55 protein-coding genes and 3 pseudogenes are annotated in these 50,751 nt (G+C 59.1%); 43 read left to right on the top strand and 15 right to left on the bottom strand.

The features are described from left to right. Positions 1 to 447: pseudogene (locus tag MUU54_RS22655) on the top strand (aconitate hydratase); the annotation flags it as partial. Between the two features lie 286 nt (positions 448 to 733). Here the strand turns inward: MUU54_RS22655 and MUU54_RS22650 are convergent. Beyond that, on the bottom strand, positions 734 to 1,393 hold the full coding sequence (locus MUU54_RS22650; RefSeq protein ID WP_247246216.1) for a GntR family transcriptional regulator: 660 nt from the start codon (positions 1,391 to 1,393) through the stop codon (positions 734 to 736). 698 nt (positions 1,394 to 2,091) lie between these two features. Between MUU54_RS22650 and MUU54_RS22645 the strand changes: the two genes are divergently transcribed. From MUU54_RS22645 to MUU54_RS22630, 5 genes and pseudogenes are all read left to right on the top strand, one after another. Beyond that, positions 2,092 to 3,003 (top strand): LysR family transcriptional regulator, encoded by a 912-nt coding sequence (locus tag MUU54_RS22645; protein ID WP_247246215.1) that lies wholly within the window; start codon positions 2,092 to 2,094, stop codon positions 3,001 to 3,003. Positions 3,004 to 3,102: 99 nt separating this feature from the next. Next, positions 3,103 to 4,188 carry an Ldh family oxidoreductase gene (locus MUU54_RS22640; RefSeq protein ID WP_247246214.1) on the top strand — a complete coding sequence of 362 codons (1,086 nt, stop codon included), beginning with the start codon at positions 3,103 to 3,105 and terminating at the stop codon, positions 4,186 to 4,188. A 5-nt stretch (positions 4,189 to 4,193) separates the two neighbouring features. Further along, complete coding sequence (locus MUU54_RS24890) at positions 4,194 to 4,736, top strand: NAD(P)-dependent oxidoreductase (protein ID WP_312038860.1); 543 nt, start codon at positions 4,194 to 4,196, stop codon at positions 4,734 to 4,736. Positions 4,737 to 4,779: 43 nt separating this feature from the next. Continuing rightward, positions 4,780 to 5,166: an NAD(P)-dependent oxidoreductase gene (locus MUU54_RS24885; RefSeq protein ID WP_312038861.1), complete on the top strand. Its 387-nt coding sequence runs from the start codon at positions 4,780 to 4,782 to the stop codon at positions 5,164 to 5,166. Between the two features lie 185 nt (positions 5,167 to 5,351). Beyond that, positions 5,352 to 5,659, top strand: a pseudogene (locus MUU54_RS22630) (RraA family protein). 61 nt (positions 5,660 to 5,720) lie between these two features. On the opposite strand, the gene MUU54_RS22620 reads toward MUU54_RS22630, so the two are convergent. Together MUU54_RS22620 and MUU54_RS22615 are read right to left on the bottom strand one after the other, a co-directional pair. Continuing rightward, entirely contained in the window at positions 5,721 to 6,779 is a 1,059-nt protein-coding gene (locus MUU54_RS22620) for an isocitrate/isopropylmalate dehydrogenase family protein (protein WP_247246212.1), read from the bottom strand. Continuing rightward, the gene (locus MUU54_RS22615; RefSeq protein WP_247246211.1) at positions 6,776 to 7,081 is read right to left on the bottom strand and encodes a hypothetical protein; all 306 of its coding nucleotides are present in this window, start codon (positions 7,079 to 7,081) and stop codon (positions 6,776 to 6,778) included. Before MUU54_RS22615 ends, MUU54_RS22620 begins: the two co-directional genes overlap by 4 nt. A 436-nt stretch (positions 7,082 to 7,517) precedes the next feature. Between MUU54_RS22615 and MUU54_RS22610 the strand changes: the two genes are divergently transcribed. After that, positions 7,518 to 9,353 (top strand): methyl-accepting chemotaxis protein, encoded by a 1,836-nt coding sequence (locus MUU54_RS22610; RefSeq protein WP_247246210.1) that lies wholly within the window; start codon positions 7,518 to 7,520, stop codon positions 9,351 to 9,353. Positions 9,354 to 9,558: 205 nt separating this feature from the next. On the opposite strand, the gene MUU54_RS22605 is transcribed toward MUU54_RS22610, so the two are convergent. The 3 genes from MUU54_RS22605 to MUU54_RS22595 all read right to left on the bottom strand — a co-directional run bounded on the left by MUU54_RS22605 (position 9,559) and on the right by MUU54_RS22595 (position 11,877). Further along, positions 9,559 to 10,317: an amino acid ABC transporter ATP-binding protein gene (locus MUU54_RS22605; protein WP_247246209.1), complete on the bottom strand. Its 759-nt coding sequence runs from the start codon at positions 10,315 to 10,317 to the stop codon at positions 9,559 to 9,561. Further along, complete coding sequence (locus MUU54_RS22600; protein ID WP_247246208.1) at positions 10,314 to 10,994, bottom strand: amino acid ABC transporter permease; 681 nt, start codon at positions 10,992 to 10,994, stop codon at positions 10,314 to 10,316. Before MUU54_RS22600 ends, MUU54_RS22605 begins: the two co-directional genes overlap by 4 nt. A 97-nt stretch (positions 10,995 to 11,091) precedes the next feature. Continuing rightward, the gene (locus MUU54_RS22595; RefSeq protein ID WP_247246207.1) at positions 11,092 to 11,877 is read right to left on the bottom strand and encodes an amino acid ABC transporter substrate-binding protein; all 786 of its coding nucleotides are present in this window, start codon (positions 11,875 to 11,877) and stop codon (positions 11,092 to 11,094) included. 584 nt (positions 11,878 to 12,461) lie between these two features. Here MUU54_RS22595 and pdxY point away from each other — a divergent pair. Beyond that, positions 12,462 to 13,310: a pyridoxal kinase PdxY gene (gene pdxY / locus MUU54_RS22590; RefSeq protein WP_247246206.1), complete on the top strand. Its 849-nt coding sequence runs from the start codon at positions 12,462 to 12,464 to the stop codon at positions 13,308 to 13,310. 441 nt (positions 13,311 to 13,751) lie between these two features. Here the strand turns inward: pdxY and MUU54_RS22585 are convergent, their stop codons facing one another. The 4 genes and pseudogenes from MUU54_RS22585 to MUU54_RS22570 all read right to left on the bottom strand — a co-directional run bounded on the left by MUU54_RS22585 (position 13,752) and on the right by MUU54_RS22570 (position 16,793). Further along, entirely contained in the window at positions 13,752 to 13,955 is a 204-nt protein-coding gene (locus tag MUU54_RS22585; RefSeq protein ID WP_247246205.1) for a hypothetical protein, read from the bottom strand. A 98-nt stretch (positions 13,956 to 14,053) separates the two neighbouring features. Continuing rightward, a pseudogene (locus MUU54_RS22580) lies at positions 14,054 to 14,440 on the bottom strand ((R)-mandelonitrile lyase); the annotation flags it as partial. 362 nt (positions 14,441 to 14,802) lie between these two features. After that, positions 14,803 to 15,669: a TIM barrel protein gene (locus MUU54_RS22575; protein WP_247246204.1), complete on the bottom strand. Its 867-nt coding sequence runs from the start codon at positions 15,667 to 15,669 to the stop codon at positions 14,803 to 14,805. 92 nt (positions 15,670 to 15,761) lie between these two features. Next, on the bottom strand, positions 15,762 to 16,793 hold the full coding sequence (locus MUU54_RS22570; protein ID WP_247246203.1) for a LacI family DNA-binding transcriptional regulator: 1,032 nt from the start codon (positions 16,791 to 16,793) through the stop codon (positions 15,762 to 15,764). A 150-nt stretch (positions 16,794 to 16,943) separates the two neighbouring features. Here MUU54_RS22570 and MUU54_RS22565 point away from each other — a divergent pair, with 150 nt between their 5' ends. The 14 genes from MUU54_RS22565 to MUU54_RS22500 all read left to right on the top strand — a co-directional run bounded on the left by MUU54_RS22565 (position 16,944) and on the right by MUU54_RS22500 (position 29,286). Beyond that, positions 16,944 to 18,035 carry a fatty acid desaturase family protein gene (locus tag MUU54_RS22565; protein ID WP_247246221.1) on the top strand — a complete coding sequence of 364 codons (1,092 nt, stop codon included), beginning with the start codon at positions 16,944 to 16,946 and terminating at the stop codon, positions 18,033 to 18,035. A gap of 24 nt (positions 18,036 to 18,059) precedes the next feature. Beyond that, positions 18,060 to 18,374 (top strand): MocE family 2Fe-2S type ferredoxin, encoded by a 315-nt coding sequence (locus MUU54_RS22560; RefSeq protein WP_247246202.1) that lies wholly within the window; start codon positions 18,060 to 18,062, stop codon positions 18,372 to 18,374. A gap of 3 nt (positions 18,375 to 18,377) precedes the next feature. Then, positions 18,378 to 19,565, top strand: a complete 1,188-nt coding sequence (locus MUU54_RS22555; protein WP_247246201.1) for an NAD(P)/FAD-dependent oxidoreductase — start codon at positions 18,378 to 18,380, stop codon at positions 19,563 to 19,565. Between the two features lie 226 nt (positions 19,566 to 19,791). Continuing rightward, entirely contained in the window at positions 19,792 to 20,820 is a 1,029-nt protein-coding gene (locus MUU54_RS22550) for a LacI family DNA-binding transcriptional regulator (RefSeq protein ID WP_247246200.1), read from the top strand. A 94-nt stretch (positions 20,821 to 20,914) separates the two neighbouring features. Beyond that, positions 20,915 to 21,583, top strand: coding sequence for an amino acid ABC transporter permease (locus tag MUU54_RS22545; RefSeq protein WP_247246199.1), 669 nt, complete (start codon positions 20,915 to 20,917; stop codon positions 21,581 to 21,583). 10 nt (positions 21,584 to 21,593) lie between these two features. Next, complete coding sequence (locus MUU54_RS22540; RefSeq protein ID WP_247246198.1) at positions 21,594 to 22,250, top strand: amino acid ABC transporter permease; 657 nt, start codon at positions 21,594 to 21,596, stop codon at positions 22,248 to 22,250. A gap of 49 nt (positions 22,251 to 22,299) precedes the next feature. Beyond that, a complete protein-coding gene (locus MUU54_RS22535; protein WP_247246197.1) occupies positions 22,300 to 23,100 on the top strand; it encodes a transporter substrate-binding domain-containing protein in 801 nt (266 codons plus the stop codon). Between the two features lie 23 nt (positions 23,101 to 23,123). Further along, complete coding sequence (locus MUU54_RS22530) at positions 23,124 to 23,903, top strand: amino acid ABC transporter ATP-binding protein (RefSeq protein WP_281433443.1); 780 nt, start codon at positions 23,124 to 23,126, stop codon at positions 23,901 to 23,903. Positions 23,904 to 23,934: 31 nt separating this feature from the next. Next, positions 23,935 to 24,873, top strand: a complete 939-nt coding sequence (locus tag MUU54_RS22525; protein ID WP_281433442.1) for a 2-hydroxyacid dehydrogenase — start codon at positions 23,935 to 23,937, stop codon at positions 24,871 to 24,873. Between the two features lie 12 nt (positions 24,874 to 24,885). Beyond that, positions 24,886 to 25,206, top strand: coding sequence for an EthD domain-containing protein (locus MUU54_RS22520; RefSeq protein ID WP_247246196.1), 321 nt, complete (start codon positions 24,886 to 24,888; stop codon positions 25,204 to 25,206). A gap of 353 nt (positions 25,207 to 25,559) precedes the next feature. Continuing rightward, positions 25,560 to 26,231, top strand: a complete 672-nt coding sequence (locus MUU54_RS22515; RefSeq protein ID WP_247246195.1) for a transcriptional regulator — start codon at positions 25,560 to 25,562, stop codon at positions 26,229 to 26,231. Positions 26,232 to 26,341: 110 nt separating this feature from the next. After that, positions 26,342 to 26,902 (top strand): hypothetical protein, encoded by a 561-nt coding sequence (locus MUU54_RS22510; RefSeq protein WP_247246194.1) that lies wholly within the window; start codon positions 26,342 to 26,344, stop codon positions 26,900 to 26,902. 312 nt (positions 26,903 to 27,214) lie between these two features. Then, positions 27,215 to 28,618 (top strand): sensor histidine kinase, encoded by a 1,404-nt coding sequence (locus MUU54_RS22505; protein ID WP_376742251.1) that lies wholly within the window; start codon positions 27,215 to 27,217, stop codon positions 28,616 to 28,618. Continuing rightward, positions 28,615 to 29,286, top strand: a complete 672-nt coding sequence (locus MUU54_RS22500) for a LuxR C-terminal-related transcriptional regulator (RefSeq protein ID WP_247246192.1) — start codon at positions 28,615 to 28,617, stop codon at positions 29,284 to 29,286. Before MUU54_RS22505 ends, MUU54_RS22500 begins: the two co-directional genes overlap by 4 nt. Here the strand turns inward: MUU54_RS22500 and MUU54_RS22495 are convergent. After that, positions 29,254 to 29,811 carry a hypothetical protein gene (locus tag MUU54_RS22495; RefSeq protein ID WP_247246191.1) on the bottom strand — a complete coding sequence of 186 codons (558 nt, stop codon included), beginning with the start codon at positions 29,809 to 29,811 and terminating at the stop codon, positions 29,254 to 29,256. The two genes, MUU54_RS22500 and MUU54_RS22495, sit on opposite strands and share 33 nt — an antisense overlap. 378 nt (positions 29,812 to 30,189) lie before the next feature. On the opposite strand from MUU54_RS22495, the gene MUU54_RS22490 reads away from it, so the two are divergent. The 10 genes from MUU54_RS22490 (at position 30,190) to MUU54_RS22450 (ending at position 39,145) form a co-directional block, all read left to right on the top strand. After that, complete coding sequence (locus tag MUU54_RS22490; protein ID WP_247246190.1) at positions 30,190 to 30,348, top strand: hypothetical protein; 159 nt, start codon at positions 30,190 to 30,192, stop codon at positions 30,346 to 30,348. Positions 30,349 to 31,294: 946 nt separating this feature from the next. Beyond that, the gene (locus MUU54_RS25130) at positions 31,295 to 31,654 is read left to right on the top strand and encodes a KTSC domain-containing protein (protein ID WP_376742249.1); all 360 of its coding nucleotides are present in this window, start codon (positions 31,295 to 31,297) and stop codon (positions 31,652 to 31,654) included. 110 nt (positions 31,655 to 31,764) lie between these two features. After that, entirely contained in the window at positions 31,765 to 32,037 is a 273-nt protein-coding gene (locus MUU54_RS25125; protein ID WP_247246189.1) for a DEAD/DEAH box helicase family protein, read from the top strand. 471 nt (positions 32,038 to 32,508) lie between these two features. Then, complete coding sequence (locus tag MUU54_RS22480; RefSeq protein ID WP_247246188.1) at positions 32,509 to 33,240, top strand: FadR/GntR family transcriptional regulator; 732 nt, start codon at positions 32,509 to 32,511, stop codon at positions 33,238 to 33,240. Next, positions 33,237 to 34,403 (top strand): PLP-dependent transferase, encoded by a 1,167-nt coding sequence (locus tag MUU54_RS22475; RefSeq protein WP_247246187.1) that lies wholly within the window; start codon positions 33,237 to 33,239, stop codon positions 34,401 to 34,403. Before MUU54_RS22480 ends, MUU54_RS22475 begins: the two co-directional genes overlap by 4 nt. Positions 34,404 to 34,434: 31 nt before the next feature. Next, positions 34,435 to 35,694 (top strand): ABC transporter substrate-binding protein, encoded by a 1,260-nt coding sequence (locus MUU54_RS22470; RefSeq protein WP_247246186.1) that lies wholly within the window; start codon positions 34,435 to 34,437, stop codon positions 35,692 to 35,694. A gap of 77 nt (positions 35,695 to 35,771) precedes the next feature. After that, positions 35,772 to 36,704 carry a carbohydrate ABC transporter permease gene (locus MUU54_RS22465; RefSeq protein ID WP_247246185.1) on the top strand — a complete coding sequence of 311 codons (933 nt, stop codon included), beginning with the start codon at positions 35,772 to 35,774 and terminating at the stop codon, positions 36,702 to 36,704. Positions 36,705 to 36,708: 4 nt separating this feature from the next. Then, positions 36,709 to 37,539: a carbohydrate ABC transporter permease gene (locus MUU54_RS22460; RefSeq protein ID WP_247246184.1), complete on the top strand. Its 831-nt coding sequence runs from the start codon at positions 36,709 to 36,711 to the stop codon at positions 37,537 to 37,539. 4 nt (positions 37,540 to 37,543) lie between these two features. Continuing rightward, positions 37,544 to 38,605, top strand: a complete 1,062-nt coding sequence (locus tag MUU54_RS22455) for an ABC transporter ATP-binding protein (RefSeq protein WP_247246183.1) — start codon at positions 37,544 to 37,546, stop codon at positions 38,603 to 38,605. A 105-nt stretch (positions 38,606 to 38,710) separates the two neighbouring features. Further along, positions 38,711 to 39,145 carry a hypothetical protein gene (locus MUU54_RS22450; RefSeq protein WP_247246182.1) on the top strand — a complete coding sequence of 145 codons (435 nt, stop codon included), beginning with the start codon at positions 38,711 to 38,713 and terminating at the stop codon, positions 39,143 to 39,145. Between the two features lie 3 nt (positions 39,146 to 39,148). Here MUU54_RS22450 and MUU54_RS22445 read toward each other — a convergent pair whose 3' ends face one another. Together MUU54_RS22445 and MUU54_RS22440 are read right to left on the bottom strand one after the other, a co-directional pair. After that, positions 39,149 to 39,613, bottom strand: a complete 465-nt coding sequence (locus MUU54_RS22445) for a hypothetical protein (protein ID WP_247246181.1) — start codon at positions 39,611 to 39,613, stop codon at positions 39,149 to 39,151. Between the two features lie 3 nt (positions 39,614 to 39,616). Further along, a complete protein-coding gene (locus tag MUU54_RS22440) occupies positions 39,617 to 39,826 on the bottom strand; it encodes a hypothetical protein (protein ID WP_247246180.1) in 210 nt (69 codons plus the stop codon). 150 nt (positions 39,827 to 39,976) lie between these two features. Here MUU54_RS22440 and ligD point away from each other — a divergent pair, with 150 nt between their 5' ends. Beyond that, positions 39,977 to 41,035: a non-homologous end-joining DNA ligase gene (gene ligD / locus MUU54_RS22435; protein ID WP_247246179.1), complete on the top strand. Its 1,059-nt coding sequence runs from the start codon at positions 39,977 to 39,979 to the stop codon at positions 41,033 to 41,035. 257 nt (positions 41,036 to 41,292) lie between these two features. Here the strand turns inward: ligD and MUU54_RS22430 are convergent, their stop codons facing one another. Further along, on the bottom strand, positions 41,293 to 41,478 hold the full coding sequence (locus MUU54_RS22430) for a hypothetical protein (protein ID WP_247246178.1): 186 nt from the start codon (positions 41,476 to 41,478) through the stop codon (positions 41,293 to 41,295). Between the two features lie 227 nt (positions 41,479 to 41,705). Next, the gene (locus MUU54_RS22425; protein WP_247246177.1) at positions 41,706 to 42,572 is read right to left on the bottom strand and encodes a D-amino-acid transaminase; all 867 of its coding nucleotides are present in this window, start codon (positions 42,570 to 42,572) and stop codon (positions 41,706 to 41,708) included. 313 nt (positions 42,573 to 42,885) lie between these two features. On the opposite strand from MUU54_RS22425, the gene MUU54_RS22420 reads away from it, so the two are divergent. The 10 genes from MUU54_RS22420 to MUU54_RS22375 all read left to right on the top strand — a co-directional run. Continuing rightward, positions 42,886 to 43,731, top strand: a complete 846-nt coding sequence (locus tag MUU54_RS22420; RefSeq protein ID WP_247246176.1) for a transporter substrate-binding domain-containing protein — start codon at positions 42,886 to 42,888, stop codon at positions 43,729 to 43,731. A gap of 49 nt (positions 43,732 to 43,780) precedes the next feature. Continuing rightward, positions 43,781 to 44,524, top strand: coding sequence for an amino acid ABC transporter ATP-binding protein (locus MUU54_RS22415; RefSeq protein ID WP_281433441.1), 744 nt, complete (start codon positions 43,781 to 43,783; stop codon positions 44,522 to 44,524). Positions 44,525 to 44,529: 5 nt separating this feature from the next. Next, positions 44,530 to 45,207, top strand: a complete 678-nt coding sequence (locus MUU54_RS22410; protein ID WP_247246175.1) for an amino acid ABC transporter permease — start codon at positions 44,530 to 44,532, stop codon at positions 45,205 to 45,207. A gap of 3 nt (positions 45,208 to 45,210) precedes the next feature. After that, positions 45,211 to 45,876, top strand: a complete 666-nt coding sequence (locus MUU54_RS22405) for an amino acid ABC transporter permease (protein WP_247246174.1) — start codon at positions 45,211 to 45,213, stop codon at positions 45,874 to 45,876. A gap of 24 nt (positions 45,877 to 45,900) precedes the next feature. Continuing rightward, positions 45,901 to 46,827, top strand: a complete 927-nt coding sequence (locus MUU54_RS22400; RefSeq protein ID WP_247246217.1) for an N-carbamoyl-D-amino-acid hydrolase — start codon at positions 45,901 to 45,903, stop codon at positions 46,825 to 46,827. Positions 46,828 to 46,844: 17 nt separating this feature from the next. Continuing rightward, entirely contained in the window at positions 46,845 to 48,302 is a 1,458-nt protein-coding gene (gene hydA, locus MUU54_RS22395) for a dihydropyrimidinase (protein ID WP_247246173.1), read from the top strand. Next, a complete protein-coding gene (locus MUU54_RS22390) occupies positions 48,299 to 48,973 on the top strand; it encodes an aspartate/glutamate racemase family protein (RefSeq protein ID WP_247246172.1) in 675 nt (224 codons plus the stop codon). The genes hydA and MUU54_RS22390 overlap by 4 nt, the downstream gene beginning before the upstream one ends. 5 nt (positions 48,974 to 48,978) lie before the next feature. Then, positions 48,979 to 49,914, top strand: coding sequence for a LysR family transcriptional regulator (locus tag MUU54_RS22385; RefSeq protein WP_247246171.1), 936 nt, complete (start codon positions 48,979 to 48,981; stop codon positions 49,912 to 49,914). A 3-nt stretch (positions 49,915 to 49,917) separates the two neighbouring features. Next, positions 49,918 to 50,583: a flavin reductase family protein gene (locus MUU54_RS22380; protein WP_247246170.1), complete on the top strand. Its 666-nt coding sequence runs from the start codon at positions 49,918 to 49,920 to the stop codon at positions 50,581 to 50,583. Between the two features lie 4 nt (positions 50,584 to 50,587). Beyond that, positions 50,588 to 50,751 (top strand): dihydrodipicolinate synthase family protein (locus MUU54_RS22375; RefSeq protein ID WP_376742250.1); only part of this gene is annotated, 164 nt, incomplete at its 3' end.

Genomic DNA, 50,751 nt, shown 5'->3' with positions numbered 1-50,751 from the left:
AAGGAAGAGATGTCGATCTACGACGCCGCCATGAAGTACAAGGAAGAAGGTGTGCCGCTGGTCATCTTCGCCGGCGTCGAATACGGCAATGGCTCGTCGCGTGACTGGGCTGCCAAGGGTACTAACCTCCTTGGGGTCAAGGCCGTGATCGCGCAGTCGTTTGAGCGCATCCACCGCTCCAACCTCGTCGGCATGGGTGTTGTGCCCTTCGTGCTGGAGGAAGGCACGACATGGGCGAGCCTCAACCTCAAGGGCGACGAGACGGTGACGATCGAGGGCCTGGAGGGTCCGATCAAGCCGCGCGAGTGGAAGAAGGCCCAGATCACCTACGGCGACGGCTCTGTGAAGGAGGTGAACATCCTCTGCCGCATCGATACGCTGGACGAGGTCACCTACATGAACAATGGCGGCATCCTGCAGACCGTTCTCCGCGATCTGGCAGCCTAAAAGGACAATCTCTATGCCGCCGGCGACTGCGCCGGCGGCGACCGTGACTTTTTTCTGGTCGCTGAGCGATAACCAGGTCGTGAATGCCGAAGATCATCGCATTCGAGCGCCGTCGCCTACCGGTTTGGTTGGTTTGATGAACTTGGGCCGCCCACGCGAGCAATGGGTGCGGCGAGGGGCGGCTCTCGGATCACCATTCATCTCGATTGCGTCTCGACGCAATAGCTGCAGGTAACCCGCAAACTGCAATCGCCCCGCTGGGCGAAGGCGGTACACGGGGATGTGTTCACTCTGGCATTTTGCTGATGGCAAGGCGCACTTCAAGGGCTGTTTTGATATGGCCAATTGCCGCCCGCTCCGCCGCGATCGGATCATGGTTGCGAAGGGCGGAGAGGATGGCAACGTGCTCCTCTGTTGCCGTTGCCGTGCGTCCTTCCTGGATGAATGTAGTGTCTGGGAGCAGGGCAATCGTTTCTTGCAGGTCTTCCACGGCTTGCCGGAGATAACGATTTCGCGCCGCGTCATAGAGACGAGCGTGAAACTGCCGGTTCAATTGTGCCGCGAGTTTCGGATCAGCAGATGCCGCGGCGAACTTCTGATTGATCCCTTCCAGATTGCCAATCTCGGCGTCTGTGGCGTAACGAGCGGCATAGCGTGCGACCACGCCCTCAAGCTCTTCGCGCATGGCGTAAAGTTCGAAGATTTGCTGCATTGACAAGATCGAGACGGCAACGCCACGGCCTGGCGCTGCTTCCAAGAGGCCCTTCTCCTGAAGCCTCCCAAGCGCCTCCCGCACAGGCGTTCGGCTGACGCCGAGACGGGATGCGACTTCCTCTTCGCGCAGCGGATCGCCCGGCTGATAGATGCCGTCGCGGATTGCCGCGAGGATCGCTTGATAGGCGCTCTGGCCACGGGTTTTCGAAAGCAGATCTTTCGACCGAGTCATGGTTTGATGTCTCCTCTGTCATCCGGCTACAGCAGGCATGGCGGATTGTCCACTTTTCGGCTCTGCAGGAGCCGTCAAGATGCTCCAAGTGCCGAGAGATAGTTCCGTGGAAAGTGCACGATCTCGCAGTTTTCTGACGTGTCCCACATGGCACCTGGGACGTCCTGAGCGAAACCAGCCTTGCCACGCTGAGCGTGCGAACAGGGTTTAGCCTGGTGCCGTCACGGAATTGCGAAGGCGGGATCGCCATCTTGTCCTGTACCGTTCTTGTCCCGTCCACGCCTTCGAATCCTCGCATCATCTCTGCACAATGATGATCATTGTCATATCAGCGCCGCTGATCCTGCCCGTTTGGCTAGGTGTGGCAAAGACGGTTGCAGTGAACAGCAATGATGCTATTGCCCAACGGCGATGCCCTCCTCGCCAACCGTCGCTATCGCAGTGCAACAGAAGGACCATAGATTGGTGTTCGAAGCTGAGAAAATTGCTGGAGAGTCCAATGCAAACCGTTCTTCTAGGAAAGTCAGTCGACGCCTTGCACCGCTACTTCTGCCACGTGCAGCGTTTCAACACATACCGCGAGATGGGTTGCAGCGGCGTAGCGCTTCGGCTGATCCGCCGCGATCTAGGCATTTCAGATCCGGTGGGCGAGCGCGCCTTGCCTGGTCCTCAGCCTCTGGAGCCGAAAAGGAGCAGCAATGCAGCTCTTCGATCCACTAACAGCGCGCCTCGTGGTGGCGATCTCCCAATACGGATCGATCGGGCGCGCGTCGGAGCGTGAGAATATTGCGACCTCTGCGGTGAGCCGGCGGATCAGTGATCTGGAGAGTCGTCTTGGCGTTGCCCTTTTCGACCGATCCATGCAGGGTGCGCAACTGACGCCTGCGGGTGAAGTGTATGTTGCTGGCTGCCGTGAGATCCTGCGCCAGATCGCCGATCTCAACACGCGGCTCGTCGACTTCTCGACTGGCGAAAGCGGTGGCCTACGCCTCGCCTGTACGAGTTCCGCACTCTCCGGCAGGCTTCCGGAATTGCTGGCCGAATACGCCTCCGCGCACCCTCGCATCGGCCTTGATATACAGGAAATGACAGCTTCGCTGGCGCTGGCCGCCATGGACGACGGGCGGGCCGATGTTGCGATCGTGGCCGATAACTACGACTTCTCCCGTTATTCCACCGAGGTCTTTGAAGACGACAACGTGATGGTGCTTTGTTCGCCGGATCATATCTTGGCGCCGCGCCTCCAGTCCGGCCAGGAGGTACGGTTTGATGAGGTCGTGGAACACGAGGTGGTCGGAATCCATCACTCAGGTGCACTTGACCGCCTCCTCAGCGCAGCCGCGGCGGAAAGTGGGCGTGCACTCGGCGAGCGCGTCAATGTCGAAACGTTTCCCTCGCTCGTGCGTATGGTCGAGGCCGGCTTCGGTATCGGCTTCCTGCGGTCGACAAGCCTGCATCTTCTAGCCGGGACCGATGTCCTCAGCGCCAGGCTTTCGGATGCCTGGACACGCCGAAGCCTTTTGACGGTGCGCCGCCCGGCGAGTCCGCTTTCCGCACCTATTCGTGCCTTCCTGGACCTTGCTCGCAAAACATATCATCCGCAGCTTTGACGACTCAACCACACTCGCCGGGGTCTGGATACAATAGTATACATCGCTCGGCTTTGGTGCTAAGTTGGACCTTAGGGTGTGCTGGGGGAAGACGCATTGATGGCTGAACCGCAGATGATGAAGCTCCGCGTCGACGCGATCCAGTTGAGAACTGCAGTTGGCCGGATTTTCGCGGCCGTTGGCGTGCCGAGGACGGATGCCGCGTTTGTCGCACAAGACCTGGTCCTCGCCGATCTTAGGGGCGTGAGCACTCATGGAATTGCACGTTTGCCGATCTACGTTGAACGCATTCGGCGTGGTGTTGTGACAGCGGCCCCGCAGATACGGATTGCGCGACCGATGCCGGCTGCCGTTCACGTGGACGGCGACAATGGTCTGGGGTTCCTCGTCATGCGCCGCGCCACGCGCGAGGCGATTGTTTCGGCTGCGCAATACGGAATAGGGATCGCATCGGTCTACAACAGTACGCATTTCGGTATGGCGGCCGCTTACCTTCTACAGGCGGTCGAAGCAGGCTTTGCCGCCTTTGTCTTCACCAATGCGTCGCCGAGTATGCCGGTTTGGGGTGGCAGGACCCCGTTTCTCGGAACAAGCCCTTTCGCCTTTGGGGCACCGGGTGGAGAGGGATCGCCATCAATCATCCTCGACATGGCCACATCGGTGGTCGCGCGTGGAAAGATACGTCGCGCCGCGCAGAAGGGCGAACCCATCCCTGCAGGATGGGCGCTTGATGCACATGGCTGCGAAACGACCGATGCGCGCCGCGCCTATGAGGGTCTTGTCCTGCCGCTTGGGGGCCCCAAGGGCTCCGGTCTATCGCTGATGATGGAAGTGATCACAGGCGTCATGAGCGGTTCGGCCTATGGCGGATTGGTCGGTGATCAATATCGTGATCTCGACAAGCCGCAAAATGTCGGCCACAGCATCATTGCCTTCAAACCCGACCTCTTTCTCGACCGCACGTCCTATGGCGAACGAATGGACGATCTCGTCGCTCGGGCGAAAGCATGCCCTCGCGTCGATGAAGCGCAGCCCATCCAGATGCCGGGTGAACCGGAAGCTGCCCGCATGGCGGCGCAACTGAAAGATGGCATACCGCTCAGCGACGATGATCTCGCAATGCTCCGCGAACAGGCAAAGCTTGCGGGCGTCGATCCTGACCTCGACACCCTACGAAAGGATTGAGACCCATGCTGCGGATCGCAATACTGGACGACTATCAGGATGTGGCGCTCTCGCTGGCCGATTGGACATCGTTGGATCCAGATTGCGACATCGTCCGTTTCGGTGAGAATCTCTCAACAGAGGACAAGGCCGCCGAAGAACTGGCTGAGTTTGACGTGCTCTGCCTGATGCGCGAGCGCATGCCGCTGCCCGCGACCCTGATTGCTCGCCTGCCGCGTCTTAAGCTCGTTGTCGTCACGGGCGCACGCGTAAGAAACATCGACTTGGAGGCGGCGGTCGCCCAGGGCGTAACGGTTTGCCATACCTTCGCTGGCGAATCCGTCCATGCCACTCCTGAGATTGCCTGGGGGCTGATCCTGTCGCTTGCCCGTTCCATTCCGGAGGAAGATGCACGGATCCGCCAGGGCGGCTGGCAGAACTCGGTCGGCACGATCCTCGGTGGCAAGACGCTTGGACTGGTGGGCCTCGGGAAGCTGGGGGCCCGGATGGCTCCGATCGGCAAGGCCTTCGGAATGGACGTAATCGCCTGGAGCCAGAATCTGAGATGAAAGAGCGCGCGAAGTCGGAGTACGACGTGTCGATAAGGAGACACTGTTTTCTCAGGCAGATGTTGTTTCGCTCCACCTTATCCTTAGTGACCGCAGCCGAAACACGGTGTCGGCCGATGAAATTGCACTGATGAAGCCGGGCGCCTTGCTGATCAACACATCACGAGGTCCGCTCATCGATGAAAGCGCGCTTGTCGCGGCGCTGGCGCAGGGGCGCATCAAGGCGGGTCTTGATGTCTACGATAAGGAGCCGCTCCCGGGGGACCATCCGCTGCGACGGGCACCAAACACGGTGCTTACTCCGCATCTTGGCTACGTCACAGAGGGCGCGTATGCCGCCTTCTATCGGGATACCGTCGAAAATATTAAAGCGTGGCGTGCAGGTGCACCCGTTCGGGTGCTGGCGGGGCCGAAAACGGAGAAAATTTGATGACGCAAATCATCAAGACGGCGGATCTGGTCGACAGCAACGATGACGACGTCAGGTTCTGCGAAATCCAATGGAAGATTTTCGGCAAGCGCCGGGGCTTTCACGGCTAGGTTGTAACCCTGAGAACCTTCGAAGACAACAAGCTGCTGAAGCAGACGCTGTAACTCGATGGGGCCGGCAAGGTGATGGTGGTCGATGGGTGCGCTTCGTTGCGTTGCGCGCTTGTCGGCGACGTCATCGCGGAACTTGGTCGCAGGAACGGCTGGCACGGCGTCGTGATCAACGGAGCTATCGAGACAGCATTGAGCTCGGTGGCTTGGATTTCTGCGTCATCGCACTCGGTCGGGCGCCCAAAAAGAGCGGCAAGACAGGCCATGGACAACTGAACGCTACCCTGCAGTTCGGCCATGTCACCTTCCGTACGGGCGACTATCTCTATGCCGATGAGGATGGGATTTTTATCGCGGACAAAGCCGTCTATCCCGGCGGCTGATCAGAACGCAGCGTGCCCGTGCGCGTTCAATGAAAGTGCATGAGAGCGGTCTCATGCACTTTCAACATAAAGCGTCAACTACGTTCTGGGTAAACTGACGGGTGCCAAGGGGGCCGCCAAGATCGCCGGTGCAGGTAGATACCTCGCTGATAATGCGATCTATGACGGCCTCAATGGTGGCGGCACTTTGCACATAGCGTGTATCACCGCTGCGCTCACCGTGCCAGCGCAGGAGCATGGCAGTCGATAGAATCATCGAGGTCGGGTTCGCCTTGTCCATACCGGCGATGTCAGGTGCCGATCCATGCTGCGCTTGCGCGGCAGCATGGTGGTTGCCCGCATTGAGAGAACCGGCCAATCCGAGGCTGCCCGAGAGTTCTGATGCCAGGTCAGACAGGGTGTCCCCATAGAAGTTGGTGGTGCAGATCACGTCGTAGCGGCTCGCGTCACGCACGAGTAACGCTGCCATCGCATCGACCAGAACTTCCTCTAGAACAACGTCCGGGTAGGCGGCAGCGACCTTTCGAACTTCCCGCAGAAACAATCCGTCCGTTAGCACGAACGCGTTCGCCTTGTGCACTGCCGTCACCTTTCTGCGGCGAACGCGCGCAAGGTCGAAAGATACTCGAGCGATGCGCTCGATCGCTTGGGCCGTCACCTTGCGCATTGAAATTGCGACGTCCTCCGTCGGCATGAACTCTCCCGTCCCGGCAAACATATTGCGATCGGGATACATGCCCTCGGTGTTTTCTCGCATAATCACGAGGTCCATCTCGGTGCCACGGTGCAATACGCCGTCTCGGGTGCGAGCCGGGCGGATGTTGGCAAAAAGATCGAGACCTTTGCGAAACGCCGCAGAAACATTAATCCCGCCCTTGTCACGTGGTGGATAGCTAAGGTGTGAGATCGGCCCTAATATCGTGCCGTCCATGCTCCGGGCTTTCTCCAGGATGCCGTCAGGCAGCGTGCTGCCGGACTTCTCCAAGGCGGCCAATCCAATTTCTTCTTTGGTATAGGAGAAATACAGGCCGTGACGACGACCAACCGCGTCCAGAACGGCAACAGCAGAAAAGACAATCTCTGGGCCGATACCGTCGCCTGGGAGAACAAGAAGCTTCATGAGGTAATGGTTCCTCTGCATGCAGATATCTCGGATGTGCCGTGGCAGTTAATGGCGTACTCCCGGCTCACGGTATCCAAATGTGCACAATTGCCGTCGCTGGGGAACCCCCTCATCAGGCGTAGCGCCACAGATTCATACGCCGGTGCGATGTGTGGAAGTAAGGCCACGGCGAGGATCTGCACAAATTCAGACGGAGCTACACTGTGAGAGAAGGGCTTCAAGGCGGCGGCCAGTCCTGCTGCACCCGTGCCCAGAGCGATGAGGTCGACCTCGCCCAGTTCCGCGAGCGACTGCTGCATCGAAGGATCCAACCGCATTGCCTGCCAATCCTCCTCCGTTGCTCAGGCCTCTCCCGGAGACCACCACTAGGGTAAATTGGCGTTATTGCTAATAAGGTTTTCCTTGGGCGCCATACGATGCAGCTATAGCTGCTCAGGGAGCCCGAGGAGACATGGCACGTAGGCAACGCTTCCCACCCACCGTCTGTTTCACCATCAGGCGCAACCGATTACGACTACGAAGGCTTATTGCAGCGCCGTCCGCTCAAGTTTGATGGCAGATGAAGTGCCCTGCCATGGGAATTTGCCTAGTGTTAAATCAATATTTAGGCTTTGCGTCGACGGTGCGGCCTAGTGCGGTGAAGCACGCTTCAAACGCAGGACGCGTTCCCTCCCACCTTTCAAGGTAGGCATCGAGAACCGTACACCGCGGTACGCGTGCCTGTGCGAGCTCAAAATGAAAAACCTCAAGATATCCCGTCAGCTCTTCATCCTGGTAATGGCCCTGATGATCGCGTTTGGAGGCGTGACGTATTATCAGATCCGCACCTCCGTGGCGTCGATCTATGCCGAGCGCTACGACATGCTGAGGACACAGGTGGAGTCCGCGCTGTCAATCATGCAGATCTACAGCGACCTTGAAAAGGCAGGCACCTTGAGCCGTCAGGAAGCGCAGAAACAGGCCTACGCCACCGTGGCTGCAATAAAATACGAGCCTGCCGGCTACATCTTTGGCATGACGAAGGACATCGTCATGACGATCCATTACAACTCAAAGAATGTCGGGACTTCTCAGAAGGGCCAGCCTGACAAAATGGGTAAGCTCTTCCGCGAGGAGATCGTGGCGAACGCTCAGTCTGGCGGCGGCATCACCGAGTATCACTGGGAGAAGCCTGGAATGCCTGGCGACACTGTCTACAAGAAGGCCGTGTATTCGAAGCTTTTCCAGCCTTGGGATGTTGTCGTGGCGACGGGCGTGTACGTCGACGACCTCGAGGCGAAGGTCTATAATACGGTGATGGAGGTTGTCGTCTCCGGCATGATCGTATTCGTGGCGACCATCGCTCTCGCGTATGCCGTCATCCGTAACATCACGAAGCCGCTTGCCGCCGTACACACCGCGCTTGAGGCCGTTGCCAATGAAGACGTGTCCCGTGCATTACCGCACACTGACATGAGCAATGAAGTAGGTATGATGGCGAAAGCGACGGCCGCTCTTCAGGAGAAAGTCCGCGAGCGGCATGCTCTTGCTGAGCGGCAGGTTCACCAGCAGCGCGAGCTTGATCAGGAGCGCCAGAAGAGTGCCAAAATGCAGCAGGAAGAAGCACGCCTCCAGGAGCGCGTCGTCACCACTATTGGGGACGCACTGGAGCGCCTAGCCCAAGGTGACCTAACCGTCCGCTGCGGAGATCTCGGCAGCCGTTATGCCGCGTTGCGCGACAACTTCAATGAGGCGCTTTCGCACCTCGAAGCTGCCATGGCCCGAGTCAACGCCAAGGGCATCGACATCAGTGGCTCGAAGGAAGAGATTCGCCGCGCTTCCAATGAATTGTCGCAACGAACGGAACGACAGGCGGCGAACCTGGAGGAAACATCGGCGGCGCTGGATGAGCTTACCGTGGCCGTCCGCCAGACCGCCGAAGGCGCGCACGAAGCCGCGGAGCGCGTGACGGCAGTCAGCACCGAAGCGAGCCGCAGCGACGCCGTAGTGACGCAGGCTATCGAAGCAATGAGCGGGATTGAGCGGTCATCGGATGAGATCTCCAAGATCATCGGCGTCATCGACGACATTGCCTTCCAGACCAACCTCCTGGCGCTCAATGCAGGCGTCGAGGCGGCACGCGCCGGAGAGTCTGGGAAGGGCTTTGCCGTGGTGGCTCAGGAAGTACGAGAACTGGCACAACGCTCTGCCGCCGCAGCGAAGGAGATTAAGGACCAGATCTCTCGCTCGTCTGGTCAGGTGGAGAACGGTGTTCTATTGGTCGGCGAAGCCGGTGAGGCCTTGAAGCGTATTGCCGATCAGGTGAAGGCCGCAAGCGAAATTGTCACCAAGATCTCGCACTCTGCCTCTGAACAAGACACGACACTTCGATCAATTTCGTCGTCGCTCAACCAACTTGATGCCGCAACGCAGCATAACGCTGCCATGGCGGAAGAGACCACTGCATCGGCGGAAGCGCTGGCCGTAGACACTGAAGAGCTGCTGACTTTGATCCGTAACTTCCGCGTCAGCGGCGCCGCCAGCGGGGATCGGCTGCATGAGGGGATCAAGGGCATGCGCATGGCCGGTTGATCAGGCTTGTTACCTGAAAAATTCGCGAGGCTTGAGGCGATCCTTCTCGCCTCAGAAGCTCATCCTCATTGACTTGGCAACGTCCGAGATTGGGTGAAGTACGTTGGCCTCTCTATACTCCTGCCGTGCCAGATCGAGGTAGCAGAGTGAGCTTTGCAGATCTGAGCACGTCACGGTGGACTTCCGACCCTAGCCTCAAGCGGCCTTATGTCGCCTGTTGAGCAGCGGTGATTGAGGAGACGAAACGGCGCGTGCGCTCGTGCTCAGGGGTGCGGAAGATGCGCTCCGCTGGCCCGGCCTCCATGACCTTGCCCGCCTCTAGAAATAGGACGTCATGCGAGACGCTCGACGCAAGACGCAGGTCGTGCGTGGCGATGATCATCGTTGTTCCCTCGCGGGCAAGTTTGCCCAGAACATCAACGACTTCAGCGGCAAGCTCCGGATCGAGGGCAGAGGTCGGTTCATCGCACAAGAGGACGCGAGGCGACATTGCGAGCGCACGGGCGATGGCAACACGCTGTTGCTGACCGCCAGATAGAGTGGCCGGCCAGGCATCCGCCTTGTGCTCCATATCAACCTTTGCCAAGAGCTCGCGCCCATGCGCGGCAGCCTTCTCTCGTGGCCATCGAAGCACTGTCATCAGGCCCTCCATGACATTTTCCAGCGCGGTACGATGCGGAAAGAGTTGGAAGTTCTGGAAGACCATGCCTGTCTGCCGCCGGACCGACTGAATGGCATCCCATCTAAGCTTCTGACCCGGGTGAAGCGTCACCAGCGCATCTCCCATTCGAATCGTCCCGGAGTCGGGGATTTCGAGGAGGTTGATGCACCGAAGAAGCGTGCTTTTTCCACCGCCGGAGGGTCCCACGAGGGCTGTGACGCTGCCTTCGGCAACCACCATGCTGACATCATCCAGCACCAGGGTTTCGCCAAAGCTTTTCGAGATATGGGAAAGTTCTATCATCGGGCCGCCTCCAGCGTGCCGCCATAGCGCGAGAAGCGGCGTTCCAGCCGTGCTTGCAGATTGGAAAGGACCGAGCTTAGCGCGAGGTAGATGAGGGCCGCTTCAACATAGAGGATCAGCGGTTCATACGTGGTGGCGACAATGCGTTGCGCCGACTGGAAAAGCTCCGGCACAGTGATCGCCGCGGCAAGAGAGGTGTCCTTGACCAGGGAGATGAACGTGTTCGACAGAGGCGGGACGGCTACGCGTGACGCCTGCGGCAGGATCGTACGACTCATCGCCTGACGCCAACTCATGCCGATCGAGTACGCTGCCTCCCATTGTCCTTTCGGCACCGAGGAAATGACCGCGCGGATGATCTCCGACGAGTAGGCGCCGATATTGAGCGTGAAGCCGATCAGCGCAGCAGGGAATGCGTCAAGCAGGATGCCGACGCTCGGCAGGCCGTAGAAGATGACGAACAGCTGAACAAGCAGCGGCGTTCCACGGATCACCCATACGTAGAAGCGCGCGACCATCGCCAGTGGCGTCGGCGCGAAAAGGCGTGCTACTGCGGTGACGAGGCCGAGCGCCAGGCCAAAGGCGAAGGAGAGGAGCGTTAGCGGGACCGTAAACCGCAGCCCGGCCCACAACAGCGTGGGGAGCGAATCCATCATCAGTTGAAGCCAGTGTGGCATGGGGTTCCTTCCAGCTCTAGCTGCTCACGTTCGCGACAAAAGCGAAACGCCCGGCCAGGCCGGACGTTTTGGGTTTATCCCGAGAACGGGGACGGTGCTACTTCGAGAGGTCCTGGCCGAAATACTTCTCCGAGATCTTCTGGTAAGTCCCGTCTCCCTTGATGTCTTCCAAGGCCTGGTTGACTGCTGCGACGAGCTCATCGTCCCCTTGGCGAAGAAGGATCCCCGAATAGCTCGCTTCGGCCTGCTCGGCCACCACCTTCACCGGCGCATCAGGCTTCTGCTTCTTGAAATCGAGAAAAGAGAGGCTGTCGTTGAGGGTGGCATCGGCGCGACCGGTCAGCACCAGTTGGATGGATTGATCGAAGCCTTCCGTGCCGATGAGTTCGGCGCCTGCTTCTTCTGCCATCTTGCCATAGTTACTTGTGAGCGATTGAGCGGCTTTCTTGCCCTTGAGGTCGGCGAAACCCTTGATGTCTTCACTGTTCTCGCGGACGATCAGCACTGCCTTCGAGGCGATATAGGGTTCGGAAAAGGCATACTTCTGTTTGCGCGCATCGGTGATGCCAACCTGGTTGATCACCGCGTCATAACGATTAGCATCCAGTCCCGCGATAAGGCCATCCCATTTCCCTTCTACGAATTGTGCTTCGACGCCAAGCTTTTCTGCAACGGCTTCGCCGATCTCAACGTCAAAGCCAACGAGCTTCCCAGAGGCATCGTGAAACGTGAAAGGGGCATAAGTTCCTTCGGTGCCGATGCGAATTGTCCCGCTGGACTTAATCTTGTCGAGGTTCTCGCCTGCGAAAACCGGTATCGTCGCAGACGCATGCAGGATCACTGCGGCAGCAACTATTTTGAGGGAGGATGTGAAGGAGGTCATGAAGCTTGTCCTATCGGATGTGACGTCTTGGTCCTTGATGCCAAAAAACTAGGCCGCTTGGGAGAAAAGGAAATCGCGTCTGGACCCCAAGGAGTGAATAATTTGCCTGCTTTTGCGATCGGCCGGCGAAAAGGCGCGTGTAAAGGTCAGACGGGCAGGGGCTAGCGGGTCCTTTAGGACAACTCCTTCTCGCTCCGACCCTTTCGCATGGTCGAGAAACGGCTTCTTCACACGATGAATCAGATCTCACCGACTCGCCTTGCTCATGAGCGAATCTTCACCGATGCGATCACGCTTCGGCAAAGTCTAACGGCAGCATCGGTCAGCTTATACTCATGCGCTTCTCCATCAGTGCGGGTGATACGGCAAAAAGGATCAGGTCCAGGTGTCATGGTATATTTTCTGTTGCTATGGAAAGCATTACGAGACAGGATCGGCAGCGGACATCCCACCGCTTTTCCCCCACAGGCGGCTGGGCGGCAGGATTGACCGTCAGGACCTGGATAGCAGACGCAGATCTCATCAGTCATGCCGGCAAGGCAAGCCGTTTTCCGTCGAGCCGAACCGATGCTATATGGTCGCCCATGAACATTTTGTCGATCCAATCTCATGTTGCCTACGGACACGTGGGCAATTCGTCGGCCGTTTTTCCACTCCAGCGGCTGGGGGTGGAGGTCTGGCCCATCCACACCGTGCAGTTTTCAAATCACACGGGCTATGGGGCATGGCGCGGCCAGGTTTTCGATGCAGCTGTGATTGGAGAGCTGGTCGAGGGGATTGAGGATCGCGGGCGTCTTGTCGCCTGCGACGGTGTGCTCTCGGGCTATATGGGTTCGGCGGAAATCGGCTCTGCCATCCTAGACGCCGTGGTGCGGGTGCGGGCTGCAAATCCGCGCGCGGATTATTGCTGTGATCCAGTGATCGGCGACGTGGGGCGCGGCATCTTCGTGCGTCCCGGGATCCCCGAATTTCTGCGGCAGAAGGTGGTCCCAGCGGCCGACATCGTGACACCCAATCAGTTTGAACTGGAGTTTCTCACGGGCCATGCCATCGTTTCGCAGGCGGATGTGATGGTCGCCTGCGACCGCCTGCACGCCATGGGGCCGAAGATCATTCTCGTGACCTCTGTTCTCACCGACGAGACTCCGATAGCCTCTATCGATCTCCTCGCCTCGGGGCCAGACGGCCGTTTCCTGCTGCGGACACCTCGCCTTGACGTCTCGCTGAACGGAGCGGGGGATGCTGTCGCTGCCTTGTTCTTCCTACACTTGAAGCGAACCGGATCGGCCGCTGCGGCGCTGAGTGCAGCCGGATCCTCCGTCTACGGTCTGCTTCGGCGCACTTTCGAGGCTGCTTCGAAAGAACTGCTGATCGTAGAGGCCCAAGACGAATTGGTGCAGCCAACCAAGGTATTTGAACCATACAAGATCTGACCGGAACGGTTGCCGACAAGCCTTCCGCTTCTCAGCCCCATGTGAACGCTCAAGGTGATTTGATGGTGCTGCAAAGCAGAGGTTGCGGTCTTTCGCGGTGGTATCTGGCGTGGCAGCAGAAGAAGTGGAGACCTGGCACTGGTTATGGCGGCAGGCGCTTCACCGATGGGCTCGCTATCGATCGCTCGTCCGGCGTTGCCAGGGGCCTAATGGCGAGCATGTCAACGTGAGCTACGAGTCGAGCAACGACTCGTGCAGCGGCATCCCAGCGCCCGATATACCTTGCCAGTTCAACAAGTCGCCGCGGCCGCCTCTGCCGGTTGTCATCAATGCACGGAAGACAAAGCAGAAGAGGGTTGAGGCATTACCGCCGTCCGCGGCGGGAAAGAAGCTCTTTGGAGCATGTACCAAGACGAACGCGACGTCTTTACCGGGCTCACCTTAGATATAGCTGCTGAAGAAGCCCATTAAGGCGTACGCCCACTCCTGAAGGAGGACCGGGTCGTTCCAGACCGCCCACACGCCAATCGCCAGAGTAACCAGCAATGCAAAGCCAATCAGCTTCCTGACCACGAAGAACACAAGCCAAAGCACCACGACGGCAATTACCCCGGTGATGATGAATGAGTAGAAGGTGTCAGTCATCGTCCGCTCCAGAATGGTCTAAACTGCTTAAACAAGCTTCCGCCGTCATAGAGCGGCTTTTTGATGTCCAGCAGCCAGTGATCCAGAACGACGCCCGCTTAGCTGCCGGTCACGCGTGCTGCAGAGTATTGTTCGTCGCTGACCGGCTCGAGCCACTCAGCTGCCGTCCATCGCCTCATGAATGGCAATATGAGTCATGCCGGTCTCGGAACTTGCCCCGTGCCAGTGCCTCGCCCGGAGCGATCCAAATGGAGTCGCCTGTGTTGATTGGCTGGATCGGCTCCCCCTCCTTCTGGATGAACCCTGAGCCCGCGGTGACGTGCAGCGTCTGCCCAAGAGGATGAATGTCCCAGTTGGTGCGCGCGCCGGGATCGAAGCTGACGATGACCTGAGCTAACTCGTGCCGGCGCTTCCGCTTCCACAATCGCATCGTGCCAGACGGAACCCGTGAAATACTCTGATGGAGCAGGTCGCGAGGGCGATGAAGTTTCTCAGCCGCCAGTCTCGCCATTCTAAGGGTCCACCAAGGGTGCGCATCCAAGCACTGTGAGCCGAAAGCTTTGTCCCACCCGGCGGATGTCCCTGCCGGGCAGCAGCAAGAGATCCGCGTGACCGGTCAAGGATCATCATGTTGTTGAAGAAGCGGGGCGAAACTCGGAAATGCCGCGCCGCCTCACGGTTACTATTGCCCTCTTTTACAAACGCAACGACACGCTCACGCAACTCCATCGGATGCGGCTTGCCCATCGCGCTTCTCCTTCCATGGGCACAGTGGATCACAGATCACGTAAAGCAGGAATCATCTTGTTACAGGCTTTAGCCGGACAGCTGCAGGTTGCCGCGCACTTCAATGGAGAGCTGAACGAAGGTAAGCGAAGGACCGGCCTAGCTGTTGTTCCGGTTCAGCCGAGGCGTGGACGACCGGAGAGAAAGCTTCATACGAGAAGGGGCCGGCGTAACCTCGCGCCGTCAGATCCCGGATTTGATCAACATTGCGCAGCCGATCCTCTTCATCGACAAGAATGCGGTGCTCGTCACGCATCTGTTCGACGCAGATTTGCTGCTCCGAAACTCCGGAGATGTGCACGATGCCAGTGTACTCGGGGAAGTACTCGCTTTCGCCGGCGAGGTGATGGTGGAATGTGTCGTGCACGAGGCGATAATGCTTTTTGCCGCCAACGGCTTTGATGGCTTCCACCGCTTCGCGTTTGTATTTCAATGAGGATGTGGTGAAGCCCAAAGGCTCGATCAGTGCGAGGATGCCGGCCTCAGCCAATATGGGCAGAATGGCGGCGAGTGCCGTTCTGAGGTCGATGGCACGTTCGCCCGGACTCTGAACTGGTGCATCGTTGCGGGGAATTAGGCTAATGCTTTCCGCCCCGCTTCTCTCTGCTTTCGCGACGAGGGAGCGAACCTTGTCCGCCATCTCCGGGCTCCACTTGTTGAAGCCGTAGATTTCGGAGAGGCCCAGGAGGCGGACGCTTCTTTCGCGGGCATAGGCACCGATTGCAGCGGGGTCTTCTCCACCGAACAAGGCGTGGTCGCTCAGCTTCTTGTCGATGAGATCATCGCGCAACTCCACGCCTACGCAATCCAGCTCCGACGCCAGATCGATGAGTTGATGACACGTGAGGCGAGGTGCAGTGATATGGTTCAGTGCAAATGGAACAGCCATTCTCGTTGTCATCGGACCCTCCCGGTGTTGCCGGATCATAAAGCGCGGCTGCAATCACCCGTCAATCGGCGCGCCGCCAATCCTTGCAATCCTGAGGGAGTCGGGGGTCTGTATGATGGAAAAACTATCAGCTATAGGCTCTCGGGCACGTGCAGATCGAACGGCAGGAATAGCTGTCCCGGCGTCTTCTCCTCCTTCTCCAGCGTCGCCTGCACCAACATGTCGACGAGGCGGCGGCTGAGGAGGGACAGTGGTGTAGAGATGGCGGCCACGACCAGGTGTTCCTGCAGGGCCGTAGCCGAGTCTGATGTAAGTTCGTTGACGACAACGGAGGGCAGTGGCTTTGCCTTGCTCTCCCGCAGTGCCTTTATGGCTCCCTCCATCCCGCCGCCCGCGACATAGAGTCCGACAAGATCCGGCTGGCGGCGGAGCAATCCGCTCGCGGCCTCTTCGGTAACGCCGCGCGTGTCGAGATTGACGTAGGTATCGAGAACCTCGAACTCGGGCGCAAATTCCCGCAAGTAGCTCCTAAACCCCGTTTCCCGCAGTTCATGCCCATGCCAGCGGAAGCTGCCAACGAAGAGCGCCACCTTGCCCGGTCGCGGGGCGGTCTTTGAGATGAGCCAGGCAGCAGTGCGACCGACTTTGATGTTGTTGAGCCCGATATAGTGGTTGCGCGCGCCCTGTGCGAAGTCCGACAGAAGCGAAAACACAGGTTTGCCCTCAGCCCGCAATTCTCTGACCCGTGTGGTGATCGAATGATGGTCGGGGCTGACGAAGGCAAGGGCATCGGCCCGGCGGGAGAGGGGGGACAGCTGGTCGAGCACCGCCTCGGTAGATGATTCTTCGGTGAAGTCGACGACGGCGGTGCCGCGAACCTGGGTGCAGGTCTCGACTGCCTTTATAACTTCTTCGGCGAAAGCATGGTAAAACGGTTGCCGGCGCTTCTGAAACAGGAAGCCAAATGTCATCGGAGGCAGGTCGGCTTGCATGCGGTGCCGGATCAATTCCGAACCGTGATAGCCAATAGCGCGTGCTGCATCATAAACTTTCCGGGCTGTTTCCTCCCGAACCTTCAGCCGCCCGTTTAGGACCCGGTCAACTGTGGCAACCGAAACACCGGCTTCATGTGCAACGTGAAGGATCGTCGGTCGGGATGCCATGTCTACGCTTCGATAGTTTTCATCATGTCTGCATGAGATAATGCATCAAGAATGATATGAAATAAATCAGAAACGTTGCGCGTACATGCCGTTTCCCACTACGGCTAGTATTACCAAAGTCCTGCTCGGGAGGGATGCGCAATGAACGACATGCAGCTTGGCGTCAAACGCGACTACGGTATGCTTGGCCCCAGTGCCCGCCGCGCCGTCGAATTGGGGCTGGCTTCCGCGGGATGGTATCACACCGAAGTTCCGCGCAAGACGATGAAAGACCTGATGAAGCGAACAGATGTCCCCGCCATTCGCGACACTGCGCTTTGGCTAGGGGCGATGGTCCTTTTGGCGGGGGCCGCTGTCTGGCTATGGCCGAGCTGGTGGTCTGCGCCGTTTTTCCTCGCCTACGGTGTCCTCTACGGATCCGCCTCCGATTCCCGCTGGCACGAGTGTGGCCACGGAACGGCCTTCAAGACTCGTTGGTTGAACGATGTGGTCTACCAGATCGCATCCTTCATGATGATGCGGAATCCGGTCACCTGGCGCTGGAGCCACACCCGCCATCACACCGATACGATCATTGTGGGTCGCGACCCCGAGATCGTCTTCATGAAACCGATCGAACTGTTCAGGATCTTCCTCAACTTCTTCGGAATCCTCGATGCCTGGCACGGCATGAAGTCGATGGTGATCAACGCCTGCGGTGTGCTGGACGAGGATGAGAAGGAGTTCGTGCCGGAGATGGAGCAACACAAGGTGGTCAGGATCGCGCGCATCTGGCTTGCCATCTATATTGCCACGATCGCGCTTGCGATCGCGACGCGATCAATCCTGCCGTTGATGTTGGTGGGCCTGCCGCGTCTCTACGGAGCTTGGCACCACGTGATGACCGGCCTCCTGCAGCATGGCGGGCTTGCCGACAACGTGACAGATCACAGGCTGAACAGCCGCACCGTCTACATGAATCCCATCTCGCGATTCATCTACTGGAACATGAATTACCATGTGGAGCATCACATGTTTCCCATGGTTCCCTATCACGCGCTGCCGCGTCTTCACAAAGTGATCAAGGATGACCTGCCGGAGCCAAATCCGTCGATCTGGGCGGCTTATAAGGAAATGTGGCCTGCGGTGAAGAGGCAGCTGCGCGACGAGGAATATTTCCTGAAGCGAGAACTGCCGCCGACGGCGAAGCCCTACCGGTCCGAGTTTCATGATCTCGAGGCCCTACCGATGGCTGCGCAGTAGAAACAATGGGATCAGGAGGAGAGTATGGACAAGTGGGTCGAGGCTTGCAGCGTAGACGACATCGAGGAAGAGGATCTGGTCCGCTTCGATCATGATGGGCGCACCTATGCAATCTACCGTTCGCCCGAAAACGAGTACTTTGCCACCGATGGTCTCTGCACCCACGAGCAGGTGCACCTGGAGGACGGGCTGGTGATGGAAGACGTGATTGAATGTCCCAAGCACAACGGCCGCTTCAACTACAAGACCGGGCAGGCGCTGGGTGCGCCCGCATGCGTGAACCTCAAGACCTATCCGGTTAAGGTCGAAGGCAGTGCTGTCTACATTGATGTCGGCTGAGCCATGGCGGGTGTTGTCATCGTTGGCGCAGGAGAATGCGGCGTAAGTGCAGCTTTCGCGCTTCGCGAGCGCGGATACACTGGTTCCGTCACGCTAATATCCGAGGAGCCTCATCTCCCCTATGAGCGGCCACCCCTCTCCAAGGCAAGTAAGCCGACGCAGAAGCTGATCCGCTCGCAGGTGGAGTACAAGCGCGCCGCGATCGAGCTTTGCCTGGGAGTGCGGATTGAGGCGCTTGATCTTAGTCGCCACATACTTGTTGCCTGCGACGGATCGAGCTGGACCTATGAGAGACTTCTGCTCGCGACGGGCGCGAGAGCAAGATTGTTTCCAGGTACGGAAGGTGCAGCCACGCTCCGCACCTTCGACGATGCTTGCTGCATCTTTCAGCGGCTGTACCCGGGGACAAAGCTCGTTATCATCGGAGGCGGCTTCATCGGGCTTGAGCTCGCCGCTGCCGCGCGCGCCATGGATGTGCGAGTCACAGTCATCGAAGCGGCGCCACGGTTGATGGCGCGAGCGGTTCCGGCTGAGATCGCCGCAGTCGTTGAGCAGCGGCATCGCGCAGGAGGTGTTGATTTGCGGCTTGGGACGCAAGTGACCTCAATGATGGCGGGAGGGGTCTCGACAGCTGACGGAAGCACGGTTCAAGCGGACATCGTGGTGGCTGGCACGGGCGCTGCACCGAACACCGATCTTGCCGAACGGGCCGGGCTTGCTCTCGACAACGGGATCAGGGTGGACAATCGGTTTCGAACGTCCGCCTCGGATGTTTTCGCGGCAGGAGACTGCTGCTCAATTCCGCACCAGGGGGGGCGTCTGCGGCTGGAAAGCTGGCGCATGGCGCAGGAGCAGGGAATTCATGCCGCCGCCTCAATGATGGGAGAGGTGGACGACTTCTCCACAGTTCCCTGGTTCTGGTCAGATCAATACGATCTCGGCCTGCAGGTGGCAGGCGTGGTGGCATCCCATGGGATCACGACCATGCGCCGTCTAAGCGAGGACGCGATCCTTGCTTTCCAGCGCGACGTCGTGGGCCGGCTCATCTGCGCGGCAGGGGTTGGTCCGGGCAACCGGGTGGCAAAAGACATCCGCTTGGCAGAAATGCTAATCGCCCGCGGTACTCATTTGTCGTCTGATCAGCTGTCGGATCCTGAGGTCAACCTCAAGAGCCTGCTCAAGGCGGCGTAATGGGAGGCAGACTGCGCAAAGGCGGATGATCTGCGCCCGCATTTCTCGAATGGCGATGCGATCTTCCCCTACATCGTGCACTGGCTTTGGCCTCAATCCACACCGGCCGGCGAAAATTCTCGTTCTTGAGGGCATCGGCTGACGCTTGAGCTCTGTGACCTCGGCTGCTGCTCTTGCTGACTGACGTGATGCCTATTAACGATGGCACCCCTGTGGGTGCGATGAGATGTCCAGGCAAGACCAGAAACAGAAGAAGGTAACGCTGCTCGACGTCGCCAAACATGCCGATGTTTCGCGTGCGACAGCGTCACTCGTTGTTCGAAAGAGCCCGCTGGTAGGTGCTGAGACGCGCCAGCGAGTTGAAGCAGCGATGCGTGAACTCGGCTATGTCTACAATATGGGTGCTGCGAGGTTACGCGCTGAACGAAGCCACACTATAGGTGTCGTGGTGCCCAACCTCACCAACCCATTCTTTGCGGAGTTGCTCAGCGGAATGGAGGCCTCGGTCGACGCAGCCGGATTGGTGATGATCATTGCCAACACCGGAGATGGGCCACCTCGGCAGGCGATTGTCTTGCAGCGTTTGCGGGAACATGGGGTTGACGGAATCATCCTCTGTCCCGCGGCCGGCACGACTGACGAAATCGCAAGCCAGATCGAGGGCTGGAAGCTGCCGTTGGTCCAGGTACTGAGGCATGTCACAGACGAGCTCGACTACGCCGGTGCAGATTATGTTGCGGGAATGGAGGAGGCGGTAGAGTATCTCGTATCCCTAGGACATCGAGCGATCTCCTTTGCGGCCCACGGCCCGGTTCATTCGGCCTATCAGGAGCGCGTACAGGGCTTTCTGGGTGCGATGAAGCGCTTTGGTTTGCGACCTGAGCCTGTCATCCGTTTTCCCGACCGCGTAGACCAGATCGCTCAGGAAGCCGATGCACTCTTCGTGAAGGACAGAGCGCCTACCGCGGTGATCTGCTTCAACGACCTCGTCGCGCATGGATTGGCTGCCGGCTTCTATGATCGCGGTTTGAAGATCGGTCGCGACATTTCGCTAATAGGTTTCGACGATGTAGCGGATGCCGAAGCGATGCGGCCTCGTCTGACCTCCGTTTCGACGGCACCCAACGAAATTGGCCAAAAGGCGGCAGCGCTACTCCTCGATCGTATCGCCCAGCCCGCTTTGCCTCCACGTCGGTGGATCAACCCCACCAGGCTCCATATCCGCGACTCCTGCCGCCCGCTGTCGTCTTCGTGAAACCGGCGGGCCATTTTCGTTGTTGACTCACTCATGACTGGATTTTAGATCGATCTAACGGCGTTATGAGGAGCGCCGGCCTCGGGAGGCTTAAGTGTACGAATTCAATTTCGCGCCGGTATTTGCTTCATTCGACCAGTTGCTGCTGGGCGCCTGGCTGACAATCCGTCTGTCTTGCGCTGCAATGCTTCTTGGACTGATCGTCTCGATCATCTGTGCTTGGGGCAAGACTGCTGGCCCCTCGTTGATCCGGTTCGTCATCAACGCCTACATAGAGATCATTCGCAATACGCCGTTCCTGGTCCAGATCTTCTTTATCTTCTTTGGTCTGCCATCGCTCGGTCTGCGCCTTTCCCCGAATAGCGCGGCTTTGCTGGCGCTCGTCGTCAACTTTGGCGCCTATGGCACCGAGATCATCCGTGCTGGCATCGAATCCATACAAAAAGGGCAGGTGGAGGCGGGGATAGCGCTTGGCCTATCGAAGCTGCAGATCTTTCGCTACATCATCATGAAGCCGGCCCTGCGCACGGTTTATCCGTCTCTGACGAGCCAATTCATCTACCTGATGCTGACGTCGAGCGTTGTTTCGGTGATCTCCGCGGACGACCTCGCGGCTGCCGGCAATGACCTGCAATCGGCAACATTCGCGAGCTTTGAGGTCTATATCGTCATCACCCTGATGTACCTCGCTCTATCGATCGGCTTCTCGGCGGTCTTCGCTGCGATCGAGAAGATGGCGTTCAAGTACCCGCTGAGCCGATAGGAGCGACAGGATGATCAGACCCTTTGGCTGGAACGAGTTCCTCATCATCGTCATGGCGGCGCAGTGGACGATCGCGCTCTCCGCGATCGCCTTTGCCGGCGGCGGGATCGGCGGTTTGCTCATTGCACTTGCCCGTGTCTCCGAGGTTCGGCCGCTGCGATTGGCGGCTCTCGGCTTCATCCGCGTCTTCCAGGGAACGCCGCTTCTGATGCAGCTATTCCTGGTGTTCTTTGGGATGAACATCTTTGGCCTCGCGATCAACCCATGGATAGCTGCAACGATGGCGCTGACGCTGCACGCGAGCGCATTCCTGGGAGAAATCTGGCGGGGCTGTATCGAAGCGGTTCCGTCGGGTCAGCGTGAGGCGGCGACGGCACTTGGGCTCAAGTACTATAACCGGATGCGCTACATCGTGCTCCCTCAGGCGGCGCGGATTGCTGTGGCGCCAACCGTCGGTTTCCTCGTTCAGCTCGTCAAAGGCACTTCGCTTGCGGCCATTATCGGCTTCACCGAGCTGACACGGCAGGGGCAGATCATCAACAACGCCACCTTCAGCCCGTTCATGGTCTTTGGAACGGTGGCCGCCATCTATTTCATCTTGTGCTGGCCGCTTTCGCTGTTGGCGCGGCGCATGGAATTGAAGTTTTCTCGAGCAACGCAACGTTGACGAGACCCCGCCGGCGGGAGGGCCGGCAGATCAAGAAAGGGTAGGAAAAATGAACATCTCCAGACGCGCAGCAGTCGCCGTGATCGGCGCAGGATTGATGGCCGCGGTGGCCTCGTTCCCCGCAATGGCGCAGACCGTTGAAGACATCAAGTCTGCCGGCACGGTCAAGATTGGAATGCTGGTGGACTTCCCGCCATTTGGCATCATGAACGAGAACAATCAGCCTGACGGCTATGACGCAGACGTGGCAAAGCTTCTTGCCAAGGAGTGGGGCGTCGAGGCGCAGATTGTTCCCGTCACCGGCCCGAACCGGATCCCCTACCTCCAGAGCAATCAGGTGGACCTGCTCGTCGCATCCTTGGGTATCACTGAAGAGCGTGCAAAGAGCGTTGACTTTTCTGAGCCGTATGCGGGCATCTCGATTGGTGTATTTGGCGCCGAGGACGTGGAAGTCACCAAGCCGGAAGATCTTTCCGGCAAGACCATTGGTGTTGCTCGCGCCAGCACACAAGACACCGCCGTGACGAAGATTGCTCCACAGGACGCAACGATCCAGCGCTTCGATGATGATGCGAGCGCCGTACAGGCCCTGCTGTCTGGTCAGGTTGAGTTGATCGGTGTCTCGAACGTCGTGGCCGCCCAGATCGAAGAGGCTGCGCCCGGCCGTTTCAACCAGAAGCTCGAGCTGAGCCAGCAGGTTCAGGGCATTGCGGTTCGCAAGGGATCCGATGAACTTCTGGAAGCCGTCAATGCATTCCTCGAGAAGGTCAAGGCGGACGGCCAGCTCAGCGCGATCCACGAAAAGTGGCTCGGCACGCCGCTGCCGAACTTCGTCGCCGAAGGCAAGTAAGAGAAAGAAGAGGAGTTCCTCGCATGGCTGATACTCATGCTCACACATCGAAGGCAGACGTGCGGGGAGCTTCTGGTCCGGCGGTGACGATGGAGGGCGTCAACAAGTGGTACGCTGAGTTCCACGCACTGAAGGACATCAACCTGTCGGTGGATCGTGGAGAGCGCATTGTCATCTGCGGTCCCTCCGGTTCCGGCAAATCGACCCTGATTCGCTGCATCAACCAATTGGAGATGATCCAGAAGGGGCGCATCGTAGTCGACGACCACGACCTGACGGCGGGCGGCAAGAATGTCGACATCGTGCGGCAGGAGACCGGCATGGTCTTCCAGAGCTTCAATCTTTTCCCCCACATGACCGTGTTGGAGAATTGCACGTTAGCGCCCATGAAAGTCCGTGGAATTTCCAAGGCGGAGGCTGAAGCAACGGCCATGCAGTTCCTGGAGCGGGTGCGCATCCCGGAGCAGGCTGAAAAATACCCCGCCCAGCTTTCAGGCGGCCAGCAGCAGCGCGTGGCGATCGCGCGGGCTCTCTGCATGAACCCGAAGATCATGCTGTTCGACGAGCCGACCTCTGCGCTCGACCCGGAAATGGTCAAGGAGGTCCTCGACACGATGATCGATCTTGCCAACGAGGGGATGACCATGCTGTGCGTCACGCATGAAATGGGCTTTGCCCGCCAGGTCGCTGACCGCGTGATCTTTATGGACCGTGGAGAAATTGTTGAAGTCGGTGCGCCCGAAGACTTCTTCAACAACCCGCAGCATGAGCGGACGCGCAACTTCCTCGGCCAGATCTCCTGAGCCCCCAGGGCTAAGGGATGGAGTACCCAAGATGAAACCTGAAATCCTGCTGGTCGAGCCGATGCTCGACGTCATTGAGGCGCGCCTCGATGAGGCTTACCTTGTTCACCGTCGATATGCTGCGAATGAGCAAGAGGCGATCGAGAAAGCCAAGCCGGCCATACGCGCCGTGGTGACGGGCGGGGGCACCGGACTATCCAACGATCAGATCGATTATCTGCCGGCGCTCGGCATCATTGCCATCAATGGCGTCGGGACTGACAAGGTCGACCTCGTCAACGCCCGATGCCGTGACATCGACGTTACCACGACGCCGGGCGTGCTGACTGACGACGTCGCCGACACCGGCATAGCGCTGATGCTCTCCGTACTCCGTCACGTTGCGAGAGGCGATCGCTTCGTGCGTGAAGGGCGCTGGGCGAAAGGCGAGACCTTCCCGCTGGGAACAAGCCCGAAGGGCAAACGCATGGGCATCCTTGGACTAGGTCAGATCGGACGTGCCCTTGGTCGCCGCGCAGAAGTCTTCGGCATGACCATCGGGTATTGGAACCGTTCGCCTCAAAGCGATACCGGCTGGATTGCCCATTCTACGCCCAAGGAACTTGCCGCCAACAGTGACGTGCTTGCCGTTTGCGTGGCCGCCAATGCGGCGACCGAAGGCATTGTCGATGCGGACGTGCTGGAGGCTCTCGGGTGGGAAGGCGTCATCATCAACGTCGCGCGCGGCAGCGTCGTGGACGAGAATGCGCTGCTTCAGGCTCTCAAGGATGGCACGATCGCCGGGGCAGGCCTGGACGTCTTTGTCGGGGAACCAACCATCCGCGAGGAATTCCTTACCTCACCCAACACGGTGTTGATGCCGCACCAAGGGAGTGCGACGCGTGAGACGCGGATTGCGATGGGTGAGCTTGTCCTTGCCAACCTCCATGCATTCTTCAACGGCGAAAAGCCGCCAACCACGGTCAACTAAATCGGACGTACCATGATCATTCGCCAGGCACTCTTCGAAGGTCGTATCCAGGAAGGCAAGGAAGCCGCCTTCAAGGCTTATGTGGCAGACAAACTGATGCCGATGTGGCTGGAGTTCCCGGGGATTCGCGAAGTCCGCGTCCTCTATGCTCTAGAGCGAGACGAGGGCGCTCCCGCTTATCCCATGGTGCTGTCGACCATGTACGACACCCAGGAGACACTGGCGGAGGCGCTTGCCTCGCCGGTCCGCTATGAAAGTCGCGAAATGACGAAGGGCTTGCTCGCCATGTTCGACGGCGTCATTCATCACCATGTTTTCGAACTAGGCGCTTAGCTCTACAACAACACCATCAGTCCGCGTTGTGATTGTATGCTATGTCGATCACCTTAAGTGTCATCAATGACAGCTATGGACACGCCTTCGGCAATGAGGTTATCCGGGCCCGGCTGAAGAGCTAGCCCAGACAATCGGGCGATTCGGATGTACGGCGAGATATGGTAGTACGAGTTGTTGTACCTTGCCCCTGGTTCTGATCGTCAAAAACTGACTCGACGGACCGTTGTAAAACGAACAAGCTATACCCTGACCGTGTCGTATATTGCGAAGCACTGGATTAATCACTATGTCCTCGGCGTCAGCAGAGCCTCGCGCTTCACTGATCCTCTTCAAAGACCCAAAGGCCCGCAGTGAAAAAAAACCAGCGTAATTTTGCCGTTGAGTACAAATCCGGTCGTCGAAAGGTAGATGCGAAGCCGAACTCGATCTGGGGCAGCCTGGATCTAAAGTCTGTCGCGCGTGACGTAGAGAGATCCATGATGCCGTCGCTACCTAACATGCCGAAGGCCGACGAGCCCGAACCGTTAGTCTCCCCACCGAAAGAAAATCGTGTGTTACCAACGTTGACAGCGCCGGCCGTCACGTTGATAGCTGTTGCAGACGAAGAGGAGATACCTATGGCTGACGAAACCGACGCAACTGTGAATGCCGATGCGGCCACCAATGCCGATGCGCCAGCCGCTGTGGAAGCGCCGGTTGCGCCGAAGAAGCCGCGCAGACCTCGCATGAAGAAGGGCTCGCCTGAAATGACTGCCGATGTTGAGGTGGACGTGGAGCGCGCTCCTGGGCAAAAGAGGCGCGGCCGCAAGCCTAAGGCTGCCGGAGAGGCCGCAGTTGCCAAGCGCGCACCGACGAAAAGTGTGACCAAGAGCGAGCAGAAGGCAGTTGAGGCAACTTCGGCTGGTGATGACATGGCAGACCTCCTGCAGTTGGAGGAGGAGAATCAACGACTGCGCAAGCTGCTGGCGGAAAGACTGCGTGCGGAGAATGCCGACCTGCGGAAGAAGCTCAAGCTCGCTTAATCTAGAGCGAGCCGTCGAATTTCTACCCGCGTCTTGGCGAGCTTCTTGTTTCGGTCCTTCAGGCCCTGCCAGAGCCGTGGCTCTTGGCGTCGGGTAAAGTCTGAGGTTGAATGATGGCATCTCCACTGACGTATCTCCGCCGACTGATGTCACGTGGAGGTGAGCGAAAGCGGATAAATGAAGAGGGGGATGGCGCAAAGCCGGATCAATTTGCGATCGCCCAGCCAATGCAGACAACTGGCGAGCAGAAGCTTGAGGCCGAGTCGGCGGATGTTCTCGGATCCTCTCCTAGTCCATCCGATACCTTGTCGGCAGGGCCTGCGACGGCCGATGAAGCTGGACGAACAGCTAATGCGCAGCGTGACAGCACCGGCGGTTCAGAAGTTAGCGCTTCCGGATCTCACCAGGTCGCCAAAATTGCTGTCACCAGTGCACCTGCCGCCGAACGGGCAAAGCCAACTGTCGGAAGAGCGGTGCGCGAAAAGAGACGCCGTGACGGCAGAGCCAAACCAGCTTTGACCATTGGGACCTCATCTGCAGACCTACAGACTGATTGGGACGATCCGATGAGCCTTGACGAAGAAATCAAGGTGCTTAGAGGTCAGTTGGCAGCCAAGCTCCAGGTCCAGAATGCGCAATTGAAAAGGATGCTGGCGCGTTTTCAAACATGAAGATGGCTTGTCTGTCGCACCTGGCTCGCCCCGTTCAAGTGCATATGCAATGACCTGCAGGTCTGTTTCTCTTTGTATTGTAAAAAAGCCAGCGTCACGCCTCCCGAGGGTATTACACAACTCCCTTGTTCAATTGCTTCAAGATAGGGTACATACCTTCTGGGCCTGCAGCAGACGGCCTGATTTGTTCAATCAGCATTAGCCGGATGTCTCAGCCGTTCCTGCGGGGACGAACCATGCTCACTTTCCATCCGCTCCATTGACGCCTGTGGTCTGCGCGATACTTCCTGCAAATTGTCATCCTGACGAGAGATAAGATTGTTCGGAACGCTCGAATGGTGGAGGCAGCAGTCGTTGGCGCGCCAATTCCTGCTGGCAGGCGGCGTGGTCTCCCTCCTTGCGGCTTTGGTGGTGGGAGCTTTCGTGACAACTCTGATCGAAGCGGCCGTGACTCGCAATTCCGCCGCTACGACTGCGATGTACGTAGACAGTATCATCGCGCCGCTGCTGCCCGATCTGCAGACCACGGAGGTTCTCGACGACATCACCAGCCGCGCGCTCGACGAGACGTTCGGACAGGGAGCACTGGGCGGAAGGGTGCTCTCCTTCCGCCTGTGGCGGTCGGACGGCACGGTGCTTTACGCGACCGACCCCGACATCATCGGCGAACGCTTTGACCCAAGCGAAAAGCTGCAACGGGCGTTTTCGGGGAAGCTGGTCGCCCAATTCGAGCACCCGGAGGACGAGGAAAGCCATGCGGAGCGGGCGGCGGGCATTCCGCTCTTGGAGATCTACAATCCGATCCTGCAACCTTGGTCGGGCGAAGTGGTTGCCGTTTTGGAGTTTTATGAGGTCGCGGAGGATTTCCAGAACAGTCTGTCTGAGGCGAGGCTGTTGAGCTGGCTTGCCGTGGCTGCCGTCATTGCAGTCTTCTTTCTGTCGCTCACCGCCATCGTCTTTCGCGGAAGCCGGACGATCGACGATCAGAAGGCTACGCTGACGCAGAGGGTGGCGGAGCTATCCGATCTGCTGGAGCAGAACCGCGAATTGCATATGCGAGCCCAGCGCGCGTCCCAAAGAGCTGCAGCGCTCAACGAAAGCTACCTGCGCCGCCTGGGCGCCGATCTGCACGATGGGCCGGCGCAACTGGTGGCCTATGCTGCCCTTAGGGTCGACAGCAGGGCGCTCGTGGCGGAGGGTACGCCAGAAGCTGTCCGCGCGTCGGAACTTGCCGCGATCAAGGCCAGATTGGATGAAGCGATGGAGGAAATCCGCGGGATCTGCAGGGGGATGATCCTTCCAGACATAGAAGATGCGGAACTTCACGAGGTGATTGCCCGAGCGGTGAAGGCGCATACCCAAAGAACTGGCTCACCTGTGGCTCTTCGTCTATCCGATGTCGCAGGTGAACTCAGCCCCTCCGTGAAGATCTCTATCTACCGTTTTGTACAGGAAGCCCTAAATAACGGCTTTCGCCACGGGAACGGCATCAGTCAGAAGGTCCGTCAGGCGTGGGAGGGCGATGAGATCGTGATCGAGGTCGAGGATGAAGGTCCGGGTTTCGATCCAAGTATGGTGAAGCCGGGCGGCCTAGGGCTGGCGGGATTGCGTGAGCGCATCGAAAGTATCGGGGGGCGCTTAAGCGTGAAGAGCTCACAAAAGGGAACGATCGTCCGAATGATGGTGCGGGCTAACGGATTGGAATTTGCACAATGACAAGCATACGCGTTGCGGTTGTCGATGATCATCCACTTTTTCGTGAGGGCGTCGTTCGAAGCCTTGGAGAATGTCCAGGCTTAGAAATCGTGGCCGAGGGCGCATCCAGAGACGATGCAATCGCCATTGCCGGGACAGATGCACCGGATGTCATGCTGATGGATATATCGATGCCGGGCAACGGGTTGAATGCGATCAAGGGCGTACTCGAAAAGCAACCTCACGCAAAGATTGTCATGCTGACCGTCTCGGAAGCGGGCGAGGATCTCGCCAGTGCCGTGAGGATGGGCGCGAAAGGGTACGTGCTGAAAGGCATCGGGTCGCAAGGGCTCACCGAAGTGGTCAAGACCGTTGCCTCCGGCCAAAGTTATGTTGCCCCGACGCTTTCGGCGCGCCTCGTCGAGAGCCTTTCGCAGGCGTCGGAGCCGAAAAGCAATCCTTTTGCGGAACTCACGCAGCGCGAGATGGAAGTGCTGAATCTCGTGGCGTCTGGGCTCAGCAACAAGCGCATCGCGATCGCCCTTGATCTCCATGAGAAGACCATCAAACATCACATGACGCGCATCTTCACCAAGCTCAACGTGACGAACCGCACGGAAGCGGCGCTTGCCTTGCGCGACGCCAGGCGTGAAGGGTCAGCGGAAGGAACGCAGGCGCGCACGATCTGAAGCGGTGGCGCGGCGGTTGATGATCTGCCGGTTGCGCGCATCGCGCATTTCGTAGCGGTTGCGGACGATTCTTTCCACCACGCCGTTCGGATGACGCACGGTTATCGACGACCCGGTGCCGCGGACCTCGGTCTGACCGCGGGATGGGGACGATCCCCCGGCTGCACCCCCTCCGTCGGAGCTGCTTCTGCCATTGCCGCCGCCGTTGCCGTTGCCGCCGCCGTTGCCGCCGCCGCCGTTGCCGTTGCCGCCGCCGCCGCCGCCGTTGCCGTTGCCGCCGCCGCCGTTGCCGTTGCCGCCGCCGCCGTTACCGCCGCCGCCGTTACCGCCGCCGCCGTTGCCGCCGCCGCCGCCGTTGCCGCCGCCGTTGCCGCCGCCGCCGCCGTTGCCGCCGCCATTACCCTGTGCGGCAGCCTTGTCTATGGCGAGCGTCAGCGAGCCGCCGAGGAGCTGAGGGCGGATCGGCGAAAGCAGCGCTGCCGATGTCAGCGCGGCTAACAAAAACACCTCTCTTCTCGTCTTCATCTGCCGTTCCTCGCGTCATCCTCAGGTAGCGGGTTGTTCAGCATCTAGACATCGTCTGCGGCAAAAGAAAGCCCCGCCCGTCACACAACGGACGGGGCAGGAGCCTGCGCAGGAAGGGACGGGGCAGCGCAGGAAATTTAAGGGCTTAGGCCGCGGCCGCGGCAACCGCGACCAAACAAAGCGCAACTCCCATGACGGGAATGAGAAGCCATCGTCCCTGAGAGACGCTGTTGTCCATGATTTTCTCCACTCGCATGTTCGACACCCTTGGAACTCGTTCCGCTTACCTGCCGTTCCGGCGAAACTCCCCCACCGGACCTCTGCTGGGCAAGGGTCAGACGAAGGTCTGAATCCTTTCATGAGCCAAGGTCGTACCAGTTGGCACTGAAGGGTCGACGCGAGGTGGAAGGATCTTCCGGTCAGTACCGGCAGCAGTTCGTGACGATTGTGGAGCAGAACATCCGTGAGACGAACTCGGAGCAGTGGCCGAGGGGCAAGCGCCGGCTATCCAAGGCCGCCCCTTCTCTTGTGCAGTAGCTTGTCAGGCGTGCCGCAGAGGTACTTATGCTTCCGCTCCGGCCAGGTCGCACTGGCTTGTGCACTTTTCGCCAATCTACAATCGGCCGTGAGCCATGCTCGCGCCATCTCAAATCCGGCAGTTCTTCCCTACGTAGATCCAAGGCTGCAAGCTTCGTCATCATTCATTGGGCATTACCTGCCGCCTTCAACGTTTAGAAGAGATTGAGCGCGAGTGGCGCGTGATCGATGCAGAGCGTCCACGGCCTGCAGCAAACGCTGCAGCAGAGGAAACAACAGCCCGCTTCGGATCGGTAGATTAACACTCGTCTGACGAATGCCTTGTCGGCCAGACATAGCATGTAGGCCTTAAACCCATTCTTTCACCTGTGAGAATTCGTCGACTGCCCAAACCCTAGCTGCTGCTTGGATTGGATCTTTCCAAAGCACCGGATCTTCTACGGTCTTCGCGCTTCTTGATCGCTTGGGCGGCGACGTCGCCGGTGCATTTCAGCCTTTGCCGGAAGGCCCTCACGAGTGAGGAGTAGGTGGCGGTAACCATCCCGATTTACTGATCTGAAACCCACGGCTGCGACACTAACACCTCATCAGGAGTTACAAATGTCGTCGCGTATCCGCAATCTGGTTTTTGCTTTCGCTATGTCGCTTGCTATGTGGGCCGTGGCAATTCATGGCGCAGTTATGGTCTACACCGCCGCTACCAGCCCGGGAGTCGATGACACCCACACCGCGAGTGTTCGATAAGGAAGATTTCTAGCGAAGGGTCTGCCGGAACTGCCCACGAAGTATGGGAATGGCGGGTACTCGATCCACGAAGGGTCACGGTAGAGGCATGGTGGTCAGTGCCGCGGGAGGAGTAGGCGCTCCGGCCGGACGTCGCCTCAAGATTGGGCGCATCGACTAGCGAACTTGCGTCACCACGGCAGAGCAGCAGCACCAGAAGTCAATGCTGATGTTCCGAAGGCTTGAACCGGCACATAAGTGCGTTTCGCCTGCATCAGGGATCAATTCCATGACTTGGATAGCAGTCAGGTCAACGCGGATTAAGAAGGTCCGCTACGACGAACAACGGCAGATCCTTAATGTCGCTTTTCGGAACGGGAGGCAGATCAACCACCCCAACATTCCGCCTCACATATTCAGAGGTTTAGTGGATCCTGAGACAGATGCCAGCTTCTACTACAGATACTATGTCGAGCCAAGCGATGGCCAATTCCGAAGCGGGACCGTCGGGCCACTTGGCGACATTGGCAAGGTCGCTCTGCTGAGTGCGATCCTTTGGCTAATATCGGGTGCCATCACATGAAACGAATGCGAGGCGTCCCTCCAAACCGTCTTCTCCGCTTGTTTCACTGAAACATGTAGCACCAAGCCCCCATTCTCAACGAATCAAATGCAGGCGTTTCTTCACTGATCATGTCCGCCACCTCCCCGATTTGTCCACGGCAGGCAGTCCCTGCGCTGTCGAAGTTCGACAGGGCCGGAGCGCTGACGGTCGTGATCTCGCCGCTGGTCGCATTGATGGCTGATCAGGTTCAGGGCATGGCACGGACGGGGATATCCTCTGCCGTGATCGTTAATGGCATGCTTTCGATGCCTCAGCGGCAGGATGCATTAGACCGTGTCCGCCTGGGAGAGGCCGCAATGCTACTGATCTCACCGGAGCAGTTGCGCAGCAAGGCGGTTTAGAGAATCTTCGGCCGATGAAGCGCCTGCCCAAGTGCTCTGCCTAACCGCTACCGCCAAGCCAGAAGTGGTGCGGGACATCCGAGAGCATTTCAAGGCGCGGCTTGGATGCGAACCTTTATTGTTGGACGGTGGCGCAGTGCGCACCAATCTCCCCCGCCTGCTCTGGCGCTAAAACCAACTCAGCCTCAACTGGGGAAGAAACATTCCGTAGGCCATGCGCCGGGGCCGAAGGTGAGGGCGGTGGCGATAAAGCCGACCAATGCAATTCGCTTCCGTTTGATCAAGGGCGGCTCCTGCGCGGGTCTGCACGAACATGAAATGCTGCGAGCAAATAGTGTTCGCGCAGAACGATGAGGTGACTGGATGCCTGCCTCTCGAAATCAACTCGGGATGCTGCGGCCGCCAGTTTGGCGTCGCATGATGAACGAAGTCGAGCTTGACACGGGCGAGCATCCTCATTTTATTGGTAGGATGTCAGACCAATTTTCCAGCGGCCTTTCTCTACCGCCCATTTCTCCCCTGCCGCCCGCGGACCGGGCGAGGCAGGTTGGGGAAGCGCTCGTAGACTATATAGCGAAGGCACAGCTGCGGGCAGGGGATCGCCTTCCGGCTGAGCGGGAACTGATGGCAACACTTGCCGTTGGACGCTCTACGATCCGTGAGGTGATCCGCAGGTTTCAGGCGCTCGGAGTGATCGAGACGCGCAAGGGAAGCGGCAACTATCTGCTTCGTCCTGTCTCGCGCGCGACCGTTCACATGCCGCTGTCGTTGGATACGGATAGCTTGCGGGACGGTCTCTTGAAGACGCTGCAGGTTAGACGCGGGCTGGAATGCGAGGCTGCAATGGTCGCGGCGCAGGTCCGCACGCAAGATGATCTTGTCGACATCGAGAGCAAGCTTGAGGAGATGGAGCGCGTTCATCTGGAAAAGGGCGCTTCGGGTCCAGAAGATCTCGCGTTCCACCTATCGATCTATGCCGCGACCCACAACCCGCTGTTTCGTCAGTTGCTCGAGCAGATGCGCGAAGCCTTTGAACGCTTCTGGAGCCACCCCTTCGAGCGCCACGACTTCGCCCGACGCTCCTTCCCTTTCCACCGAACGCTGTTTGAGGCGATTTCTGCGCAAGACGCGGAAGCCGCCAGAGCCGAAACGCTGAAGATCCTCGAGATTGTCGAGGAAGACATCAAGGACATGTCGAAATGAATGATGCCGTCTGGCCAGGCGAACTTGCGTCTTTGATGGTTACGCATGACGAAGGCAATGCCTATGACGCAGTCGTGCCGCCGATCGTGCAGACATCGCTCTTTACATTCAACGACTATGATCAGATGGTTTCGGCCTATCGCGGTGAGATCGTGCGGCCGATCTACACGCGCGGCCTCAACCCAACTGTCCGCATGTTCGAGGAAATGCTGGCGAAGCTCGAAGGCGGTGAGGATGCGCTCGGCTTTGCAAGCGGCATGGCGGCCATTTCCTCCACCGTATTGAGCTTTGTCGAACCTGGTGACCGCATTGTTGCTGTCCGTCACGTTTATCCGGATGCTTTCCGTCTGTTCGGCACCATTCTCAAGCGCATGAAGATAGATGTCACCTATGTCGACGGTCGCGACGAGGCGGCAGTCGACAAGGCTCTTGCAGGCGCGAAACTGTTCTACATGGAAAGCCCGACGAGTTGGGTGATGGAGGCGCATGATGTGAGTGCGCTCGCCGCAATTGCCCGACGTCATGGCGTTGTCTGCGTCATCGATAACAGTTGGGCGAGCCCGATCTTCCAGCAGCCGCTCACACTCGGTGTGGATCTGGTTCTGCACTCGGCTTCAAAGTATCTCGGCGGTCACAGCGACGTCGTTGCCGGTGTGGTTGCGGGATCCAAGGAGCTCGTCGCCCGCATACGTGCGGAAGCCTATCCTTATCTTGGGGGAAAACTCTCGCCGTTCGACGCCTGGCTCCTGGTGCGGGGACTAAGAACTCTGCCGATCCGAATGAAGGCGCACGAAGCCTCTGCGCTGGAAATTGCCCGTCGTCTACAAGCGCTCGACGTGGTGGAACAGGTTTGCCATCCCGGACTGATGAACCAGCTCCCGCCCGGTTTGAAGGGCACGTCAGGCCTCTTCTCCTTCATCTTCCGCGAGGGTGTGGATATTCGCGCCTTTGCCGACCGGCTCAAGCTCTTCAGGCTAGGTGTCAGCTGGGGAGGCCATGAAAGCCTGATCGTGCCGGGTGAAGTCGTCCTACAACAGAAAGCACAACCCAATTCTGCGCATGCCTTCGGCATCAATGCGCGATCCGTTCGTCTCCATGTCGGGCTCGAGGGAACCGGGGCCTTGTGGAGCGACCTCCAGGACGCAATCGCCGCTGCATCCTGACCGCATCAAAACGACAACTGGGAGAAAGATCATGAAGAAGACGTTGATAAGTGCAGTTTTGCTGGGCTCACTGATGTGTGGCACGGCATCTGCAGAGACGCTCAAGCTCGTTGAAGTCATTACCAGCCCTGAGCGGACGGAAACGCTCAAGTCTATCGTCTCGACCTTTGAGAAGGAAAATCCCGGCACCACAGTGGAGATTATCTCACTGCCGTGGAATGAGGCCTTCCAGAAATTCGCGACCATGGTGTCTGCCGGTGACACGCCCGACGTAATGGAAATGCCGGATACCTGGCTGTCGCTCTATGCCAACAACGGCATGCTAGAGAGCCTGGAGCCTTACCTCGAGAAATGGGAAAACACCAAGGAGCTTACGCCGCGCGCGCTGGAACTGGGGCGCGACGTCAACGATACGGCCTACATGCTGCCCTACGGCTTCTATCTCCGCGCCATGTTCTACAACAAGAAGCTTCTTGAAGAGGCAGGTGTCGCCGAGCCGCCGAAGACCATAGACGAGTTCATGAAGGCGTCCGAAGCGATATCTAACCTTCCCGGCAAGTATGGTTACTGCATGCGTGGCGGCCCCGGCGGCCTGAACGGCTGGATGATCTTCGGTGCCTCCATGGCTGGCAACAACACCTATTTCACCGAAGACGGCACGTCGACGATGAACCAGGAAGGTTGGGTCGACGGCCTGCAGTGGATGGTCGATCTTTATCAGAAGGGCTATGCGCCGAAGGACAGCGTCAACTGGGGCTTCAATGAAGTTGTCGCCGGTTTCTACTCCGGCACCTGCGCCTTCCTCGATCAGGATCCTGACGCGCTGATTGCTATTGCCGAACGGATGAACAAGGACGACTTCGGTGTTGCGCCGCTGCCCAAGGGTCCGGATGGCAAGTCCTTCCCCACTATCGGCTATGCCGGCTGGTCCATGTTCGCCGACAGTGAGAACAAGGACCTTGCCTGGAAGCTGATCGCCACGCTCGAGGGCAAGGAAGGCAATCTGGAGTGGAACAAGAAGATCGGGGCGCTCCCGGCCTATACCTCGGCTGAAGAGGATCCGTTCTTCGCCGGTGACCAGTTCAAGGGTTGGTTCGAGGAGCTTGCTGATCCCGACACGGTTCCGACGGTCATGCCGACCTACCTGGAGGAGTTTGCCTACTTCAAGGATTCGCTGGCAATCAAGACGTCGCAGGAAGCGCTGCTCGGCGACATTACGGCGAAGGAGCTGGCCGATCAGTGGGCCGACTATTTGACCAAGGCGCAGCAGAAGCACCTGACCAAGCAGTAGCAGGCTAACGACTGAGCTCGCCGGCGGACCATGTTGCCGGCGGGCCTGATGTCAAAAAGACTAAAGGGGAAGACGAGATGAGCGTGGCTGCCACGAGGGGAGCGCCGTACCACCGCAAGCCGTGGCTGAAGCGCATGGCAGATTCGTCCGAGCCTTATCTTTACAGCGCCCCGGCGTTGATCCTGATCGTGGTGGTGATGCTGGTACCGCTCGTGCTTGGGATCTCCTATGCGTTCCGAGACATTCAACTACTCAACCCTTTCTCAGGCGGCTATATTGGCCTCGAACATTTCCGTGCGCTCGGGCAGGATGACGCCTTCTACCGGGCGCTCAAGAACACTCTGTGGTGGACAGGCGCGTCCGTGCTGCTGCAGTTCGTCTTCGGCTTGATCCTCGCCCTTCTCCTTGATCGTCCGTTCTGGGGCAGGGGCGTCGTGCAGGCCCTGGTCTTTCTGCCCTGGGCCGTTCCGTCCTTCCTCGCAGGATTGAACTGGGCCTGGCTGTTCAATCCCGTCATCGGACCGTTGCCGCACTGGTTCTTTGCTCTCGGACTGATGGACGAACCGGGCAACCTCCTCTCGGATCCGCGGTATGCCATGTGGGGACCGATCATTGCCAATGTCTGGTGGGGCATTCCCTTCTTTGCCATCACTCTGCTTGCTGCGCTGCAGGCGATCCCTCGCGATCTTTACGAGGCGGCATCGATCGACGGCGCTAACTGGTTCCAGCGCTTTTCCTCCATCACGCTTCCTTTCCTTGCACCGACGATCGCGATCACGGTCTTGTTGCGTACCGTGTGGATCTCGAATTTCGCGGATCTGATCGTCGTGATGACTGGGGGAGGGCCAGCGGACCGTACGCAGATCGTTGCAAGCTACATCTTCACCCAAGCGTTCAAGCGGCTCGATTTCGGCTATGCCTCTGCCATCGCCTTGGTGCTGCTTGGCCTGCTGATGATCTACTCGATGCTGATCATCCTGCTCCGCCAGTCGTTGATCAACAAGGACTGAGCCCATGCGATCGAGCCTTCTCCCAACCGTTGCGCATAGATTGGCAATCTTCGCCTACATCATTTTTGCCCTGTTCCCGCTATTCTGGCTGCTGAAAGTGTCAGTCACCCCGAACGATCTTCTTTATTCGGAGGGGGTGCGGCTGTGGCCGTCGCAGACGACGTTTGAACACTACGCCGATGTGCTGCGTCACAGCGCTTTCCCTACCTTTTTCAAGAACAGCGTAATCGTCTCCGGCTCGACGGCGATTGTGGTGACGATCTGCGCCTCCCTGTCGGGCTATGCCCTCTCGCGGTTCAGCTTCCGCACGAAGTACTGGATCATCGCGCTGATGCTGCTTACCCAGATGTTTCCGCTCGTGATGCTGGTGGCGCCGATCTTCAAGATCCTGTCGCCGCTCGGGCTCACCAATAGCCTGACGGGGCTCGTCATCGTGTACAGCGCTTTCAATGTTCCCTTCGCTACCTTTCTGATGCAGTCCTTCTTTGACGGGATCCCGAAGGACCTAGAGGAAGCTGCTATGATCGACGGGGCCACCCGCTTCGTCGCCTTTCGCCAAATCATCCTGCCGCTGACCTTGCCGGGGATAGCGGCCACGCTCGGCTTCGTCTTCACCGCAGCCTGGAGCGAACTGCTCTTCGCGCTGATGCTAATCAATGGCAACGATGCGGCAACCTTCCCCGTCGGCCTCCTGACCTTTGTTTCGAAGTTCTCCGTCGACTTCGGACAGATGATGGCAGCCGGCATCCTGGCGCTGATCCCAGCCGGCTTCTTTTTCCTTCTCATTCAACGCTATCTGGTGCAGGGCCTGACCGCCGGCGCCGTCAAGGGCTGATCCAATGGCATCCATCGACATCAAGAACCTGAAAAAGGCCTATGGCACCTTTTCCGTGCTTCACGGTATCGATCTGCTTATCAAGGACGGCGAGTTCATCGTTCTCGTCGGCCCGTCAGGCTGTGGCAAGTCGACACTTCTAAGAATGATCGCAGGGCTGGAAGACGTAAGCGAAGGCGAGATCCAGATAGACGGCCTTCGGGTGAACGAGCGTCACCCGAAGGATCGAGACATTGCAATGGTATTCCAGTCTTATGCGCTTTATCCGCACATGACGGTTGCGGAAAACATGAGCTACAGCCTCAGGCTCAGAAGGGCGGCAAAGGAGACAACGGCACGCGCTGTCAGCGCCGCGTCTCAAAAGCTCGGGCTCGACCCGTTTCTTGAGCGTCGTCCTAAGGCTTTGTCTGGTGGCCAGAGACAGCGGGTTGCCATGGGGAGGGCGATCGTCCGGCAGCCGAAGGCATTCCTCTTTGATGAGCCCCTATCGAATCTCGATGCGCGATTGCGTGAACAGATGCGCGCGGAGATCAAGAAGATGCACGCCGACCTCAAGGCGACATCCATCTATGTCACCCATGACCAGATCGAGGCGATGACGCTCGCGGACCGGATCGTTGCCATGCATGGTGGTGTGGTGCAGCAGGTGGGCAGCCCGCTCGAGCTTTATGATCGTCCGGCCAATCTCTTCGTTGCTGGCTTCATCGGCTCCCCTGGCATGAACTTCCTTGAAGGACGTGCCGAGGACGGTGGCTTACGGTTGAGAGACGGCAGCCTTGTAGTGCTGGGGGCATTGTCGAAAGATCTAAAGGGCCAGGAGGTTACCGTCGGCGTCCGACCGGAGCATGTCGTTCTCCACCACGAGGGTGAGGGGATGTCTGCACGGGTAGATCTGATCGAGCCGACAGGCTTTGGGATCATTGTTCACCTGCAGCTGAACGGCCTGCCGATAAAGGTCTTCACCCTCGATAGGTCTGCCTTGAGCTGCGGTCCAAACATCGGCGTCACCTTGCCCGCCGAACACCTGCACCTATTCGACGCGCAAGGGATCCGGCAGGGAGCTTGAGGTCTTGGCGAAAGAGAGACGCGATCTTGCGTATGCAACAGCGAATTGTCGTTTATTATCTAAGGTTGGGTGGCAAAGTGTCGCTCAGACCAACAGGAAGTGCAAATGCGGAAGTCTCGCGCCAGTTTGGGTCTGGCGGCCTGCCTCTTCGTCGTCGGGAGTGCATGTGGCGTTAAAGCAGTCGAGGTGGAGAGCTTCGGCTTTCCCTATGCCCACGGACGGGTGGAGACCTTCAGTGACGCTAAGTCCTCGCAAGTCGGCGCAGCGACAGCCCTCCAGCTCAAAGAGCGGTATCCACAGATCCAGGATGTTCGGCTTTTTTGCATTGACGTCTCTGGGCCGCGCCTGGCTTACATCGACGGGATCTTTTACGCGCTGAACGAGAAGGCAGCACGGCAGGGTGCTTATGTCACGACAGCTCCCGGGCGCGCGGAAGTTTTCGACATCGAGAAGCCACCTTCCCCGGTTGCCGGCGACTTTCTGATGATCTTCGCCCTCACAAGGGATGCTGGCGAAGCGTGCCAGACGCTGTTCCGGTAGCGCCTAGATCTCGTCCTCAAACTTGCTCATCAGGTTGTGAGCTCCACCAGGCGAGCCGAATTTTTCGGGTCCGGGATGCGCTCCGTAAGTGACGATCCGGCGCTTTCTTATCACGAATTTCCGCTCCAGTGCTTGCACGATCTCTCGGACGGCCTCATCGCGCGCCGCGTCCCATTCCGCTCGATCTGTCCATCGCCGGGCGTCTTCATCGTCGATGTCGAAGATGGCGGTCAAGACGGTGAGATAGACATCGGTTTCGCCCGCCGGTTCGAAGTTGCCAAAGTTCCAGTGGAAGGCGAACGACACCAGAGCCTTGCCGATGATCTCCCGGGTGATGATGTGGATGGCACCGCTCTCCCGCTTTTGGGAACGCCCGGTGCCGGCAAAGCTGTTGAGAGTCGGCTTATCGAGGCAAGAGATCCGGTGACGGATTGCCGCCTTTAGCTCCTTGGACATCCCCTCCGACATTGGTTAGGTCCTGTCGTAGGAGGGATGCCAACCGCGCGCAAAGCCCCGGCTGGAGCTCGCTTCGGTCAATGCGAGCTGCAGCTTCAGGTGCCGGACGTCATCCAGCAGTGTTTCGATCGTCTTGCGAGGGTCGCCATCATGCCAGGCGAGCGCTGCCTCGACTTCATCAATGGTTTCCTCTTGAGTGGCGTCCTCGATCTGCACTGCTGACACGGGCTCTCCTTCGCGCCGAAGCGCGTTCCTGCATGGTTGGCTTTTCAGGTGGAGCACCGCCGCCCCGCGGCTCCTTTGTTCTCAATATGTTCTTATTGCCGCGGGAGTCAATGCGATTTCTTATTAAGCATTATCTGCTGCAATGGGCGCATGACCAAACGCCCGCGGAAGACAACGAAACCGCTGCTCATTGACGAAGAACTGCCGCTGAAGAGCGGCAAGGTTCGGCGCCGTGATCCGAAGCAGCCTGAGCTTCCGTTCGACCCGATGCCGGGGCGGATCGAGCCTTGCCTCGCAAAGCTTGTTGCGAAGCCGCCGCACGGAGAGGAATGGTCCTACGAGCTGAAGTGGGACGGCTACCGTCTTGCGGTTCATGTCGAGCCTGGCGGCGTGCGGATCATCACTCGCAATGGTCACGACTGGACGCACCGCTTTCCCGGCATAGAGGCCGCCGCTCGCAACTTCGTGCCCGAAACCCTTATTCTGGACGGCGAGGCGGTCGTTTTCAACGAGCAGGGCATCCCCGACTTCGGCCGGTTGCAGAATGCACTCGGCACCAGCGGGCGTGGACCGGGTAAGCTTCCTGCCGGCAATGCCATCCTGTTCGCCTTCGATCTCCTCTACCTCGACGGGCATGACCTGACGAAGATGGAGTATTCCGCGCGCCGGCATCTTCTCGAGGATTTACTGGCCTGCCGTGACGGCGGCATTCGCCTTTCGGAAGAGTTCGACGAGGATCCGGACGAACTACTGCGGCATGCTTGCGCGCACGAGCTGGAAGGCATCATCGCCAAGCATCGTGATCGCCCCTACCGCTCCGGCCGAACGGGCGACTGGCTGAAGATCAAGTGTATCCAGAGCGACACCTTCGCCATCGTCGGCTATGAGCCATCAACTGCGCTTCGCGGCGCCACCGGCAGCCTGCTGCTTGCCGCGCGATACCGCGACGGGTGGAAGTATGTCGGAAGCGTCGGGACCGGGTTCAATCATGACGAGGCGCGCCGGCTGAAGAAGCAGTTGGACAAGCTCAAGACGCGGATCCCGGCCGTGACGGTGCCGGGCAAGAACCTGGTGATGACGGGGCCGACGCTACTGGCGGCGATTGAGTATCGCGCCTGGACCCACACCGGAACGCTCCCCCACCCATCGTTTAAGGGGCTGCGGGAGGAGGCAGACTGGGCGGAGGTATATCGGGTGTCGGATCATTGAGGCCGCTGCTAATGGCCATAGCTGTCGCCCTTGTTGTTGCCGTATCTGCGATGACCTTTGTTTTGAAGAGCGAAGAGTTGAGCAACACGCAATGCCAAGAACTCCTCCGAGAATACCGTGTAGGGCAACGACCGTTCCCCGAACCTGACACGCAGGAGTATAAGCGGGTTTGGATCTGTATTGAGCTAGTGAAGCAACGTCAGCGAGGCGCATGAGCCAGAGGCAACCAAAGGTTGCCTCTGTGCAAAGTAGGGGCTTTAGGTCGCTACAGAGGGATATTCCAGTTCGCGCCAGTGCTGGAGCTTGGCAGCGAATTCTCGCTGGAAAGACAGCGGGTCGGATTTCGCCATGTAAGGAGCGTCATAGATTCCGATGAACAGCGTCAGGTTGAGGAAGAAGTGCGCCCCCATCTCGAACAGGGCAACGAAGTCGTGGTTGATCAACGCCTCCCGTTCCTTGTCTGTCAGCGCATGGACCGTAGATGCTCAACCTCGTGCCAAAAGCTTGGGCCCGATCGACTGTTCCCATGTCGCCACGAAGCGTTCTTAGCGTCTTTGCAGGACATTCCCGCAGATCTCACTGGTTGAATTCCGGACCTCTCCTGGGCCCGCACTCACTCACGGGAGAGAGCTGGTGCGACTAGAGATCAGCGGTTGAGAGACAGGTTCGACTAACCTGCTACAGGCACACCACGTTCAAGATTCTCGCGGATGTAAACATCCAGCAAACGCCGGCTCACCGGTCCAACCTCCCCGGTACCTATCCTGTTCCCGTCGAGGCTCACTACTGGAGTTACGAAGCTTGTGGCCGAGGTGAGGAAGGCTTCCGTGGCGGATTTGGCTTCGTCGAGAGTGAAGAGGCGTTCTTCGGCGGCGAGGCCGGCCTTCTGGGCGAGGTCAAGGATTGAGCCGCGGGTGATCCCGTGGAGGAGAGCGTTTGACAGGTCCCGGGTAACAACCGCTCCCTCGGGCGTGACGATGTGGAAGTTTGCCGAGCTTGCTTCCGTCACGTAGCCGTCCTCGACGAACAGAACGTCGTCGTAGCCCTGCCGGTGTGCCTCCGTCTTCATCAGGGAGGAATACAGTAATTGGACCGTCTTGATCTGTCGCTGAGACCAGCGCCCTTCCGCCACGCTCTGCAGCGCCAAGCCGGTTTTCCACTTCGGATTGTCCAGCACTCGCTTTTGCTGGGTGAACATGACGACGGTCGGCTGCATGTCCGGCGGGAAGACGAAATCGCGATCCTGCACGCCTCGGGTGATCTGCAGGTAGATAAGGCCTTCTTTAATGCCGTTTCGCCGCGCGATGTCCTTGTGCAGCTCGAGCAGTTCGTCTTCGCTAACAGGCATGGCGGTGCGAAGTGCATCGAGCGAGCGGCGAAGGCGGGCCGCATGGCCGGCATAGTCGATGAGCTTGCCGTCGATGACTGCCGTGACTTCGTAGATCGCGTCCGCGAACAGGAAGCCGCGGTCGAAGACGGAGACCTTCGCGTCGGCTTCGTCGACCCAGCTGCCGTTTAGATATATGGTCCTCGTCATGTTCTTCCTCTTTACAGCAAGATCCGAGATTGTGCGTGCTACCTTGCACTGCAAGAAGCAGCGCGCAACATGCAACTTTTCCGGCGCTACGTCGTCGCCCGGAATGCGATCGCTTCGCAGGAATAGCGGTAAAGCATTGATAGCGCTTGGCTTTACGGCGCTAGGCTCGTTCCTCAATCGTTAAACCTTCTATTCAGAAAACGAATTATTCAATTCGAATAATAATATGAAATTATATTGCAGTGCAGCGAATGGCGTGAAATCATCCTCTCCATAACAAGCCGGAAACCGGCGCTTCCAGTGGAGAACGATAATGAAGATACTTGAGAAATCCGGCTTCGCCGGACTGTTGCTGCTTGCTGCCTTTTCTAATGCCCATGCCGACGGCACCATCAAGACTGCGCTTGATGGCACCTTTGCCCCTCATGCCATGCCGACCCTTGACGGCAAGGTCGAAGGTTTCAACGTCGACCTCGTCAACCTAATTGGTGAACGACTAGGCAAAGAAGTGGATCTGACATCTGCGCAGTTTTCCGGGCTCATCCCTGCGCTGCAGGCCAAAACCTACGATTTCTTGGCGGCGCCCGTAACCGTCAATGAGGAGCGTGCCGCAAACCTTCTTTTCTCCGAAGGCTTCATGGACACCAATTTCGCCTTTGTCGTTCCGGCGGACGTGCCGGATTTCACATCACTTGAAGACTTCAAGGGCAAAACCATCGCGGTCAACAAGGGCTCTGCCTATGACAGCTTCCTGCGCGAGCGGGAAGGCGAGTTCGGTTGGAAGGTCGAAAGCTACGGCACAAACACGGATGCCGTAGCGGCTGTTCTTGCTGGCCGCGCGGATGCAAACCTCGCCGGTGCAACGGTGGCAGCCTGGGCCGCGAAGCAGAACCCTCAGGTCAAGCTGTCTTACGAATATCCGACCGGCTTGGTCTGGGGCCTCGCGTTCCGCAAGGATGACGTCGAGGGGCGCAATCTGATCGACAAGGTGATCGAGTGTCTGAAGATCGATGGCTCCATGGCCACGCTTTCGGAAAAGTGGTTTGGCGTCACGCCGGCCGCGGGTGCCACTATTGTCACCCCCACCAAGGGCTATGGAGTCCCCGGCTTCGAGGGATACAGCGAAGACGATCATCAGCCATCCTGCGAACTGAACTGATGAAGCTGGTGGCGGGTTACCCCGCCACCCTTGCCTGCAGGAGCTGTCGATGGTCTCTCGTCCCATGCTGGAAATCGTTTCGCTTCAGAAGTGTTTCGGCGACAACGTCATCTTGCGCGACATTAACCTGAAGGTCGCCCAAGGCGAGCTCGTCTTCATCATCGGCCCCTCAGGGTCTGGCAAGAGCACGATGCTGCGCTGCTGCAACCGTTTGGAGGAGCCTTCCGGCGGAGATGTCATCGTCGATGGTCGAAATATCATGAGCGGAACGCGCCGTGACCTCGACCTGATGCGGCTGAAGGTCGGAATGGTGTTCCAGGGATTTCATCTCTATCCGCACATGAGCGTGCTGAACAACGTGACGCTGGCACAGCGAAAGGCGATGGGTAGAACGGCCGAGGAGGCGAAGGCGCGGGCGATGGACATGCTCGAGCGCGTCGGTCTCGCGCACAAGGCGGATGCGATGCCGGCGCAGCTTTCCGGCGGCCAGCAGCAGCGGGTGGCGATTGCCCGCGCACTTGCGCTTGATCCTCTGGTAATGCTCTTCGATGAACCGACCTCGGCGCTTGATCCCGAACTGGTAGGCTCCGTGCTCGCCGTGATGAAGGACCTGAAGGCCAAGGGCATGACCATGCTGGTCGTCAGCCATGAAATGGGATTTGCGCGGGAAACGGCGGATCGGGTGATCTTCATGGACGGCGGCGTTGTCGTGGAGGAGGGAGCTCCGGACGAGATCTTCGGCGCTCCGAAGGCAGAGCGCACGCAGGCCTTTCTGTCTCGCGTGACGCGGTGAGCGCCATGCAGAACTTCCTCCACACCTTCTTTGATCCGAATGTCATGGCGCGTTACCTTCCTGACGTGCTGTCGGGCATGATGGTCGCGATCTGGATCGGCGCGGCCGTGGTTGTCGCAGGTGTGACAGCTGGCCTGGCGCTCGCGTGTCTGCGCACCTACAGGATCGCGATCTGTGATGTCTTCATCATCTGCTTTGCGGACATCTTCCGCGCGCTCCCGCCGCTCGTCCTGATCTTGCTGCTCTACTTTGGCCTGCCTGGCGTAGGGGTAAGGCTTTCCGGGCCGGTGGTGCTGTTTGTTGTGCTGTCGCTGACGCTTGCCGCCTTCGCCGAAGAAATCTTCTGGGCCGGGTTCTCCTCGATCGAGAAAGGACAATGGGAAGCTGGAATATCGACCGGCCTTGGCTTTGGCGGCACACTTGTCTACGTCGCGCTGCCGCAGGCGGTTCGTCTTGCCATTCCGCCGCTCGTTAATCGGGTGCTTGCAATCACCAAAATGACGGCGCTGGGCTCTGTCATCGGCGTTTTGGAGATCCTTTCGGCCGCGACGACGGCTCAAAGCTTCTCGGGCAGTGCCACGCCGCTATCGCTGGCGGCGATCGCCTATCTCGTCCTCTTTCTCCCTTTGGTCTTCGCCGCCCGCATGTTTGAGCGGCGGCGCGAGCAGAGCCTGGGACGGTGAGCGATGCAGAGCCTTATGGACCAGTTCTTCAATCTAGAGATCATGGCAAAGGCTTTGCCGCTGATGCTGTCGGGGTTGTGGATGACGGCCAAACTTTGCGCCGCTGTTATTGTACTCGGGCTTGGCGGCGGTCTGGTCGTTGCGCTTGCCAATGTAAGTCCGCGGCGCTGGCTGCGGTTCCCGTCGATCGTTTTCACCGACATATTTCGCGCCCTTCCGCCGCTGGTGCTGTTGATCTTTATCTATTCTGGCCTGCCATTCGCCGGCATTGAGATCTCACCCTTCGCCGCCGTTGCCCTGGCTTTCCTGCTTAACAACTCAGCCTATTACGCGGAGGTCTACAGGGCCGGGATACTCTCAGTCGGCAAAGGGCAATGGGAGGCGGCGCGATCGACGGGGCTGAGCCAAACACAGACGCTCACATCCGTGGTGCTGCCACAGGCCGTGCGCAACGTTCTGCCGGATCTGCTGTCGAACACGGTCGAGGTCGTGAAGCTGACCTCGCTGGCGTCCGTCGTGTCGCTATCGGAGCTCCTCTACACGGCCAACATGGCCCGCTCGATCACCTACAATGCGTCGCCGCTGGTGTTGGCGGCTCTCATCTATCTCGTCATCCTCTGGCCCGTGGTTCGGCTTGTCAGCCGCTTCCAGCGTCGGCTGGCTGCATGACGGGCGAAACGAAAGGACAGAATGATGACCCGAATGATTGTTGCCGGAGCTCAACTCGGCCCAATCCAGAAGGCCGACAGCCGCGGTGCCGTGGTCGTCAGGATGGTCGCGCTCATGGAAGAGGCGGCGGCCAAAGGTGCCGAAATGATCGTCTATCCGGAGTTGGCGCTGACCACCTTCTTTCCGCGCTGGTACATGCCGGATTGGCATGAAGTCGACAGTTGGTTTGAGCAGCAGATGCCGAACGCCGCGACCCTGCCGCTTTTCGAGCGGGCGCGGGAGCTCGGTGTCGCAATGACCTTTGGTTATGCGGAGCTCACGCCTGACGGTCATCGCTTCAACACGTCGATCTTGACGAACCGCAAGGGGGAGATCGTCGGGAAGTACCGCAAGGTGCATCTGCCGGGACATGACGAATACGATACGGAGCGTGCCTTCCAGCATCTGGAGAAGCGGTACTTCGAGCCGGGTGACCTCGGTTTCAACGTCTGGCGCAACGAGGGCGTCATCATGGGAATGGCGATCTGCAACGACCGCCGGTGGCCCGAGACCTATCGTTGCCTCGGCCTGCAGGGCGTGGAACTCGTCACCATCGGCTACAACACGCCCGCGGTAAATAGCCAGATGAGCGCCGAAGGGCTGGAGAAGCGGCTCTTCCACTCGGACCTGTCCCTGCAGGCCGGCGCCTACCAGAATGCCACCTTCGTGGTCGGAGTCGCCAAAGCAGGCGTCGAAGACGGCCATCCGTTGATCGGCGGCTCGATCATCGTTGATCCGGATGGCTTCGTGCTTGCCCGTGCCGAGACGGAAGAGGACGAGCTGATTGTCGCCGATTGCGACTTCGACAAATGCGCGTTCGGCAAGTCGACGATCTTCGACTTTGCCCGACATCGCCGGATCGAGCACTATGGCCGCATCACGTCGCAAACCGGCGCCGTGATCGAGGTTTGAGGGGCAGGGAGCGGAACATGCAGTTTGATACGGTGATCCACGGCGGCACGATCGTCACCTCCACCGAGAGCTTCAAGGGCGACATCGGCATCAACGGCGGCACCATCTCGGCGATCGCCGAACAGTTGTCCGGCGGCGAGCGCCGCATCGACGCCAGCGGCAAGCTGGTCGTGCCTGGTGGCATCGAGGCGCATTGCCATATTGCCCAAGAGAGCTCCTCAGGCGTCATGACGGCTGACGATTACTATTCTGGCTCCGTCTCGGCCGCCTTTGGCGGCAATTCCACCTTTGTTCCATTTGCGGCGCAGCACCGCGGTCAGGCAATTGGCGATGTGATCACCACCTATGACAGCCGTGCCGCCCCCAACTCCGTGATCGACTATTCGTACCACCTAATTATTTCCGACCCGTCGCCTGCCGTGCTCGACGAACTGCCCGGCGTTTTCGCCCGCGGCATTACCTCCTTTAAGGTGTTCATGACCTATGATCTCATGAACATCGGTGACGCCGGGATGCTCGATATCCTCACCATCGCCAAGGCTCACGGCGCATTGACTATGGTCCATGCCGAGAACAACGAGATGGTGAAATGGATGAACCGGCGGTTTTCTGAGGCCGGACTGACGGCTCCGCGCTACCATGCGCTAAGCCGGCCGGAGCTTGCCGAGGAAGAAGCCGTCAATCGTGCGATTTCGCTGGCCAAGCTGGTGGATGCGCCGCTTTTCATCGTGCATGTCTCGACCCGCGGTGGAGCGGAGATCGTGCGCCGGGAAAAGCTGGCAGGGACGAAGCTCTTCGCCGAGACATGCCCACAGTATCTTGCTCTTACGCGCGCCGACCTAGATCGCCCCGGTATGGAAGGGGCAAAGTACATCTGCTCGCCGCCGCTTCGCGATCACGAGACGCAGGATGCACTGTGGCAGCATATTCGCTCAGGCACTTTTGAGAGCGTGTCCTCCGATCACGCCCCCTATCGCGCGGATGCCTCGGGAAAGTTCCTGCACGGTGCAGATGCACCCTATCCGAAGATTGCAAACGGAATGCCGGGTATCGCCATGCGACTGCCCTACCTGTTTTCCGAGGGGGTGCGCAAAGGCAGGATCACGCTCGGGGACTTTGTGAAGCTCTCCAGCTCCAATGCAGCCCGCGTCTTCGGTCTTGACCGTAAGGGAGCGATTGCGCCGGGTTACGATGCGGATGTCGCGATTTGGGATCCGGAAGAGACCCGCAAGGCAACCATAGAGGCGCAGCACGACAAGATGGACTACACGCCGTTCGACGGGATGGAAATCACGGGCTGGCCGCAACTGTTGATGAACCGGGGCCGGATCGTCGTCGAGCGCGGAGAACTGAAGGCGCGTCCCGGCGAGGGTCGGTTCATCGCGCGAAAGGCGGTCGATACCAGCGCAATGCCTGGCCACCGGGCTGTCGAGTTCGACATCGCAGCAGGCTACGGCCAGGAGGTGGCGCCGTGAGCCAGCCTGCAATGGGCCCGATCCTGATCATCAACCCGAACAGTTCCGAAACAGTGACGGAGGGTTTGAGGGAAGCGCTCGCCGGCTTCAACTCTGCCGGCGGTCCACCCATCGAGTGCCTGACGATCGAGAAGGGACCACCGGGGGTCGTCACGCAGCGGCATGTGGATGAGGCGGCGCTCCACACGGCGGAGGTTATCGAGAAGCGATCGGACGCTGCGGCTTACATTCTTGCCTGTTATTCTCAGCCCGGCCTCGATCTTGCACGCTCGATCACGACGCGTCCCGTTTACGGGATTCAGGATGCTGGCGTCCTGTCGGCACTGGCGCTTGCGGACATGTTCGGCGTTATTGCCGTCGCCGAAGCCTCTATACCGCGGCATCTGCGCAACCTTCGCCGTCTCGGGGTTGATCAGCGGCTGGCGGGGGAGGTGGCGCTGGCGGGATCTGTCAGCGTGGCCGAGAGCGGCCACGGCGAGCAAAGTTATGCTCTTCTTCTGCAGGCAGCGCAGAAGCTGAAGGTCATGGGCGCGGGCGCGATCGTTCTTGGCTGCGCGGGAATGTCTGGCCACCGGACGCGGCTTGCGGCGGAGATTGCATGCCCCGTCATCGACCCGACGCAGGCGGCGGTGGCGATGGCATTCGGCAACTTGGTGACGGGGCAAGGATGAACGGTTTGCCTGCGAAACCGGACATATCAATTCGTCTCCTAGAGATCTTCGATGCGATCATGCGCTATGGTACGACCGTGGAGGCGGCCGAGCAGCTGGGGATTTCGCAGCCTGCCGTTTCAAACGGGATCCGGCAGCTCGAGACGCAGACAGGCGTGACGCTGTTCGAGCGGCTCCATCGCCGCCTTCAACCGACAGAAGAAGCCGTTGCGCTGCACGAGGACATCAAGCCGGTGTTCGGGCTTCTGCGCGGTTTCGTTTCGCGGGCGCAGGACATGCGCCAAGGGGTCTCTGGAAGGCTGCGCGTCATCTCCACCCCGCCGCTCGGCCACACGGTGGCGCCGCTTGCGATGCGGCGCTTCCTGAAGGAACGGAAGGGCGTTTCAGTTGCTTATGACGTGCGGCGCCTGGAGCATGTCGTGGAGGCCGTGCAGAGCGGCAAGGCGGATATCGGGCTGGCTCTTGCGCTGGAGCGTCATCCGGCCGTCAACATCGAAGTTCTAGCGCGCACTCATATGGTCGCTGTCCTTCCCAAGGAGGAAAAGGTGCCGGGGAGCACGGTAAGCGCCGAGATCCTGGCACAAGGCGACTTCATCGGGCTGGAAGCTGAATCGCGTCTGGGGCAGATGGTGCGTGCCGCGTTCGAGCGCGACGGTGTTCCCTATGATCCGAGGGTCGAGGTTCGCTATTGCGCAACCGCTGCGGTTCTGGTGACGGCGGGCATAGGCGCCGCAGTCATCGACCCCTTTACGGCGGCCTTCAATGGCGCACTGGCGGTGGTTGAACGCTCTTTCCTTCCGCCGATCGAGATCGCCGCTGTGCTGATCACGCGCAAGGGGGTGCCGCGTTCACGGCTCCAGCATGCTTTCATCTCGGAGATGCGCAAGGCGCTGTCCGACTTCCAGGCCGACGGCATCCAGGCGGTGTCTGGGCGGAGATAGGTGATGGACCACAGCCACTTTGACTTTGCAGAGCTGACGGAGCGGGAGCGCTACAAGCTTCTGATCGGCACCGTAATCCCGCGGCCGATTGCATTGGTGACGACGAAGAGCCGGTCCGGACAGGCGAATGCCGGCCCGTTCAGCTTCTTCAACGTGTTGACCCATGACCCGGCACTTGTTGCGATCGGGGTGGAAAACTACGCTGACATGCGGTTCAAGGATACCGCACGCAACATTCGCGAGACCGGTGACTTCACCGTCCATATCGTCGACACCGCATTGGTGGAGCAGATGGAGATCTGTGCGATCAAGTTCGGTCCGGAGGTGGATGAACTGGGGGAGGCGGGGCTTGCAACCGAACCCGGCCGGATGGTGAAGAGCCCGCGCATCCTGGCAGCACCAGCCGCATTGGAATGCCGCCGCCATACGACCCTTCAGGTCGGGCCCGCCCGTGAGATCATCATCGGCGAGGTCCTGGGCGTTTTCATCCGCACCGATGCGGTGGACGCAGAAAACCTTCATGTCGATCAGACGCTGATGGACGCCGTCGGAAGGCTAGGCGGCTCTCTTTACACCCGCACCCAGGAGCAGTTCGAGCGCAGGACGCCGACGGTCGAGGAGTTTCGTCTTCGGCGATCGTCCTCGTCCGCATCACTTTGCAAGGAATAGCACGATGACCTTCTCTACCCAATCAAAAGGCGTCTACGCCATCGCCACGACGCCATTCCTGCCGGATGGCTCGCTCGACACCCCGTCGATCGACCGGCTGACGGACTTCTACCAGGAAAGCGGCTGCACCGGCATCACCATTCTCGGCATCATGGGTGAGGCACCGAA

This window comes from Pseudorhizobium tarimense (assembly GCF_022968135.1).
GTDB lineage: Bacteria > Pseudomonadota > Alphaproteobacteria > Rhizobiales > Rhizobiaceae > Neorhizobium > Neorhizobium tarimense.
This window is presented reverse-complemented; position numbering and strand designations above follow the sequence as displayed.

Coding starts and splice junctions, on each gene's coding strand:
- MUU54_RS22650 (WP_247246216.1), bottom strand. CDS start 1,393: ATGACTCGGTCGAAAGATCTGCTTTCGAAAACCCGTGGCCAGAGCGCC.
- MUU54_RS22645 (WP_247246215.1), top strand. CDS start 2,092: ATGCAGCTCTTCGATCCACTAACAGCGCGCCTCGTGGTGGCGATCTCC.
- MUU54_RS22640 (WP_247246214.1), top strand. CDS start 3,103: ATGGCTGAACCGCAGATGATGAAGCTCCGCGTCGACGCGATCCAGTTG.
- MUU54_RS24890 (WP_312038860.1), top strand. CDS start 4,194: ATGCTGCGGATCGCAATACTGGACGACTATCAGGATGTGGCGCTCTCG.
- MUU54_RS22620 (WP_247246212.1), bottom strand. CDS start 6,779: ATGAAGCTTCTTGTTCTCCCAGGCGACGGTATCGGCCCAGAGATTGTC.
- MUU54_RS22615 (WP_247246211.1), bottom strand. CDS start 7,081: ATGCAGCAGTCGCTCGCGGAACTGGGCGAGGTCGACCTCATCGCTCTG.
- MUU54_RS22610 (WP_247246210.1), top strand. CDS start 7,518: ATGAAAAACCTCAAGATATCCCGTCAGCTCTTCATCCTGGTAATGGCC.
- MUU54_RS22605 (WP_247246209.1), bottom strand. CDS start 10,317: ATGATAGAACTTTCCCATATCTCGAAAAGCTTTGGCGAAACCCTGGTG.
- MUU54_RS22600 (WP_247246208.1), bottom strand. CDS start 10,994: ATGCCACACTGGCTTCAACTGATGATGGATTCGCTCCCCACGCTGTTG.
- MUU54_RS22595 (WP_247246207.1), bottom strand. CDS start 11,877: ATGACCTCCTTCACATCCTCCCTCAAAATAGTTGCTGCCGCAGTGATC.
- pdxY (WP_247246206.1), top strand. CDS start 12,462: ATGAACATTTTGTCGATCCAATCTCATGTTGCCTACGGACACGTGGGC.
- MUU54_RS22585 (WP_247246205.1), bottom strand. CDS start 13,955: ATGACTGACACCTTCTACTCATTCATCATCACCGGGGTAATTGCCGTC.
- MUU54_RS22575 (WP_247246204.1), bottom strand. CDS start 15,669: ATGATCCGGCAACACCGGGAGGGTCCGATGACAACGAGAATGGCTGTT.
- MUU54_RS22570 (WP_247246203.1), bottom strand. CDS start 16,793: ATGGCATCCCGACCGACGATCCTTCACGTTGCACATGAAGCCGGTGTT.
- MUU54_RS22565 (WP_247246221.1), top strand. CDS start 16,944: ATGCAGCTTGGCGTCAAACGCGACTACGGTATGCTTGGCCCCAGTGCC.
- MUU54_RS22560 (WP_247246202.1), top strand. CDS start 18,060: ATGGACAAGTGGGTCGAGGCTTGCAGCGTAGACGACATCGAGGAAGAG.
- MUU54_RS22555 (WP_247246201.1), top strand. CDS start 18,378: ATGGCGGGTGTTGTCATCGTTGGCGCAGGAGAATGCGGCGTAAGTGCA.
- MUU54_RS22550 (WP_247246200.1), top strand. CDS start 19,792: ATGTCCAGGCAAGACCAGAAACAGAAGAAGGTAACGCTGCTCGACGTC.
- MUU54_RS22540 (WP_247246198.1), top strand. CDS start 21,594: ATGATCAGACCCTTTGGCTGGAACGAGTTCCTCATCATCGTCATGGCG.
- MUU54_RS22535 (WP_247246197.1), top strand. CDS start 22,300: ATGAACATCTCCAGACGCGCAGCAGTCGCCGTGATCGGCGCAGGATTG.
- MUU54_RS22530 (WP_281433443.1), top strand. CDS start 23,124: ATGGCTGATACTCATGCTCACACATCGAAGGCAGACGTGCGGGGAGCT.
- MUU54_RS22525 (WP_281433442.1), top strand. CDS start 23,935: ATGAAACCTGAAATCCTGCTGGTCGAGCCGATGCTCGACGTCATTGAG.
- MUU54_RS22520 (WP_247246196.1), top strand. CDS start 24,886: ATGATCATTCGCCAGGCACTCTTCGAAGGTCGTATCCAGGAAGGCAAG.
- MUU54_RS22510 (WP_247246194.1), top strand. CDS start 26,342: ATGATGGCATCTCCACTGACGTATCTCCGCCGACTGATGTCACGTGGA.
- MUU54_RS22500 (WP_247246192.1), top strand. CDS start 28,615: ATGACAAGCATACGCGTTGCGGTTGTCGATGATCATCCACTTTTTCGT.
- MUU54_RS22495 (WP_247246191.1), bottom strand. CDS start 29,811: ATGAAGACGAGAAGAGAGGTGTTTTTGTTAGCCGCGCTGACATCGGCA.
- MUU54_RS25130 (WP_376742249.1), top strand. CDS start 31,295: ATGCTGATGTTCCGAAGGCTTGAACCGGCACATAAGTGCGTTTCGCCT.
- MUU54_RS25125 (WP_247246189.1), top strand. CDS start 31,765: ATGTCCGCCACCTCCCCGATTTGTCCACGGCAGGCAGTCCCTGCGCTG.
- MUU54_RS22480 (WP_247246188.1), top strand. CDS start 32,509: ATGTCAGACCAATTTTCCAGCGGCCTTTCTCTACCGCCCATTTCTCCC.
- MUU54_RS22475 (WP_247246187.1), top strand. CDS start 33,237: ATGAATGATGCCGTCTGGCCAGGCGAACTTGCGTCTTTGATGGTTACG.
- MUU54_RS22470 (WP_247246186.1), top strand. CDS start 34,435: ATGAAGAAGACGTTGATAAGTGCAGTTTTGCTGGGCTCACTGATGTGT.
- MUU54_RS22465 (WP_247246185.1), top strand. CDS start 35,772: ATGAGCGTGGCTGCCACGAGGGGAGCGCCGTACCACCGCAAGCCGTGG.
- MUU54_RS22460 (WP_247246184.1), top strand. CDS start 36,709: ATGCGATCGAGCCTTCTCCCAACCGTTGCGCATAGATTGGCAATCTTC.
- MUU54_RS22455 (WP_247246183.1), top strand. CDS start 37,544: ATGGCATCCATCGACATCAAGAACCTGAAAAAGGCCTATGGCACCTTT.
- MUU54_RS22450 (WP_247246182.1), top strand. CDS start 38,711: ATGCGGAAGTCTCGCGCCAGTTTGGGTCTGGCGGCCTGCCTCTTCGTC.
- MUU54_RS22445 (WP_247246181.1), bottom strand. CDS start 39,613: ATGTCGGAGGGGATGTCCAAGGAGCTAAAGGCGGCAATCCGTCACCGG.
- ligD (WP_247246179.1), top strand. CDS start 39,977: ATGACCAAACGCCCGCGGAAGACAACGAAACCGCTGCTCATTGACGAA.
- MUU54_RS22425 (WP_247246177.1), bottom strand. CDS start 42,572: ATGACGAGGACCATATATCTAAACGGCAGCTGGGTCGACGAAGCCGAC.
- MUU54_RS22420 (WP_247246176.1), top strand. CDS start 42,886: ATGAAGATACTTGAGAAATCCGGCTTCGCCGGACTGTTGCTGCTTGCT.
- MUU54_RS22415 (WP_281433441.1), top strand. CDS start 43,781: ATGGTCTCTCGTCCCATGCTGGAAATCGTTTCGCTTCAGAAGTGTTTC.
- MUU54_RS22410 (WP_247246175.1), top strand. CDS start 44,530: ATGCAGAACTTCCTCCACACCTTCTTTGATCCGAATGTCATGGCGCGT.
- MUU54_RS22405 (WP_247246174.1), top strand. CDS start 45,211: ATGCAGAGCCTTATGGACCAGTTCTTCAATCTAGAGATCATGGCAAAG.
- MUU54_RS22400 (WP_247246217.1), top strand. CDS start 45,901: ATGACCCGAATGATTGTTGCCGGAGCTCAACTCGGCCCAATCCAGAAG.
- hydA (WP_247246173.1), top strand. CDS start 46,845: ATGCAGTTTGATACGGTGATCCACGGCGGCACGATCGTCACCTCCACC.
- MUU54_RS22380 (WP_247246170.1), top strand. CDS start 49,918: ATGGACCACAGCCACTTTGACTTTGCAGAGCTGACGGAGCGGGAGCGC.